Raw genomic sequence first — 55,811 nt, 5'->3', positions numbered from 1 at the left:
TTCGCGGGTCCGCGGTGGGGGTCACTCCGTGGGGCGGGTCCACTCGTACGGCGTGGTCGTGGTGACCCGGAGGAACCCGTAGCGTTCCAGGATGGGGCGGCTGTACTCCGTGGAGTCGCTGTGGACGAACCGCTTGCCCAGCGCGATCGCGGACCTGGCCCGCGCCGCCGTGAGGGCCCGGTAGATGCCCCGCCCCCGCCACTCGGGCAGGGTGACCCCGCCCCAGATCCCGGCGAACTCCGTGCCGGCGACCGGCTCGAGCCGCCCGGCGGTGACCACCCGCCCGTCCGCCTCGGCGACCCACAGTTCCAGGTCCTCGCCGGCGGCCAGCCTCCGCAGCAGCTCCGCGGCGGACCGTTCGGGGTCACCGTGCCCGAACCCCTCCGCCTGCATCGCGCACATGGCCCGCACGTCCGCCTCCGCCGTGACCTGCCGCAGCGTCACCCCCTCGGGCGGCGTCGGCTCCTGCCCGGCCAGCGCCCGGACGTCGCCGATCATGACCGACTCGGGCTCGTCCGGCACGAACCCGTGCGCCAGCAGCGCCTCGTGCAGACCGGGCGCGTGGTCGTGCCCGCGGGTCTTCCACTCCGCCTCGCGCACCGTCGGGTCCGCGCGGAAGTGCTCGGCCGCCCTCGCGACCAGGCGCCGCACCTCCGCGGCGTCGGCCCCGCCGAGGTCCTGGTAGGTGACGAAACCGCGGCCGCCGTCGTGGACGGCGAGGTGGAGCGGGCCCAGCCGGGTCACGGCGAGGGCGGAAGCGGTCTCCGCCTCGGTGCGCAGCTGGGTGTCGTAGGCCCGCAGGGCCGTGGTGTGATCCATGGGGCCCGACTGTGGGGGGCCGGGCCCCGCCCCGGCAACCGAATTGTCAGGGCCTCATCGACCGGTTGGGCCACCACACCCGCGCCCCCAGGTCCCGGGCCAGCGCCGGCACCAGCAGCGAGCGCACCACCAGCGTGTCCAGCAGCACGCCGAAGGCGACGATGAACGCGATGAACGCCATGAAGGCCAGCGGGATCACGGTCAGCGCGGCGAAGGTCGCGGCGAGCACCACGCCGGCCGAGGTGATGACCCCGCCGGTGGCGGCGAGCCCGGTGCGGATGCCCTCGCGGGTGCCGTGCCGCAGCGACTCCTCGCGCACCCGGGTCATCAGGAAGATGTTGTAGTCCACCCCCAGCGCGACCAGGAACACGAAGCCGTACAGCGGCACCGAGGCGTCCGTGCCGGTGAAGCCGAACCCGTACCGGAAGACCAGCGCGGTGATGCCGAGGGTGGCCAGGTAGTTGAGGCCCACGGTCAGCACCAGCAGCACCGGGAGCAGCAGGCCCCGCAGCAGGACGACCAGGATGAGCAGGATGATCGCCAGCACCACCGGGACGATCAGCGTGCGGTCCCGGGAGGCGGTGGCCTGGGTGTCGTACTGCTGGGCGGTGTAGCCGCCGACCAGCGCGTCGGCTCCCTGGACGTCGTGCACGGCCTCGCGCAGCCGGGGAACGGTCTGCTTCGCGGCGTCGCTGTCCGCGGCGTCCTCCAGCGTGGCGTCGATGCGCACCTTGCCGTCGACCACCAGCGGCTCGCCGCGTCCGGGGCCCTCCGTGGTGACCGGTACGGCCCGGCTGACGCCCTCGGTCGCCGCGGCGGCGCGGACCACCTGCTCCGTCCGGTCGGCGCGGGTGATGATGACCGCGGGGTTGCCGGAGCCGGCCGGGAAGTGCTCGGCGAGCGCCTGCTGCCCGGAGACGGAGGGGGCGTCGTTGACGAAGATCTCGTCCAGCGGCGTGCCCTTGGCGGCGAGCAGCGGCGAGAAGGCCGCGCAGGCGGCGAGGCCGACCAGGGCGGTGGTCCAGATGCGGCGCGGGCGCCGGTCGACGAGGTCGGCGACCTTGTGCCACAGCCCGTGCTCCTGCCGCGCCTTCTGCTTGGCCGAGCCCGGACGGGTGGGCCAGTAGGCGGCGTTGCCGAGCAGCACCAGCACGGCCGGGAGGAAGGTGAGGGCCGCGGCGATCGCGCAGACCACGCCGATCGCGCCGACCGGACCGAGCGCCCGGTTGTTGGAGAGGTCGCTGATCATCAGGGCCAGCAGGCCGAGGGCCACGGTGAGGCCGCTCGCGGTGACCGCGCCGGCGGTCTGCCGCCAGGCGGTGCGCATCGCGGCGTACTTCTCGTGCCCGAGGGCGAGTTCCTCGCGGAAGCGGGCGGTGAGCAGCAGGGCGTAGTCGGTGGCCGCGCCGATCACCAGGATGAACAGGATGCCCTGCACCTGTCCGTCGACCGTCACCACGTCCCGCTGGGCGAGGGCGTACACCACCGCGCAGGCCAGGGCGAGGGCGAACACCGCGGTGACGATGACGACCAGCGGCAGCAGCACGCTGCGGTAGACGACCAGCAGGATCAGCAGCACCACCGCGAGGGCCACGAGGAGCAGGATGCCGTCGATCCCGGCGAAGGCGTCGGCGAGGTCGGCCTGGGTGGCGGCGGGCCCGGTGACGTAGGACCGGAGGCCCTCCGCCTCTCCGGCCGCCTCGCGGATGGTGGCGACCGCCTCCTCGGTCCGGTCCTCGCCGGCCGACTCCAGCGGCAGCACCGCGGAGAGCGCCCGGCCGTCCTCGGAGGGGATCAGCCGTGTCCCGCCGGGGGTGCCGGACACCACGCCGGGGGTCCGCGCGGCCTCGGCGAGTGCCCGGTCCGCCTCCTCGCGCTGCTGCGGGGTGACCCGGCCGTCCTCCGCGACCCACACCAGGATCGCCGGGACGGTCCGGTTCCGTTCGAAGCCGCGCTGGAGTTCGGCGACCTGGGTCGACTCCGCGCTCTCCGGGAGGAACGCGCCCTGTTCGTTGGTGGCGACGCCGCTGAGCTTGCCGGCGTACGGTCCGAGGAACCCGCCCGCCAGCAGCCAGACGACCACCACCAGCAGGACCGGGACGAGCCGGCGCCACCGGCGGGTTGCTTGCATGATTCCGTTGCCTCCGCTGAGCCGTGCGGTGCCTCCGCCGAGCCGTGCGGCCTTCCGCCCTGCGCGGAGCCTACGGTCCGAGGAGCCCGGTTCCCCGGTGGGCGCGCCCCATCCCCCGACTCCGCGTCGCGACCGCCACCCGCGCGTCGCGGCAGCCTCCCGGGACACCGCCGTGACGGAGCCCGGGCACGTCACCATCCGGAAGTACCCCTTGAACACGCGTTCGGTGAAACGGCGTCACCTGGGTAGACGGCCGACGATCACTGATCGGCGGCACGGCGCACGCCGGAGTGCAGGAGGAGGGGACCGGATGACCACCACGCCCGGTGAACGGATCCCGGCGGGGCGCCGCCGTCGGCGCCGCCGGTTCGATCTCCATTCGACGGCGATGCAGTTCGGCCTGCTCGCGGTGCTGGTGCTGATGATCGGGCTGGCCGCCCGGGTGGCCGCCGGGGCGGTGGGGCGGCGGCCGGGGTGGATCGCGGTGCTGGCCCTGCTGGCCGTCTTCGTGTTCCTCGCGGTACGCCGCCGACGGCGCCGCACCTCGGTGGCGCGGCTGGCCCGGACCACCGTCCACGCGCTGGACCGCGCGACGGAGACGGCGCTCGACGAACTGGAGCCGGAGCCCGTGCCCGCGGCGGCGGCCGCCGCGGCGGCTCCGGCGGGGTCCTCGGCGTCCACCGTGGCGTCGTCCACGGCGACCGAGCCCACCGTGGTCCTCCCGCCCGACCCGCGGGACACTCCCGTTCCGGACTACGACGCGCTGGACGGCGACGAGTTCGAGCAGGCCGTGGCCGCCCTGTGCGAGCGGGACGGCTGTACCGGGGTCGAGGTGGTGGGCGGCGCCGGGGACCTGGGCGCCGACGTCCTCGCCGTCACCCCCGACGGCCGCCGGATGGTCCTGCAGTGCAAGCGCTACTGCGCCACCAACAAGGTCGGCTCCCAGGACCTCCAGCGCTTCGGCGGCACCTGCTTCACCGTCCATGAGGCGCACCTGGCCGCCCTGGTGACCACCAGCGACTTCACCGCCCCGGCGCTGGAGTACGCCGAACAGTGCGGCATCCTCTGCGTGGACCGGGAGGCCCTGCTGGCCTGGACGCTGGGCAGCGGGCCGCCGCCGTGGGGCGCGGTCGCGCCCTGACGCCGACCCGACCGGGCGGCGCCGTCCCCGGCGCCGCCGTCACGCCCGGACCCGTTGGGTCGCGGCGATGCAGGCCAGGACGACCAGTGCCGTCACGGGGGCGAGCGGCGGCAGGTCCTCGCCGAGCAGCGCGACGGCCCACCCCAGCGTCAGCAGCGGCTGCGCCAGCTGGAGCTGACTGGCGCGGGGGACCCCGATCACGGCCATCCCCCGGTACCAGACCACGAAGCCGCCGAACTGCGACACGGCGGCGACGTAGGCCATCCCCACCAGCGCCTCGGCGGTCGGCCGCACCGGTTCCACCGGCAGCGCGCACACGGTGACCAGCGCGGAGACCGGCAGCGCGACGACCAAACCCCAGGCGATGACCTGCCAGCCGGGCATGTGGGCCGCCAGCCGTCCGCCTTGCGCGTAGCCGGCGGCGCAGACCAGCAGCGCGCCGAAGAGGTAGAGGTCCCCCGCCGTGGGCAGGCCGCCGCTCCGCGCCAGCGTGAAGACCAGCACGGCGGCGGCGCCCGCCCCGGCGGCCGTCCAGAAGGCACGGGAGGGACGCCGCCCGGTGAGGACGGAGGAGATCACGGCGGTGGCCAGCGGCAGCACGCCGATGACGACGGCGGAGTGGGCGGTGGACGTGGTCTCCAGCGCCAGCGTGGTCAGCAGGGGGAAGCCCACCACGCAGCCGCCGGCCACGGTGAGCAGCGCCGCCCGGTGTTCACGGGCGGGCACCGGCACCCGGGCCAGGCGGAGGCAGAGGGCGGCGAGCAGCCCGGCCAGCAGTCCGCGCACGCCGGTGGCCGTCCAGGGGCCGAAGCCGTCCAGCGCCCACACCGTGGCCGGGAAGCTGAGGGAGAACGAGACCACGCCGAGGGCGGCGGGGAGAGTACCGCTGCGGAAGTCCGCCGCGGAGAGGTGAGTAGCGCTATCCTGTGCTGTCATGAACAACGGTAGCAGTGTCGAACGGCTCGCCGCACTCCTCCGGACCGAGCTGGAGCACTGCCCGCCCGGCCGCAAGCTCCCCTCCAGCCGTACGCTGACCGCCCGCCATCAGGTCAGTCCGGTGACGGTCTCCCGGGCGATCGCCGCGCTGACGGCCGAGGGGCTGGTGGTCGCCCGGCCGGGCGCCGGGGTGTTCAAGGCCGTCGATCCGCCCACCGCTACTCCACTCGGCGACGTGTCCTGGCAGGAGGTGGCGCTGAGTGCCGCTCCGCCGCACCACGCCGCGGACGCCGGACCGCGCGTCGCCGACGCCTCGGGGGTACTGGCCACCCTGTCCGCGCCGCCGCCCGAGGTGGTGGACCTCAGCGGCGGCTATCCGCACGCCTCGCTGCAGCCGGAGCGCGCCCTCGCCGCGGCCCTGGCCCGGGCGGGGCGGCGGCCCGGCACCTGGTCGCGTCCTCCGGTGGAGGGGCTGCCCGAGCTGCGCGAGTGGTTCGCCCGGGACATCGGCGGCCCCGCCGGCCCGCTGGGCGCCTCCGACGTGCTGATCACCTCCGGCGGCCAGAGCGCGCTGACCTGCGCGCTGCGGGCGCTGGCCGCTCCGGGGTCGCCCGTCCTCGTCGAGTCCCCGACCTATCCGGGCACCCTGGCCGTGGCGCGGGCGGCGGGGCTGCGGCCGGTGCCGGTTCCGGTGGACGCCGACGGGATCCGCACCGACCTGCTGTCCGACGCCTTCGCCGCCACCGGCGCCCGTCTGCTGGTCTGCCAGCCCCTGTTCCACAACCCCACGGGCGCGGTGCTGTCCGCGCCCCGCCGGGCCGAGGTGCTGCGGGTGGCCCGCCAGGCCGGCGCCTTCGTGGTGGAGGACGACTTCGCCCGCCGCCTGGTGCACGCCTCTTCCCCCGTGCCGGCTCCCCCGCTGGCCGCGGACGACCCGGACGGGGTGGTCGTCCACGTCCGTTCCCTCACCAAGTCCTCGGCGCCCAGCCTGCGGGTCGCCGCCCTGACCGCGCGCGGACCGGCGCTGGAGCGGCTGCGCGCGGTGCACGCCGTGGACAGCCTGTTCGTGCCCCGGCCGCTGCAGGAGACCGCCCTGGAGCTGGTCGGCTCCTCCGCCTGGGCGCGCCACCTGCGCGCGCTGGCCGCCGCGTTGCGCGACCGCCGCGCGGCGCTGCTGTCCGCCCTGGCCGCCCGGCTTCCCGCCCTGCTGCCGGCTCGCCCGCCCCAGGGCGGGTACCACCTGTGGCTCCGCCTGCCGGAGGGCGCCGACGAGCGCGCCGTCGCGGCGGGCGCCCTCCGCCTCGGGGTGGCCGTCACCCCCGGCGCCGCCTACTTCGCCGCCGAGCCCCCCGCGCCGCACCTGCGGCTCAGCTACGTCAGCACCCCGGGCACGGCCCAACTGGAGGAGGGCGTCCAGCGGTTGGCCCGGTCCCTGGAGCGGTGACCGTCCCGGAACCCCGGACCAGGGCCCCGCGCCGGTCGGGGCCCTGCCACGAGCGCGGCCGGGCCGGAGCCCGACGCGTGGCCGGAGCCCGACGCCTGGCCGGAGCCCGACGCCTGGCCGGAGACCGACGCGTGGCCGGAGACCGACGCGTGGCCGGAGACGCGTGGCCGGAGACCGACGCGTGGCCGGAGACGCGTGGCCGGAGACCCGTGGGCGGCCGGAGGCGTCGGCTAGAGACCGATGCGCGCCCCCCACCGCATCGCGGCCGGTGCGAGGCGGCTGGTGACGCGGGCCAGTCTGGACTCCACGGTGACCGGGACGACCGGGCGCCGGCGCCGGACCGCGCGCAGGATCTGCGCGGCCACCTTCTCCGGCGGGTAGCCCCGGCGGGCGTACAGACCGGTGAACCGGTCCTGACGGGCGGCCAGGGCGTCGGCGTCGAGGCCGGAGAAGGTCGCGGTGCGGGTGATGTTGGTCTGCACGACGCCGGGGCAGATCGTGCTGACGCCGATCCGCTCGGCGGCGAGCTCGGCCCGCAGGCAGTCGGAGAGCATGAAGACCGCGGCCTTGCTGGTCGCGTAGGCGGCCAGCATCTTGGACGGCAGGTAGGCGGCGGCCGAGGAGACATTGACGATGTGTCCGCCCTGGCCGCGCTCCTTCATCATCGCGCCGAACACCCGGCAGCCGTGGATGACGCCCCACAGGTTGACGTCGAGGACGCGCTGCCACTCCTCCTCGGTGGTCTCCAGGAACGTGCCGGAGTGGCCGATGCCCGCGTTGTTCACCACGATGTCCGGCACGCCCTGTTCGGCGGCGACCTGCTCGGCGAAGGCGGTCATCGCCGGGCCGTCCGAGACGTCGACCCGGTGGGCCGTGACCTCGGCCCCGAGCAGGCGGGCGAGTTCGGCGGTGCGCTCCAGCCCGTCCGGGGTGACGTCGCACAGGGCGAGGGAGGCGCCCCGTTCCGCGAAGGCGAGGGCGGTGGCCCGGCCGATGCCGCTGCCGGCGCCGGTGACGACGACCAGGCGGTCGGCGAACTCACCCGTGCGGGCGTCGGGGCGGCCCTGCCGGGCCTTGGTCAGCGCGGGGCTGGCGGGCGCGCCCTCCTGGTGGGCGGCGAACTCGCGGACCATGGCGGCCACGACGGGTCCCTTCCCGAGCAGCGCCGACCAGTGCGTGGCGGGCAGTTCCCGGCGCCACAGGGACGGGGCCCACTGTTCGAGCCCTTCGGACAGGGCCGGGCTGACGTAGTTGTCCCGGGTGAGGGTGACGAGCTGGACCGGGACGGAGGTGGGGCGCCGCCGCGGCTTCGTCAGCCGGGGCAGCATGTTGGCGCGGTAGAGCTCGATGCCGTGCACCGCGTCGGCCGCGAGCGTGCCCTGCGGGTGACCGGGGCGCGGCGGGACGCCCTCGAGGACCCGCAGGACGGTGCCCCAGTTGCGGGCCAGCCCGAACCGCCAGGCGGCGGGCGCGAGCACCGGCAGGTGGAAGAGGTAGATGTACCAGGAGTGCAGTGCCTGCGAGGAGAGCTGCCGCAGGTGGCGCGGGGTGGGCCTGCGCATCCGGTCGCGGAGCCAGTGGCCCATGTGGTCCAGGCTGGGCCCGGAGAGGGTGGTGTAGGAGGCGATGCGTCCGGCGGCCCGGGGGTCGGTCACCGCCTCCCAGGACTGGATGGAGCCCCAGTCGTGGGCGACGACGTGCACCGGCCGGTCCGGGCTGACGGCGTCGGCCACCGCGAACAGGTCCTGGGCGAGCAGCGCGAGCCGGTACCCGTCCCGGCGGGCGGGGGCGTCGGAGTCGCCGGCGCCGCGGACGTCGTAGCGCACCACGTGGTGGTCGGCGGCGAGGTCGGCGGCCACGTCGTCCCACACGCGGTGGGTGTCCGGGTAGCCGTGGACCAGCAGCACGGTCGGCGCGGCGGGGTCGCCCTGCTCGTGGACGGCGAGGGAGAGGTCGCCGGACCGGACGCGGGTCACGCGCCGCTCGGGGACGGCGCTCATCGGCCCACCGCCCCGGCCGCCGCGGCGGTGACGGCCGGGGCGCCGGCTCCGGCCCTCGCCCGTTCCTCGGCGCGCGGTGCGAGGCCGCGGCGCACAGCGGGCAGGTCCGGTTCGTCGAAGGGGAACGCGGGGAGGGCCGCGCGGGGCCGTGCTTCGATCCTGCTCATGGAGAGAAGTCTCGCCTTCGTCACGGGAACGGCGGTGTTGCGGACGTCGATGTCGGGGCAGGCGTCCTCGTCGGCGCGGGAGACAGCTCCTGGAGGGCGCAGGCACCGGTGAGGCGCCCATTGACGGTTACCCAACAGTAGAATTCTTTGACTTCCTGTCAATGGGCTGGACGGACGGCTCCGCAGCGGGGGGCTGGCCGGGCCGCGAACGTCACACACCGGCCCGGCGACCGGGTGACGACCGCACCCGCGCCGACCACCACGCGGCGCGGGTCCGGGACGCGGCCGTCACCGCGGCCGTCGAGCGCGAGCAGCGGGGCGTGACGACGTGGCGTCACCTTTTCGCGCCCCGCTGCTCGGCTCCTCGGTCACTCGGCCGTCGTGCGGCTCCCGCCGGCCACGCCCAGCCGTGCCTGTTCCTCCTCGACGATCCGCCGGGCCAGCTCGGTGTCGGAGACGTCCACCGCGTCCGGGGTGGCCTCGGCGACCGCGGAGCGCCGGGCGTAGGCGTCGAACAGCCGCGTCTTGCGTTCCAGCATCCGCACCATCCGCTCGTCCACTCCCCCGGCGGCAAGCAGGCGGTACACGCGGACCGGCCTGACCTGGCCCATCCGGTGGGCCCGGGCCACCGCCTGGTGTTCGACGGTCGGCTTGACCTGCGGCTCGCAGATGACCACCACGGAGGCGGCCTGCAGGTTGAGGCCGACGCCGGCGGCCTGGATCTGCGCCAGCAGCACCGCCGGGCCCTCGGCGGCCGTGAAGTCGTCGACGGTCCGCTGCCGCCGCTCCGCCGGGACGCTTCCCGTGAGCGGGCCGAACACCGGTACGGCGGGCGCCTGTTGCGCGGTGAGCGCGTCCTCCACCACGCCCAGCACGTCCCGGAAGTGGGAGAACACCACCGTCTTGTGGCCGTTCTCCCCGGCCTCCTGGACGATCTCCCGCAGCCGGCCCAGCTTGGCCGACTTCTCGGGACGCGCGTACGCCGCCCGGCGCATCGCCATGAAGTTGCCCGCCAGCACGGCCTCCTGGTACGCCTCCTCGTCGGAGGCGCTCAACTCCTCCCACTCGTCCGTCTGCTGCAGGCTGGGCAGCTCGGCGAGGACGTCCTCCTGGTTGCGCCGCAGGTAGACGGGGGCGACGGCCTCGCGGAAGGCGACCGATCCGGCCGGGGCGTCCCGTTCGCCCAGGGAGTCGGCGATCCCGCGGTCCAGCATCGCGACCAGGTTCCGGAACTCGGCGACCCGGTTCTCCATCGGCGTCCCGGTCATGAACAGGGCGCGCTCGCAGCGCTCCGCCCACCGCGCGACCGCCTGCGACCGCTTGGCCAGCGGGTTCTTCACGGCGTGCGCCTCGTCGACGACGAGCAGCCCGACCTCGCGGTCGCCGTCGCGGTCACCGTCGCCGTGACCGTCCCCGTCGCCGGGTGCCGGGAAGCCGCGCAGCGCGTCGAAGGTGGTCACCGCGACCCCGCCGCGTTCCCGCCAGTCGGCGAACGCCTCGTGCCGGTCGGACCCGTGGAGCACGGTGACCCGCAGGGCGCTGCGGGCCTCGATCTCCCGGGTCCAGTTGACCAGCACGCTCGCCGGGCACACCACCAGGAACCGGCTTCGCCCCTCGGCGGCCAGGTGGGCCAGCACGGCGATGGCCTGGACGGTCTTGCCGAGGCCCATCTCGTCGCCGAGGATCACCTTGCGCTGGGCCAGCGCGAACCGGGCGCCGAACGCCTGGTAGCCGCGCAGCGAGACCCTGCGGTGGGTGTCGTCGAGGTGCTGGGCGCGCACCCGTTCGGCGATCTCGTCGGGCAGGAAGCCCTCGGCGGCGGCCCTGGCCGGCTGCCGCCCGGAGACCTCGGCGAGGAGGCCGTAGTACTCGGCGGACCGCAGTTCGAAGTCGACCCACGCGGCGACCTCGGTGACCGGCCCCCGCAGGAGGTCCACGGAGGCCTGGGCGAGCAGGGCGGGCACGTCCTCCCGTCCGGCCTCCTCGGTCAGCGAGCGGACCTCGGCCACGGCCGAGAGCGCGCGGGCCCGCCCCTCCCGGCCCGCCATCAGCATCCGCAGCCGCCCGGTGGCGGGGGAGGCGTCCGCCAGCAGCGGGCCCAGCCGCCGCTCCAGGGCGGCGGCCCGGTCCACCGCGCGCCGCGCCTCCGGTCCGGCCTCCACCAGGACGTGCAGCGCCGCGACCAGCGCGGTGGTGCGCGGCTCCGGCCGGTCGACGTCGAGGTGGACGGCGACCGTCTCCCGCACGGCCTCCGCGAGCCGGCGGGCGGCGGCCAGCATCTGGTCGACGGTGCGCTGCCCGACCCCGGGTATCTGCCGCAGCCGGTAGGGGCCCGCCTCGAGCACCTCCCCCACCGTGCGCAGGCCGCTCCTGCCCACGCTCCCGAGCCGGAGCCGCCCCTCCGTCACGTCCTGCAGCCGGGACACGGGGATGGCGTCGAGTTCGCGCCGCACCGCCGCCTCCCGCAGCGGCTCCAGCGCGGCCCGGACCGCCTCGACCGCCCGTTCGTGGTCGGCGGTCAGGGCCCGCGCGGCCTCGTACAGCCGCGCGCCCCGCGCGACCGCGTCCCGTTCGTCCCGCCCCACGCTCCCCGCCCCTCTCGCCGTTCCGGCTCCGTCCATCGTCCACCACCGGCGGCGCCGTCCGCCCGGGGTCCGCGTGGGCGGGGCCGGTCGGCGAGCCCCCCTGTCAGGACGCGGGAGCGTGAAGTAAGGTAAGCCTTACCTGACCTGAGTACGCCGAGGGCTGCGGATCCGGCCCGTACCGCCTGGAGTTGTCTTGCGCCCTTACACGACAGACGCCCTGCCCGGCCCGAGTGCCGCGGAGCGCGTGCGGACGGTCATGGCCCGCGCGTCCTCGCTCTCCCTCACCACGACCGGGCAGGACTACGACCTGCTGGGCATGCACACCGTGGAACGGGACGGCCGGATCGCCCTGCACCCCCCGGCCGGAGACCCGTTGACCCGTCAGGTGGCCGAGTCCCCGCACGGCACCCTGGCCTGCCTGCTGGAGTTCACCGACATCGCGCCCACCGCCGCCCGCGAGCGGGTCCGCGCCCGAGTCACCGTCTCCGGCAGCCTCTCGATCGTCGCCGCCCGCGACACGGACGGCGACGGCGGTGCCCTGCGCCTCGACCCCGGCTGGGTCCAACTCCGCACCGCCACCGGCTCGGTGGACGTCCCCCTCGACGACTTCGCCCGCGCCGAGGCGGACCCGCTCGCCGTCGAGGAGGCGGCGATGCTGACCCATCTCGCGGACGCCCACGGCGATCTGGTGCGCGGCCTCATCGAGGCGGCCGGCCTCCGGCTGCCCCGGGACATCCTCCGCACCGTCCCCTACGCGCTCGACAGCCGGTCCGTCACCCTGCGGTGCGAGCACGCCCACGGCCACTGCGACCTGCGCCTGCTCTTCCCCGCGCCCGCCCGCGACGGCGCCGAAGTGGGCGAGCGCATCCGCCAGTTGCTCACCGCTCCCCGTGCCTGCGCGCACCGGCACCACACGACCGACACCCACTGACCCCGGCTCAGGCCGTCGACTCGGGCTCAGGCCCCGGCACGGCCCAGGCTCAGGCCCCGGCTCAGGCGCGTTCCCCGGTCAGGTCACCAGCAGGTCCGCGGCCCGGGCGCGCGCCTGGCGCAGCCACGCCTCGCGGGTCGCCCGGTCGGAGCCGGCGACCGTGCGGAAGACGACCCGGCGGACGTCGTCCACCCCCACGTAGGGCAGCACGCACGCCGACCAGACGGAGTGCAACGGGTCGCCGAACTCGGTCTCCTCGCGCTCGGCGGGCGTGTCGGAGGTGTTGAGCACCAGGGCCCGCCGGGCCTTCAGCAGTCCTTCCGGCCGGCCCTCCCCCGTCCCCAGCTTGTAGGCGACACCGGGCGTCAGCACCCGCTGCACCCACCCCGTGAGGACGGCGGGCGGCATGCCCCACCAGTTGGGGTGGACGAACACCAGGACGTCCAGGGTGGCCACCTCCGCCCGGTGCAGCGCGACCTGCGCGTCCGCCGTCCGTTCCCCGCCCCCGACGGTGTCCGTCTCCTCGGCCCGCAGCACGGGCGCGAACCCTTCGGCGCACAGGTCGTGCGCCAGGACCTCACAGCCGCGGCCGCGCAACTCATCCACCACGGCGCCGAACACCGCGTGGTTGAAGCTGCCGGCCCGCGGATGCGCGAGATACACCCCCGCACGCGTCATGCGTCCCGTCCCCCTTTCCCCTGCGGCGGAGCGCTGTCCCGCGACCGCCGGGGCCCATCATGCCGACGCGGCGCCGTCCCGGCACCCCACGCGGTCCAGGCTCGTCCACCGGGGCTCCACGCCGAGGCGTCCCAGATGCTCCTCCAGCAGCGGGAACGGCCCCCGGTTCGAGGCGAGGCCGCGCTCCCACACCGTGTCGCACTCCCGGCACACCAAGAACCCCGCGTCCCGCCCGCGCCCCCGCACCCGGCGCCGGACCACCCAGCCCTGGTCGCAGCGGGGGCACCACACCGTCGCCGGGACGACCAGCACCGTCAGCCGCTTCGCGTTCCCGCCCAGCGCCCGCGGATCGGCTAGCACCTCGACGGCGTCCCCCAGCACCGCCAGAGCGGTCCGGAAGTCCTCCGCGTCCACGTCCGTGCCGTCCGCGACCCGCCAGACGATCACGTGCGACCGCGCACCCGCCACGGCCAGGCCCCCGCTCAGGGCGTCGGACAGGGCGTCCCAGCTCCGGGAGCCGGTCAGCGGCGGGTCGAGCGGAAGCCCCGCCCGCACCGCGCCGAAGAACTCCTCCCTGACGTCCTCCGCCGCGGTGGCGAGGAAGTACACCGCGGCCCCCTCCCGCCGCGCCTCCTCCAGGACGTCCTCCACCCGCTCCATCGAGGCCCCGCCCAGCTCGACCCGCACTCCCACCACTGCCCCCACTCCTCCAGCACGCCCACGTCCGAACGTCCCATCACAGCAGACGCCGGTGACGGCGGGCACGCCGCGTCACCTCACCCGCCGGACCACGCAAAGCGCCCACACCACGAACCCCGCGAGGGCGATCACCACCAGCGACCACAGCGGGGCGTACGGCAGGGAGAGGAAGCCGGTCAGGACAAGGAAGACGGCGACGGCCACCCCACCCGGCCGCGCCCAGCGCGCCGGCCGGAACAGGGCCACGCCGACGAGCACGGCGAGCACGCCGAACGCGAGGTGGATCCACGACCACGCCGTCAGGTCGAACCGGAACGCGTACGCGGGCGTCCGGAGGAACACGTCGTCCCCGGCGATGCCCATGATCCCGCGGAGCGCGTCGAGCAGCCCGGCCAGGACCAGCATCACGGCGGCGAAGACGCGCAGACCCTCCGCCTGTCCGGGCTTCACCGTGTACGCCTGTCGGTCGTGCGTCGCGGTCATCGTGCGCCTCCTCATTCCGGCAACTGCCGCATCTCCACCACCCGCAGCCCCAGCGACCGGCACCGCGCCAGGAGCCCGTACAGGTGCGCCTCGTCCACGACCGGGCCGTACAGCACGGTCTGCCCGGCCATCACCACGTGGTCCAGCTCCTGGAAGGTCTGGGCGAGCGTGTCCGACAGGTGGCCCTCGACCCGGATCTCGTAGCGCACGGGAAGTCCTCCCACGAAACGGCGTCGGCGACAGGTGGACGGTCCGCCCTCCCCCGCGATCCTGCGCCCCCCGGCCCCGCGCGGGCCTCACCCGTCGCAGGTGACCCGCCCGGATGACCGTCACGGATGCCCGTCACGGTGCCCGCCGTAGATGACGGTCACAGCGCGTCCCGCACGCCGGGGTCGGCGGGCGGACGGCCGGCCGCGAGGCGCAGCACGCGCCGCCAGTCCGCGACGCCCGCCCGCGGCCGGCGGAGGCGGCCGTGCCGCACCGGGACCCGGACCCGCAGCGCCCCGGGCACGATGCGGCACACCACCGGGGACGGCAGGACGACGTGTTCGCCGTCGATGCCGACCGGCAGGGTGTCCGTGCCGGCGGTGACGAGGACCTGCGGGGCGGTCAGCCGGGTGAGGCCCTCGGCGTGCGGGCCGCGGGCCAGGCCCGCCGCCTGGGCGGCGTTGGCGACCCGCACGCCCACCACGCCGAGCAGCCCGGAGTCCAGCCGCTCCCGGCGCCCGGGGTGGGCCGCGTCGACGGCCCGCCCGTAGGGGTTGTTGCTGACCAGGAGGGCCTGGAGCCCTTCCACGTGCGTCCCGTCGGCGCGCATCCCGAGCCGGGGCGCGTCGGGGCCGGTGAGCAGCGCGGGCAGGTTGCGCAGGGCGGTGCCGGCCTTGGCGTCGCGGTAGGCGGGGTCGGTGACGACGAAGGCGTACACGCCGAACGAGGCGTTGTTGACGAAGACCCGGTCGGCGGCGTAGCCGAGGTCGACCCGGCGTTCGGTGCCGTGGGCCAGCGCGTCCAGGGCCGCCGCCGGGTCGTCGCGGTCCAGGCCGAGGTCGAGGGCGAAGTGGTTGCGGGTGCCGGCGGGGATCACCAGGAACGGGAGGTCGTGCTCGGCGGCCACCTCCGCCACCAGCGCCTGCGTGCCGTCCCCGCCCGCCACCGCCAGCAGGTCGGCGCCCCGGGCGACCGCCTCCCGGGCCAGTGCGGTGACGTCCTGGCTCCCGTCCAGCAGGGTCACCCGGCAGCCCGCCGCCTCGGCCCTCTCCACCAGGTGGAACCGCTCCACCTTCCCGCCGCCGGACCGCGGGTTCATCACCACCCACGGCGCCCGGGGCGCCTCGACGACGGTCCGCCCGAGTCTCTTCACCGTGTTCCGGGGACCCAGGGCCGTGCGGGCCGCCGTGGCCGCGAACAGCCACAGGGCCAGGGAGACCAGCGCCGGCACCAGCATGTCGAAGACCGCGTACAGGACGAGGACGGCCACGGGCGCCGCCACCGCCAGGGCGAGCCCGGCGGCGCGCACCACGCCCGTGTGCGCCAGGAACCACCACAGCCCGACGGCGGCCAGCGCCAGTCCGCCGAACCCGACCAGGGCCCAGAACACGCTCCGCAGCCCCGCGGCGACCAGCGGCACCACGACGCCGGCCGCCAGGGCGAGCACGGCGACGCGCGCCCACCCCGCGGAACCCGTGTGCGGCGGGACCGCGGGACGCGTCGTCGCCCCCGGCCCCGCCCCGCTGCTCCGCTTCACCGGCCGGTCCTTCCCTGAGGGGACGCCTGAGGGACGCCTGAGGGGACGGTTGCCACGGACGTCGCCTCAGACGCCCCAGCGTTCCCCGTGGTCGTCGCGCCGGACGACGCACAGCGCCCAGATCACGAAGCCGGAGATCGCGATCATCACCACCGACCAGATCGGGTAGTACGGCAGCGACAGGAAGTTCGCGATGACGACGAGCGAGGCGATGGCCACGCCGGCCACCCGGGCCCACGTCGCCGCCTTGAACAGCCCGGCGCTGAGCAGCACCGCGATCGCGCCGAGGATCAGGTGGATCCAGCCCCAGCTGGTCAGGTCGAACTGGAACACGTAGTCGGGCGTGCTGACGAACACGTCGTCCTCCGCGACGGCCATGATGCCGCGGAAGATGTTGAGCAGGCCGAGGAGGAGCAGCATCACCGCGGCGAAGGCCGTCAGCCCGCTCGCCCATCCCTGCTTCGCCGAGCGGCCCGGCCGGTCGTGGGGGGCGGGCGCGGAGTGCGCGGAATCTGTCGCGGCCATCGTGTGCCTCGTTTCTCACGGTCCGGGAGCACGGGCGCCCGGACGTCGGTCCGTGCCACGACCAGCCTGCTCCGGGCGGGGCCCCGTCGCCTCACCCGGCAGGGGTGAGCCTGCGGGGCCGTCCGGGTGGTGTCCTGGAGGCGGTGGGACGGCCGGGGCGGACCACACCCCGACCGGGACCACGCACCGCACGCGGCACCCGCCGCACGCCACACGCACACGCTCCGGACGCCGCCGCACGCCCCGCACCCCGCCCGCCACACGCTCCGGAAGCCGCCACACGCTCCGCACACCGCACGCCCCGCACGCCGCACGCCCGACGAGGAGGCCGCCGCGATGACCACGCCCAGCGCCGCTTTCACCCCCGCCCTGTCCCCCGCCGAGCGTGCGGCGTACGGCCGGGCGGCGCGCCGCCGGGTGCCCCGTTCGAGCCACGGCCGGTACGAGCCGGCGCGGGAGCGCCCCGACCCGGTCCGGACGCTCGAGGAGCAGTCCGCGACCCGTGTGCCGGAGCTGGTGCCGATCCGCTACGGCCGCATGCTCGAGTCGCCGTTCCGCTTCTACCGCGGCGCCGCCGCCATCATGGCGGCGGATCTGGGGCCCTGGCCCGACACCGGGCTGCGGGTCCAGCTCTGCGGGGACGCCCATCCGCTGAACTTCCGGCTGCTCGCCTCGCCGGAGCGGCGTCTGGTCTTCGACATCAACGACTTCGACGAGACCCTGCAGGGGCCGTTCGAGTGGGACGTGAAGCGTCTGGCGGCCGGCTTCGTGATCGCGGCCAGGGCGAACGGCCTGTCGGTCAAGGAGCAGGAGCGTGTCGTACGGTCCTGCGTGCGGGCGTACCGCGAGCGGATGCGGCGGTTCGCCGGCATGCCGGCCCTCGACGTCTGGTACGCCCAGGACGACGCCGACCACCTGCGCGAACTCGCCTCCTCGCTGGACGACGAGGCCGGGCGCCGGACCGCGAAGGCGGCGGAGCGCGCCCGCACCCGCACCCACCTGCGGGCCTTCGCCAAGCTGACGAGGATGACACCCGAGGGCCGCCGGATCGCCGCCGACCCGCCCCTGGTCACGCCGCTCGGCCGGTTGCGGGACCCGGCGCCGGAGGGCGGGCGCGAGGACGAGATCCACGGCCTGCTGGAGGGGTACGCGCGGAGCCTGCCGCCCGAGCGCAGGCACCTGCTGCGGCACTACCGTCCGGTGGACATGGCCCGCAAGGTGGTGGGCGTCGGCAGCGTCGGCACGCGCTGCTGGATCGTGCTCCTGCTCGGCCGTGACGACGACGATCCGCTGCTCCTGCAGGCCAAGGAGGCCCAGGAGTCGGTGCTGGCCCCCCACGCGGGAGGGGAGCGGTTCGAGAACCAGGGCCGCCGGGTGGTCACCGGGCAGCACCTGATGCAGACGTCCAGCGACATCTTCCTCGGCTGGACCCGGGTGCGCGGCTTCGACGGGCGGTCGCGGGACTTCTACGTCCGTCAGCTGTGGGACTGGAAGGGGATCCCCCGGCCGGAGACCATGGGCCCCGGCCTGCTGGCCCTGTTCGCCCAGCTGTGCGGGGCCGGGCTGGCGCGGGCCCACGCCCGCTCCGGCGACCCCGTCGCCCTCGCCGCCTACCTGGGCGGCGGCGACCGCTTCGACCGGGCCCTCGCGGTCTTCGCCCAGACCTACGCGGACCGCAACGAGCGGGACCTCGCGGCGCTCCGGGCCGCCCGCGACTCCGGCCGCATCCGCACCGACCGCCACTGATCCCCTACCGCCCGACGCCACGCCGCCCCGGTCGCGGCCTGGCCCGTGGTGGTGCGGGCGTGGTCAGGCCCGTGGTGGTGGGGGTGTGGTCAGGCCGCGGTGGTGCGGGCGTGGTCAGGCCCGTGGTGGTGCGGGCGTGGTCAGAGCAGTCCGAGGGCGCGTGCCCGGCGCACCGCGTCGCCGCGCCGGTTCACCGCCAGCTTCCGGTACGCGCTCTTCAGGTGGGACTTCACCGTGTTCACCGACACGTGCAGGTCCGCGGCGATCTCCTCGGCGGACATCATCCCGGCCAGCCGTTCCAGGACGTCCCGTTCCCGCCCGCTGAGTTCCGCCGCGGCGAGCTCCGGCGGAGTCGCCGGCAGCGACGGGCCACCGGGGCGCGGCGCGTCGGGGGTGAGCCAGCCGGCCGCCAGTTCCCTCAGCGGGGGCGCGGCGAGGAGCGGCCGGAGCCACGCCCCCGCGTCGCGGAACGGACCCCGCAGCCGCTCCCGCCGGGCGTCCAGCAGCGCCCGTTCCACCAGCTTCCGCGCGGCGTCCTCGTCCCCCGCGCGCTGCGCGGCGCCCGCCCTGACCAGCAGCGCGCGCACGGCCACCGCCGGCCCCGCCCCGCTCCCGGCGCGCACGGCGTCCAGCGACGCGACCGCCTGCTCCGCGCGCCCCGCGGCGAGGTGAACCGCCGCCGCCTCCACCGCGCACAGCGGCTGGTCGCCGGTGAGGTCCCGGACCGCTTCGGTCGCCGCGTCCGCCCGCCCCTCCGCGAGCCGGGCGGAGGCCACGACCAGCGCGGCGTGCCCCTCCGCCCAGGGCGAGGCCACCACGGCGCGCACCGGCCGCCGGACGGCCTCGACGGCGGCCCGCGGCTTGCCGTCCGCCAGCAGCAGACGGGCGGCGACCAGCGCACGGAGCGCCTCCGGCACCGGATCGGGCGGCCCCTCCGCACCCGCCCGGGCGCCCTCGTCGAGCAGTTGCCGCGCCCGGTCCGTCTCACGGCGGTCGAGCGCCACGGCCGCCAGCACCAGCCGGCCGACGCCGGAACCGGACGACCGCGGCAGCCCCGCCCGTTCCTCCTCCGACACCGCGGCGAGCGCCTTCTGCTCCGCCCGTCCGAGCCATCCCGTGAGCTGGTCGAGGAGCGCCAGGTGGGCCAGCGCCTCCTCCTTCGCCACGGCGGCGCACGGGCCCTGGGCGGCCCGCGCGACCGGTGTCAGGACGGCCCGCGCCTCCTCGAAACGCCCGGCCCACACGTACGCCGCCCCGGCGTGGGCCCGCAGGAGGGACAGGACCTCGGGCCGCTCCTCCAGCAGCCGCGCCGGGACGTCTCGCGCCGCCCGCTCCGCCGCCTCGAGCGCCGCCCCGGCCCGCGCCGGGTCCCCGGTCCGCCGGGCGGCGAGCGCCTCGACCGCGGCGCGGCTCAGCCGGGCGGCCGCGGACTCCGGGCCTCCGTCCTGCTGCCGCTCCCCGGCCCGGCGGAGGTGGACCAGCGCGTCGTCGAGGTCGTGCCGGGACAGGTCGTTCCGCGACAGCCGCAGAGCCGCCCGCACGAGGTCCCGCGCCGGGCTCCCGCGCTCGGGCCCCATCCGGGCGAACGGCCCGCCCGGGTCGCCGGCCCGCGGGCCGGTCATCAGCCGGCCGATCGCCAGGTCGTCGACGACGGTGTCCGCGGCGAAGTCCCACGCGCCGGCGGCCGCGCCGTGGGCGACGGCCTCCGCCGCATGGCCGGACCGGCGCAGCCAGCGGGCCGCCCGCAGGTGCAGCTCCGGTTCCAGCCCCGGCAGCCGCACCCGCAGGTGCGCCCGGAGGATCTCCCGGAACAGCGGGTGGAGCCGGTACCACCCGTGCCCGAGATCCTCGACGAACGCGTTGGCGCGGTGCAGTGCGACGAGGAGGGGCTCGGCGTCGACCCGGTCGGTGAGCTCGTTCGCCAGCTCCGGGCAGAACCGCTCCAGGACGCTCACCCGCAGCAGCAGGTCCTGCGTCCGCTCCGTGCACCCCTCGAGGACCTCGGCCAGCAGGAAGTCCGCGATGGCGCTGTGTCCGGCCTCGAACTCCTTGAGGTAGACCTCCGGGTCGGCGCTGCGGGTGGCGGCCAGGGCGGACAGGCGCAGCCCCGCCGCCCAGCCCCGGGTGCGGTCCAAGAGGGCGCGGGCGGCGGCGAGCGGGAGGGACAGCCCGTGCAGGTCCAGCAGGTCGACGGTCTCCTCGGGGGTGAACACCAGCTCCGCGGCGCGGATCTCCGTCACCTCGCCCGCCGCGCGGTAGCGGTGCAGGGGCAGCAGCGGCTCGGTCCGGGTGACGAGCACCAGGCGCAGGCCCCGGCCGGCGTGGCGCAGCACGAACTCCAGCTGCTCGGCGACCTCCGGCGCGCCCACGCGGTCGAAGTCGTCCAGCACCAGGACCACGGGCCGCTCCCGCGCCTCGAGCGCGGCGGCGAGCCGCGCCGGCAGCTCGCCGGTCATCCGGGACGCGTCCGCCGGGAGGTCACCGGGCCGCAGCGCACCGCAGGAACCGAGCGCCCTGAGGACGTACGTCCAGAACACGCCGGGCCGGTCGTCCCCCGGCTCGACGGTGAGCCAGGCGACGGGCGCGTCCAGGCCGGCGACCCAGTCGGCCGTCAGCAGCGTCTTGCCGCCGCCGGCCGGCCCTTCGACCAGGGTGAGGGGCGCCCGTAGCGCCCCGTCGAGACGGCGCAGCAGCCGAGGGCGCCGCAGGTAGGTGCCGGGGGTGACCGGCACCGTGATCCGGGTCCGCAGGAAGGGGTCCGGCAGGGGGTCCGGGCCGGGAGCGGCGGCCGTCCCGGCGCGTCCCGTCCGTCCACCGTCGGTCTCCGCCACGACGCTCACCACCGCTGTCCGCAGGTCCAGTGCCGCCCGCCCTCCTGCCTCCAGCATCCCAGCCCCCTGCCCGCCCCGCAGGCCAGGCGGTCCGCCCGAGTGGTCCGCCCGCGCTGGGCGAGGTCCGCGCTACCGCTCTGGCCGGTCCTGGGCGGCGAGGCCCGTCAGGAAGCGCTCGACCTCCTTCGGCGTCCGCAGCCGGTGGAAGAGGAGGTGCCCGTTCCGCGGGTCGCGCATGGCCGCCTCGTAGCGCTCCTGGACGCCCGGGTACGAGGTCCAGGCCCACCACAGGATCGAGTCCTCGCCGCGCCAGAACAGCAGCCCGCGCCAGCTCTCACGGTTGCCGCTCCACAGCTCCTGACCGGTCGCCGCCCTCCGCACCGTGCGGGTGAGGGAACGCCACATCACCCGCCACCGGGGCGGGTTCACCCACACCACGGTGTCCGCGCGTTGCCACACCAGGTCGCCGATCTTGCTCTGGTAGTTGCCGTCCACGATCCACGCGTCGGCGGCCGTCTCCCGCCGGACCCGTGCGCTCAGCTCCTCGGCCGACGCCGCGGACCAGTCGGGCCCCCAGTGCAACGCGTCGAGTTCGACGTGCGGCGCGCCGAGGACGCCCGCGAGCTTCCGCGCGAGCGTCGACTTGCCCGACCCGGAACACCCCACCACCGAGACCCGCCGCACCCCGCCACACCCCCTCCGACCGGACCGCCCGGCCGTCCAGGAGTATCCCACCGCCGACGCGCGGCGGGCGGGAAACTGCTGGCAGCCCTCACGCCCCCCGCCGAGAATGCACAGGACCTCACGACAACGACGTCCCCCGCCCCCCGACCCCACCGGACCCGCCAACCCCACCGCCCGCACCGCCCGACCCGGAGAGATGACCCATGCCGTTCCAGGACCCCGAGGAGATCGGTTACGGCTACGTGATCGAGCGCTACGTGACCCGTAAGGAAACGGGCCGTCCGCGCTACCGCGAGCTGAAGAGCGGCCGCTTCCTGCAGTTCGACCGGCCCCTCGCCGAACGCTTCGTCCGTCACCTCCTGGACGACGCGGCCGCGGTCACCGATGCCGAACTGGACGCCCTCCTCGGCTTCGAGTGGCGCTCACGCTTCACCACCGCCTGGCTGATCGGCGTGGGCCGGCGCGCCACGTACCGCGAACACCTCGGCGAGCTGCTCCTGGCCAGCGAGTTCTGCTTCTCCGGCGGCGCCTACTGTTTCGCCCTGGCCCGCTTCGGCACCCCCGCGGACGCCGCCATCCTCACGGCCTACCTCGACCGCTACCTCCCCCGCACCGACCTCCGCTACGACCAGGCCGCGGCCCTCGGCGCCCTCCTCCGCCTCGACGCCCACCTCGGCACCCGCCATGCCGACCGCTTCACCGCCCCCGGCGGCCTCTGGGACCGCTGGGTCGACGCCCTCCCCCACCTCCGCGAGGCCCCCTCCCACACCCTCGCCGCACTCCGCCACCGCACCGACACGCTCTGCGACTTCGCCGACGGCTGGACCCTCCCGTAGCCCAACCACTCCTAAACTCACCGAGGTTCGAACGACTGTCTCGGCCAGGTGGGGGCGATGAAGGGTATCCGGCGGTTCTTCGGGGAGAAGGACGAGCGGCTGGCCGCCGTCGAAGCGGACATCACCGCCTTCGGTGAGGCACTGGCCCGTTTCGACCTCGCGGCAGACCACGACGGACGGGACGGCCGGACACCCGGGTCCGCTCTGCTCGACGACTTCGGCCAGGCTCTCGACGCCTACGAGCAGGCGAAACGCGACCTGCTCGGGGACCGCGACCTGGCGGACGCACAGGACGCCCTGCGCACCCTGGACGCCGGGCGGAGGGCGCTGGCCCGCGCCGAGGCGCGGGCCTCGGGCCGCCCGCTGCCCCAGGAGAGCCCCGCCTGCTTCTTCGACGCGCGGCACGGTCCCTCCACCACCGAGGTCCTGTGGGCACCCGACGGTGGCTCCGCCCGCCCGGTCCCGGTCTGCGCGGCCGACGCCGTCCGCCTGACCGACGCCCGGCCGACCACCCCGGCGGCACCGGCGGCCCCATCGACTCCGGTGGCCCACCCGGCCCACCCGGCTCGCCCGGCTCGCACCCATGGCATCCGACCGTCCAAGGTCCCGACACCACCGCCGCCCTCCCACCCGTCCCCGTTGCCCTCGGCCCCCTCATCCCCCTCGTCCCCCACATCCCCCTCGGCGACCGCCGCTCCCGTCCCCTCGGGGGCCCCGCGGACACCCCAGGACCCCTACGGGAACTGGCCCTTCGGCACCCCCGAGGAGCGACGCGCCGCCGGCAGCGGCAGCCGCGAGGTCGACCTGGCCCGCCCGGCACCGGGGGTCCCGGTACTGCTGGTGGCCCGGCTGTGGGGGGACGTCAACGGCCAGGCGTACCTGACGACCGGCCCGGCCCCCGCCACCGGAGCGCGGCGTCGCCCTTCCGGCCAGGACGACCGGCGGGGCGTCGTCACCGTCGTTCCCGTACCGGCCTCGGGGGGCGACCCGGTCCGGGTCTCGGTGGACACGTCCGGCTCGTGGCGCGTCTGGCTGCAGCCACCCGGCCACGAGCTGCTGGTCCTCGACGGCGGCTCCGTGGCCGGCCTGCGCCTCCGCTCCACGGGAGACCACGCCTTCGGCTACGCGGCCGACCCGGGCCGGGAGTTCGTGTTCGTCCACCACGGCGGCGGACCCTACGCCCTGGAGGCCCCGAATCCCGACCTGACCACCCATAGCCGCCTCTGCGCGGGCAAGGGCACGGGGCGCGCACGCTTCGCCGTCCCGGGCCCCGGCCTCTACCTGGTCACGTCCCGCTCGTCCTGGTCCCTGGAACCCGCGTAGCCGCGTAGCCGCGCGGCCGCAAGCCCTCGACCTTTCGACCCCAGTCGAATCAATGGGACGCCGCCGCGCCCACTGCCAGTCTGATCCCGGCAAGCGCAGGAAGCACACCCGAAGCGCACCCGAGGCACACCCTCCCGAGACCAGGAGCAGTCACCGTCATGATCTTCGTCAACTTCACCACGACCGACCTCGACCGCAGCAAGGCCTTCTACACGGCGCTCGGCTGCGCCATCAACCCGATGTTCACCGACCAGAAAGCCGCCTGCGTCGTCTGGGACGAGAACACCAACTTCATGGTGCTCACCCACGGGCACTTCTCCCAGTTCACCGACAAGGAGATCGCCGACCCGCACAAGGTCGCCCAGGTCCTGGTGTCGTTCTCGCGTGACTCGCGGGAGCACGTCGACACCACCGTCGACGCCGGCGTCGCCGCGGGCGGACGCGAGCCGCGGCCCGCGCAGGACCACGGGTTCATGTACGGCCGCTCCCTGGAGGACCCGGACGGCAACATCCTGGAGTTCCTGTACATGGAGCCCCAGGCGGCCGACCAGGGTCCGGAGGCGTACGTCGCCGAGCACGGCACGGGACCGGACCCCGTTCCCGGGCAGTGACCTCCGCGACACGGGGCCAGGTCCCGGTCGCGGCCCCGGTCGCGCTCGTCCACCGCGCCGGACGCGTCGTACACGTCAGACGCGGTGGACGAGCGCATCCCCGAGCGGCGTCCGCGCGTGCAGCACGCGCCGCCCGGCCCGCCGGGACGCTATGAGCCCCGCGGCGCGCAGGGCGTCGAGGTGGTGGGACGCGGTGGACGCCGCGATACCGACCTCCGCCGCGGTCTCCGTCGTCGACAGCGGCACGCCGAGCGCGAGGAGCACCGCGGCGCGGCTCTCCCCGAGCAGGCCCGCCAGCGCGTCCGCCGCATCGGCACGGTGCCACGCCTCCGACACGCCGAGCGCGGGGTAGAACAGCGTCGGCTGCGCGGGCGGCTCCGTGAGCACCGCGCAGTGCCGCGCGAAGAACGACGGCACCAGCACGAGCCCCCGCCCGTGGCAGTCGACGATCTCCTCGTGCCGTTCCATCCGCACGCGCACGGTGTCGAACCCGGTGTCGGCGCTCCACTCGACGGCCTCACCGAGATCGGCCGCCATCCCGGCCAGACCGTCCGCGGTCATCCGCCGCACCCGGGAGCCGATGTCCGCGTGCAGGATGCGTTCGATCTGGGCCCAGTACGGGGCGAGCGCGGTCTCCCACAACGCCTCGACATGACGCACGATCATGGCGCGGACCTTCTCCGGTTCGGCCGCCATCCGCTCCAGCGCGGCCCGCGCGACGCCGGCGCTGCGGATCGCGCGCTTGCGCAGGTCGACCGAGATCGGCTCGAGCGGCGCCTGCCGCAGCCGCGCGATCTCGTCGGCGGGCGTGAGGTCCCACGACGGTGCCGACGTGAACAGATCGGGCGCGTACCCGGCCTCCCCCACGACGAGCCGCAACAACTCCAGCGACTCCCGCGGCACATCGGCACGCACGGCCCGCAACCACCCCCACTGCAGCGGCTGTTCCTGCGGCCTGCTGAGGGTCCGCACCGCGTGCACGATCTCGTGCCCCGGCGACACACCGAAGCGAACGGTGGAGATGTCCTCCGAAGCAAGGCGGAACTCGACATACTTCTGCGGCACGCCGAGCAGGCTACCCCCGCCCCGCCCTACCCGACCGAGTCCGTCCCGAACCGCCGCCCCTCGCCAAGACACCACGGGCCGGGCCTGGACGTAAGCGCCGGTCGTCCCGCCGGACAAGGGCCGCAGTGCAACGCTACAGAAGCACCGCAGGTGTCACAGGCTCCGGAAACCTGCGGACCGCTGCGACGAGATCACGGATGGGGCCCCCACTCGACGAGGTCGAGCATGGTTGCCGGTCATGCACTGTCACGTGAGCCACTGCCTACAGCGGCCAGGCTGTCAACAGATCGCCGGGACCGTAGGCGGCATCGAGCCCCGGACAGTCGACCCCGCCACGCGAGACCGCCACGACCGGGACGGGTTCGGTCGTGAGCGCAGCCCGGTGGCGGTGAAGGGCTGCCAGGTCGTGCCGGTCGAAGGATGAGTTCTCCAGCCACTTGATGGAACCGACGAACAGCAGCTCCTTGGCGATCGGGGCGCGATCGGCCCCGACGATGTCGATCTCGACGTCGTTCGTCCGGGTCCAGTAGCCGCCGACCGCGGGGGCTGCGGGCAGCTGGTCGTCGGGCAGTATCCGGGCGAGTGCCTCGCGAAGGAGCGGCTCGACAGCCCGACCGCGCCAGCTGGTCCAGTTCTCCCGGATCCGTGCCAGGGTCAGGTCGCCTCGCCCCCTCTCGATCTCCTGCATGGAGGGGCCGAGAAGGTGCAACCAAAACCGGAGGTAGGGATCCGCCACCCGGTAGCGGCGGTCCTTCGAGGGGCGCAGGGACACGGGCAACTCGGCGGCGACGATGCGCTTGTCCGTGAGGAGCTCCAGCGCCCGCAGCAGCGGCGTGGCACCGATCCCGCCGGCCGCGCGGGCGATGTTGGTGAAGGTCCGCTCACCGCTGCCGATCGCCGCCAGCACCGCACGGGCCTGGGCCTGCGGCGGGAACTCCGCGGCCAGCGAGCGCTCGGCGGACACCAGCAGTGCCGAAACAGGATCGTGCAGCGCCTCGCCGAGAAAGTCCCACATCCCCGCGCCGTGCGGCCACTCCGCGCAGATCAACGGCAGCCCGCCGGTGACCAACGCGGCGTCGAATGCCTCGGCCGGCTCCAGTCCCAGCATCCGCCCGACCTCGGCGGGGTTCAGCGGCCCCAGCACCATCTCCCGGCCACGTTGGTGAAAGGGGCGCCCGTAGCTGTTCAGGGCCTCCATCATCGACAGATCCGAGCCGATGAGCACCAGCAGCACCGGCTTCTTCTCCAGCACTCGGTCCCAGGCCCGTTGCAGTACGCCCTCGAAAGCCCCTTCGGCGTCCATCAGGTACGGCACCTCATCGATGACCAGCACACTCGCCCGGTCGTCGGGCAGCGCCGCGGCCAGCACGTCGAACGCGGCGTCCCAGCTCTCCGGCCGCGCGGCGGCCACCAGCTGCGCCAGCGGCAGCGTCGACGCTTGAGCGTCGCGGGCCAGCCGCGCCAGATCACCCGCAGGAGACGCGCCGGTGGCCGCGTAGAACAAGAACGGCGCCCCGGAACGCTCCACGAACAGCTCGACCAACCGCGACTTGCCCACCCGGCGCCGCCCGCGCAGCATCACACACCGCCCGGGCCGCTCACCGCCGACCGCTGCCACCACCTTCTGAAGCTCTCGCTCCAACGTGGCCAGCTCCTGCCGACGACCTACGAATTCCACCACGCCACCGACCTCCCATGAAACTAACTACCACGTTACTAACATGGAGGTTAGTAAACGAGACGACTGGGCTGCGCGACACCCAAGATCGGACAGACGGAGAAACCGCGGCAAACGAAGAGGCGACGGGCAACCCCGCCGAACCGTGACCCCCGAGGCGAACCTCGTGCCAAACTCGCTCTCGGATGCGAAGCGAAACGACCTGGTCACGCAATGTATTGACCGTCGATCTTCGTGCCGCCAGTGAACACAGGACGAAAGTTACCGTGCGGGCTCGCCGCTCTCACGATCACCGTTCAAGGAGAGGTCAATGATGAGTACATCCTTACGATTTGGCCCGGAGCTTCGCCGTTTGCGACAGAATGCGGGGCTTACTCTGACCGAGTTCTCCACGGCGCTCAACTACGACAAGGGGCACCTCAGCAAGGTCGAACGCGGGGAGCGCTCCGCGTCCCCCGAACTGGCTTCTCGGTGCGACGCCTTCCTCGGCGCGAACGGCGAACTGCAGCGCCTGGCGGTCCGCCCGAGACCGACTCGGACACCGCCGGGCATCCCGCTGCCCCGAGCCCCTGGCTCGTGGGGCGCCGGGCGGTCCTTTCGGCGGGCACGGGTGCGCTGATCGACCTTGGCCTGACACTCAGCGGGCCAGCGCCCTTCACGGCCTGCCCCCTCCTCTCCTCCTTCCGCGCACAGTTCGACCAGTTGCGAAAGCTCGGCCAGTCCACCGCGCCGAAAGTCTTGCTCCCCCTGCTGGAGACGCAGACCCGCACGGTCGCCGGGCTGGCCGCCGACACCCGGTCCGTCACTCGGGCCCCCGCGCTCCTGCTCGGGCAGGTCGAGCTGCGCCAGCCGCTCAGGGTCGTTGATCACGTACCCCCGTACGACGCACTCCCTGCCGTCTGTCGTGTCCCACAGGGTGGGGCAGTTGCCGTTCTTGCAGTCCGGGTCTCCCGAGAGCTTCCGCAGCGGTGCGCACACCGCTTTCCGCCTCGTGTCGACAGGCGTGCCCAGACCGATGGTTCCGACCTGCCGGCTTCCGGGTCTTGGTCGAAGGCTCCGGCCTGTTGCCAGCGCCGGGACTGGTCCCGACCCTGCGTCGACGGTTCCCACGTCCGCGCCAAAATGGGGGAGTCGACACCGGTCCGTCGCCGGTCGACCGGAGGAAGACGGGCAACAAACACCACCTGATCTGCCACGGACGCGGCACCCCTCTCAGAGTCATCACCACTGCGGCCAACGTCAACGACGTCACTCGGACCCCAGCCCTGGTCGACGGCGTGCCGCCCGTCGCCGGCCGCCCGGGCCGGCCCCGCCGTCGCCCCGAGGCCCTCCTCGGAGACAAGGGCTACGACCCCAACCCCAACCGCCGCGAACTACGCAAACGCCGGATCCTCCCGGTCACCTCCCGCAAAGGCAGCCCGAACATCAAGGGCCTCGGCAAGCTCCGCTACGTCGTCGAGCAGACCGTCGCCCTCCTCCGCCAGTTCAAGCGCCTCGCCGTCCGCTGGGAACGCCGCACCGAACTCCACGACGCCTTCGTCTCCCTCGCCTGCGGCCTCATCCACTGGAGACGCCTGAAGAAGCCCAACTCGTGACCGTGTTACGAGCTCCAGGCAGGCGATTTGCGGGCGGGTCAGGGCTCAGGCGAGGTGCGCCTGGAGGAGTGCCGCGATAGCCGGCCGGTCCTCTTCGTCGTCGTCCCAGCCGTCCGCCCAGTCGAGCGCCGAACCGCCGTTCGTCTCCGGCAGGCGTGGATCTGCGCCATACCGCAGCAGCAGCTCGACCAAGGGCCGGTCCGCCTTGACGACGGCGGCGACGAGCGGGAGGCCCCGGCGCCAGCCGGTGGATTCCTGTGCGGGTGACGCGCCGGCGGCGAGGAGCAGTTCGGCGCAGCGGGTTTCGCCCTGCACGGAGGCAAGGTAGAGCGGGGTAGCTCCGTCCGGGCTGGGGGCGTTGGGATCGGCGCCCTTGGCCAGCAGGTGCTTGACGGTTCCCGTCTTCCCGTCGGCTGCTGCCGCGGCCAGGCGCAGGGGGAGCTTTTTGCGTTGGCGGTTGTTCACGTGGTTCCTACGGATGTCGTGGGTTACCGCTTGGCGCTGCGGAAGGTGCAGTGGTGGGTGCGGTAGCCCTTGCCGTACTTCTTGGCGACCTGTTCCTGGACGTTGCGCTGGGCTGCCCTCTCGGCCTCACCCTTGCTCTTGCCCTTGCCGGTCCCCTTGAGCTGCGTCTTGCCGTGGTCTTCAGTGCCGATCTCCTCGACGCCGCGCGAAGCTGTCCAGGGCGGTCTGCTGCGCATCGTAGACAGCGAAGGAGAGGGGGTAGCGGTCACTCCGCGGTGTTCGCCTTTGCGTTCAGGGCTGGACTTGGATTCGGCGTGGAATCCGTCCCGTCAGGCGATGGTTCATCGTCGGCGAGCGGTAACTCAGAGCATGCTCAACAACACCGGCAACTCCGAGGCATTGAGCCAGTTCCGGCGGCTGTATGACGTCATCGACCGAGGTGACGTCTCCTTGCTGCAGGGCAGCATCCACATGGTCGTCAGCAGCCAGACCGCCGACGGACTCGCCGAACGAATCCGCGAGCTGGGTTCCCCCCTCCACGTACGGGACATGTAGCGACGCCAGAGCCGGTAACTCGCTCATCGCAGCATCCAGCACGACGAGGCCGGGACGAACTCGTTCCGGCCTCGTTAGGTGCTTGTACTTCGCCGGAATTCCACCACGTCGCTGACGTGGGGGAGTTCAGACGTTGTAGCGGAACGTCGGGCACGGGGCAGTCACCTGCGGAACGACCGCCAGGCTCGAGCGGAACCAGCAGTCAACCAGCAACGGTGCCGGCAGACCTCGAGCCGGATAACAAATCTTTTATTAAACTGCCGGTATGGCTGGCACCACACCCACCCCCGGAGAAGGACCCGTCCGTCCCGTCTCCGTGTCCCTGCACGAGGGCACCATCGCCGCCTTGAAGCAGCGCACGGGCCGTCGCGGCATGTCGGCATACGTCGAGGCGCTCATCCAGCGCGAACTGGAACGGGAACGTCTGCGTGAGCTGATCGCCACCGCGGAAGCCGAGCACGGTCCGGTCGACCACCGGGCGGTCGACACCAAGCGTGCGCTTCTGCGGGGTGAGGCGGCGAGCTCGGCCGACGCCGCATGAGCGGCACCCTCGTCCTGGACTGTGAGGGTCTCTCCAAGCTCGTACGCCGCCACCCCGAGCTGACCGAATGGCTCGCGGCAGCTGATGCCGAGGACATCCGGGTCGTAACGAGTGCGGTCACCCTGGTCGAAGCCCGGGACCCTCGCGTCCACCAGGCCCAATTCGACTACGCCATCTCGCGCGTCAACATCATCCCGCCCACCGAAGCCATCGCCCGACAGGCGGGCAACATCCTCGCCGAGACCGGCCTGCACGGCCACAAGTACGCACTGGACGCCATCGTCGCCGCGACAGCACTCGCCTCTCCTCGCCCCACGACCGTGCTCACCTCCGCTCCTGAGGACCTCCAGATGCTCTGTCGCCGAGAGATCACCGTCGTGAAAGTCTGAAGGCAAGGGACATGGTGTTCGCGTGCACGGGGTCCTCAACCACCGCGTCCGTCACTTTCTGACTCCCCGCGGCGCCTCGGCGGGAATCCGCCTGCCGCCCATGTCAATGATCTGGCTGACAGCAGGCGTCGGTCGGGCCACGGCTCCTCCGGACACGCCCCCTCGTTCCTCGTCAACACCGTCGCCCCGTGCCTGCGGGCCGACGCATCGGCGAAGATCCGGCAGGCGCTGCTGACAGCCACCTCGAACCTGCTGTATCTCACGGCCCACATGGCCATCGACGACGGCCTTCACGGGCTCGCGGTACTACCTCAAGGCCGCCGAACTCGCCGGAGCGCCGACGACCGCCTCGCCTACTGCACCGTCCTGCGCGGCATGAGCGTCCAGGCCACCGGACTCGGCCACGGCACCAAAGCCCTCGAACTCGCGAACGCGGCCGCAGCGGCCTCCCCCACCGCCAATCCCCGCATGCACGCGTTCTTCGCGGGCCAGCAGGCTCACGCCGCCGCCCAGACCGGCGATCGCACGGGCGCCCTGCGGCACCTGAGCGACGCGGAGACCGCCATGGACCGCGCCGAGTCGCACGTCGGCGTCATCGGCTCCTACAACCCCGCCGCCCTCAACTACCACGTCAGCCAGGTCCGCCACGAAGTCGGCGACACCCCCGGCGCCATCCGCGCCCTGCAGCTCTCCGACAGGAGTCGTGTCAGCTCCGACCGGGTCATCCGCGTCGTCCACCGGTGCGCCATCGCCGAGCGACAGCTCCGCATCGGCCACCTCGATGCCGCCTGCGCCCCTGGCACCACCAGCAGAAAACCAGCAACGGGAAAGCCGGCGGGGTCGGCCCGAAACCGGACCGACCCCATTGACCTGCGCATTTGCCAGCTCGACCGACACCGAGCTATGGCACCCGCTAAACGTTGAAGCGGAACTCCACCACGTCGCCGTCCTGCATGACGTACTCCTTGCCCTCCATGCGGGCGCGGCCCTTCGCGCGGGCCTCGGCGACGGAGCCGGCCTCGACGAGGTCGTCGAAGGAGATGACCTCCGCCTTGATGAAGCCCTTCTGGAAGTCCGTGTGGATCACGCCGGCCGCCTCGGGCGCGGTGGCGCCCTTCTTGATGGTCCAGGCGCGGGTCTCCTTGGGACCGGCGGTCAGGTAGGTCTGCAGGCCGAGGGTGTCGAAGCCGACGCGGGCGAGCGTGGCCAGGCCGGGCTCCTCGGCGCCGACGGACTGGAGGAGCTCCATGGCGTCCTCCTCGTCGAGCTCGGCGAGGTCCGCCTCCAGCTTGGCGTTGAGGAAGATCGCCTCGGCCGGGGCGACGAGCGCGCGCTGCTCGTCCTTGAAGGTGTCGTCGGTCAGCTCGTCCTCGTCGACGTTGAAGACGTAGAGGAAGGGCTTGGTGGTGAGCAGGTGCAGGTCGTGCAGCAGCTCGTTGCGCTCGGTGCCCTGGACGATGCCCTGCGAGAAGAGGGTGTCGCCGCGCTCCAGGATCGCCTGGGCCTCCTCGACGGCCTTGACCTTCGGGGCGATGTCCTTCTTGATCCGCGACTCCTTCTGCAGGCGCGGCAGGACCTTCTCGATGGTCTGGAGGTCGGCGAGGATCAGCTCGGTGTTGATCGTCTCGATGTCGTCCTTCGGCGAGACCTTGCCGTCGACGTGCACGACGTTCTCGTCCTTGAACGCGCGGATGACCTGGCAGATCGCGTCGGACTCGCGGATGTTCGCGAGGAACTTGTTGCCCAGGCCCTCACCCTCGCTGGCGCCGCGGACGATGCCGGCGATGTCCACGAAGTCGACCGTCGCCGGGAGGACCTTGGCCGAGCCGAAGATCTCGGCCAGCTTCGCCAGGCGCGGGTCGGGGACGCCGACGACACCCACGTTGGGCTCGATCGTGGCGAACGGGTAGTTGGCCGCCAGCACGTCGTTCTTGGTCAGGGCGTTGAACAGGGTCGACTTGCCGACATTGGGCAGGCCGACGATTCCGATCGTGAGCGACACGTTGCGACTTCCCGTTACGTGAGGTGAAGAGGGCGGGCGGGCCTGAAGGGGACCGATCCCCCAGTCTACGGCGTGCCGGACGGGGCACCCGTTGCCCGTCGAACATCAGACCAGTGCCGCCCCTGGGCGTGTCATTAGGGCTATTCAGCACATAAACAGACCTAGGTTGTGCGAGTGGAGCATCACAGGACGACGGGAACCTCACGGTCGGCCGCCCGGCCCGGAGCGGTGCCGCGGCGTGATTCGCGCACGGCACTGCCTCCGCAGGCCCGCGGCGCCGGCTCCGGAAACGATCGAACGGGACGAGGCGAACGGCGGCCTCCCCGGCCGCGGCACCCGAACGGCGGCCAGGCGGCCCCGGCGGGGGCCCGGCAGGGGGCCGCGCTGCCCGCGGGGGCGGCGATCGCCGGCGCGCCGGGCGCGCGCGGCGGCGCCGCGGTGGACCGGGCGGGCCAGGCGATGGCGGGGCTGGCCAGGTGGGCCGGGCGGACGGCGGAGTCGGCCCGCGACTCGCGGGTGCCGTGGATCGCCGCGACGGCGTCCCGCAGCACGGCGGCCGCGCGGACGGTACGCCGCTTCCCCAACCCCCGCCTCACGGGTCTCGGCTGCGGGCTGTTCTGCGCCGCCGCGATGGTGGTGCTGGGGCTGCTGAGCATGCTGGTGGGCGGGTCGGTGACCGTGTACGGGCTGCTGTTCCTGCCGGTCAGCCTGCTCACGGCGCTCTGGGTGCGGCCCGGCGACCTGCTGACCGCGCCGATCATCGGACCGATCGCCTACGCCCTCGGGCTGCTGTTCGTCGCCGACGGCAGCGGGGTCGGCGGCCAGGCCATGGGCTACTTCACGGCGCTGGCCACGGGGGCGGGGTGGCTGTACGGCGGCACGCTGATCACCGGGCTCACGGCCACGGTCCGCTGGATCCACCTCACGTCCTCCTCGCCGCACCGCGCGGGATAGTCCTCCTCGCCGCACCGCGCGGGATAGCCGGGCTAGCCGGGAGGCGCGGGGGTCGGGAGGCGCGGAGGGTGCGGTGCGGGGCGCGTGCCTCCGGCCTCCGCCCGCGCCACCCCTCCCCGCGCCGCCCCCCGGGCGACTGAAGCGTTGAGGCAGAAGGGGCGAGCGGGCGCGGGGCCCGGAGTGCCACCGCAGGACCCGCGCCCGCCGAGCCGAGGGGCGGCCCGGGCGGCCCCCGGGCTCACCCCCGCCGAGCCAAGGCCCCGAGCCAAGGCCCCGGGCCCCGGCCCCCGGGCTCACCCCCGCCGAGCCAAGGCCCCGAGCCAAGGCCCCGGGCCCCGGCCCCCGGGGTCACCCCCGCCGCTGCGCGGCGTACATCGCCGCCCCCACGATGCCCGCGTTGTTCTGCAGCCGCGCCGGCACGATCTCCGCCCGCACCTTCGTGATCAGTGGCAGGAACTTGTCCGCCTTCCGGCTCACCCCGCCGCCCACGATGAACAGCTCCGGCGAGAACAGCATCTCGACGTGGCGGAGGTACTTCTCGACCCGCCGCGCCCAGTGCTCCCAGGACAGGTCCCCGTCCTCGCGGGCCTTGTGCGAGGCGCGCGTCTCCGCGTCGTGACCGTGCAGCTCGAGGTGGCCGAGTTCCGTGTTGGTGACCAGGAGGCCGTCGGTGAAGACCGCGCTGCCGATGCCGGTGCCGAAGGTCAGCACGATGACCGTGCCCCGGCGTCCCATGCCCGCGCCGAAGTTCATCTCGGCCACGCCCGCCGCGTCGGCGTCGTTGACCACGGTGACCGGGATGTCTCCCAGGCGCCCGCCCAGCAGCGCGGCGGCGTCCGTGTCGATCCACGTCTTGTCGACGTTGGCCGCGGTACGGATGGTGGAGCCGTCGGTGACCACGCCCGGGAAGGTCACCCCGACCGGGCCGTGCCAGTTGAAGTGGTCGACGACCTGCTTCACGCACTCCGCCACGTCGTCAGGGGTCGAGGGCTGCGGAGTCAGCACCTTGTGCCGCTCCGCGGCCAGATCGCCCCTCGCAAGGTCCACGGGCGCGCCCTTGATGCCGGAGCCGCCGATGTCCACACCGAAGATCTGCATGGCACCACGCTACGACGCCCGGTGGCACGTCACCGCCGGAAGGGTCCGCGCCGGCCCGGAACGCCCGGGAACGCCGGACCGGGCGACGGTCCCCGCCGGCTCCCGGAACGCCCGTCCACGCCGGACACGGCGACGGCCCGCACCCCGAACCGGGCACGGGCCGCCGGACGCGACGTGGAGCCGCTCAGGCCGGGGAGCCGCCCACCCCTGGGAGCTGGGAGCCGCTCAGGCCTGGGAGCCGCCGGTCCGCTCGGCGACCAGCGCGGCCGCCTCCTCACGCAGGTCGCGGCGCAGCTCCTTGGGCAGCGAGAAGATGATGGACTCCTCGGCCGCCTTCACGATCTCGACGTCCTCGAAGCCGCGCTGCGAGAGCCACTCCAGCACCTGCTCGACCAGCACGTCCGGGACCGAGGCGCCGGAGGTGACGCCCACCGTGGTGACGCCGTCCAGCCAGCCCTCCTCGATCTCGTCGGCGAAGTCGACCAGGTAGGCGGCGGAGGCGCCGGCCAGCTTGGCGACCTCGACCAGGCGCTTGGAGTTGGAGGAGTTGCGGGAGCCGACCACGATGACCAGGTCGGCCTGGGCGCCCATCTCCTTGACCGCGAGCTGGCGGTTCTGCGTGGCGTAGCAGATGTCGTCGCTGGGCGGGGAGATGAGCTGCGGGAACTTCTCCTTCAGTGCGCCGACCGTCTCCATCGTCTCGTCGACCGAGAGCGTGGTCTGGGAGAGCCAGACGACCTTGGACGGGTCGCGGACCTCGACCTTGGCGACGTCCTCGGGGCCGTCGACGAGCTGGATGTGGTCGGGGGCCTCGCCGGAGGTGCCGATGACCTCCTCGTGGCCCTCGTGGCCGATCAGGAGGATGTCGTAGTCCTCGCTCGCGAAGCGGACGGCTTCCTTGTGCACCTTGGTGACCAGGGGGCAGGTGGCGTCGATGGTGGCGAGCCGGCCCTCCTTGGCCTCGTCGTGCACGGTCGGGGCGACGCCGTGGGCGGAGAACATCACGATGTTGCCGGGCGGCACCTCGTCCGTCTGCTCGACGAAGATCGCGCCCTTCTTCTCGAGGGTCTGCACGACGTACTTGTTGTGGACGATCTCGTGACGGACGTAGATCGGGGCCCCGTACTGTTCGAGGGCCTTCTCCACGGCGATCACTGCGCGGTCGACACCGGCGCAGTAGCCGCGGGGAGAGGCGAGCAGGACACGGCGGCGGCCAGGAGAGTCGGTCATGCGCCCCATCGTACGGGCCGTACCCGGTGCGGGCCCGTGGCCGCCCCTCCGCCGGGGAACGCGCGGCTCCCGTGTCCGACGCGGCGGCTACGCTCGGGCGCATGGCTGTGAACACGACCCCCGAGACGGCCCTGCCCGTCGGCCAGGTGTCCCGGATGATCGGGGGCTGGATCGACCGGCTCGGCGCGGTCTGGGTGGAGGGGCAGATCACCCAGCTCTCCCGCCGCCCCGGCGCGGGCGTGGTGTTCATGACGCTGCGCGACCCGTCGCACGACATCTCGGTCAAGGTCACCTGCTACCGGCAGGTCTTCGACGCGGTGGCCGACGTCGTCGGCGAGGGCGCCCGGGTGCTCGTGCACGCCAAGCCGGAGTGGTACGCGCCGCGCGGCGAGCTGTCGCTGCGGGCGGCGGAGATCCGGCCGGTGGGCGTGGGCGAACTGCTGGCCCGGCTGGAGCAGCTGAAGAAGAGCCTGGCCGCGGAGGGGCTGTTCGCGGCGGACCGCAAGAAGCCGCTGCCGTTCCTGCCGCAGCTGATCGGCCTGGTCTGCGGCCGGGCCTCGGCGGCCGAGCGGGACGTCCTGGAGAACGCGCGCCGCCGCTGGCCGGCCGTGCGCTTCGAGGTGCGCAACGTCGCCGTGCAGGGGGTGCACGCCGTGCCGCAGGTGGTGCGGGCGGTGCGGGAGCTGGACGCGATGGAGGACGTCGACGTCATCGTGGTGGCGCGCGGCGGCGGCAGCGTGGAGGACCTGCTGCCGTTCTCCGACGAGGAACTGGTCCGCACGGTCGCCGGCTGCCGCACGCCGGTGGTCTCCGCGATCGGCCACGAACCCGACACGCCGCTGCTGGACCACGTCGCGGACCTGCGCGCCTCGACGCCGACCGACGCCGCCAAGAAGGTGGTGCCGGACGTCGGCGAGGAGGCGGAGCGGGTGCGGCTGCTGCGCGACCGGGCGCGGCGGTGCGTGGACGCGCTGGTCTCCCGCGAGGAACGCGGCCTGCAGAACGCCCTGGCCCGTCCGGTGATGCAGGACCCGCACCGGATGATCGACGACCGCGCCGAGCAGGTCGCCGCACTGGCCGACCGGGCCCGGCGCACGCTGGGGCACCTGCTGGACCGCGCGGAGTCGGAGCTGACCCACACCCACGCCCGGGTGGTGGCCCTCTCCCCCGCCCGGACGCTGCGCCGCGGGTACGCGGTGCTCCAGCGGCCCGACGGGCAGGTGGTCCGCGACCCGGCCGAGGTGGCGGCGGGCGAGCCGCTGCGGGCCCGGGTCGCCGAGGGCTCCTTCACCGTCGTGCGCGGCGACGACATCACCAACGACCCCGAAGCGTGAGGACGGACGGAATGAGCAGCATGGCCGACGAGCAGTCCGCGGGGGCGACCGAGGCGGGCAAGGCGATGCTCGGTTACGAGCAGGCGCGGGACGAGCTGATCGAGGTGGTCCGGCGGCTGGAGGCGGGCGGGACCTCGCTGGAGGAGTCGCTGGCCCTCTGGGAGCGCGGGGAGGAACTCGCCAAGGTGTGCCGCCGCTGGCTCGAGGGCGCGCGCAAGCGGCTCGACGCCGCCCTCGCCGAGGAACCGTCCCCCGACCACTCCGACGAGTCCTGACCCCTCCGCCCTCCCCTGCCCTGGGCGGGGGCCACCCCGGTCACCCAGACCGCCCCCACGCCCCGATCCCCGCCCGGAGCCACCGTCACCGCGCCCCGAGCGCCCCGCAGGACCTCGGCCTCGTCGTCGACCTCGGCGGCCTGGACGCCGTCTCCAAGCCGCTGGGCGTGGAACTCAAGGGCCTGCCCGCCCTCGCGGTGGCCCGCGGATACCACTGGTCGGCGCTGCGTACCGGCGTCGCCAAGGCCCGCGTGGCGACCAACTGGGCGCGGCGGACCCTGGCTCCCGGCAGCCGCCCCTCCCCCGCCCCACCGAGCCTTCGCTCCGGCCCCCGGCCTGCGCGCCGGCCTGCGCCCGCCGACACCAGCCCCCGAGCAGACCCGCGCGCATCCCGGAAGCCCCGCTGGCTCCCCGGGACAGGAGCCGGCCCGCGCCGTCCGCGCCCGCCGCCACCAGGCCCCGCAGAGACCCGCGCGCACCCCGGAAGCCGGAAGCCGTCCCGCCCCGGTCCACCAGGGCCAGGAACCGGGCTCCCCCACCTTCGCGCCCACCGACCGCGCCCCACGGCACCCTGGGCGCACCCCCGGTCGCCCCGACCCCCGCCGCCACGCCGTGGCCCCACCCCGGTCCGCGACTGTTTGAACTTTCAACCTCTTGGGATCTAGACTGGCCGCGCCGTCCCACCGGATCACCGAAAAGGCTGACGCATGTCTCTCGCCCTTGACCCCGCCGCCCAGGACCTGCTGTTCCGCGAGGCGCACACCGCCCAGAAGTTCTCCGCCGAGCCGGTGACCGAGGAGCAGCTGAAGGCGATCTACGACCTGGTCAAGTTCGGCCCGACCGCCTTCAACCAGTCGCCGCTGCGGATCACGCTGGTCCAGTCCCCCGAGGCCCGTGCGCGCCTGGTCGCGCTGCTGTCCGACGGCAACAAGGCGAAGACCGCCACCGCCCCGGTGACCGCGATCCTCTCCGCCGACGTCGAGTTCCACGAGGAGCTCGACACGCTGCTCCCGGCGATCCCGAACGCCAAGGACATGTTCTTCAGCGAGCGCCCGGTGCGTGAGCGTTCCGCCCTCGCCAACGCGCAGCTGCAGGCCGCGTACTTCATCGTCGGCGTCCGCGCCGCCGGCCTGGCCGCGGGCCCGATGACCGGCGGCGACCTGGAGGGCATCCGCAAGGAGTTCCTCGACGACGACCACCTGCCGCTGATGGTCGTCAACATCGGCCGCATCGCCGAGGAGGAGGGCGCCCACTACCCGCGCGCCCCGCGCCTGTCCTACGAGCAGGTCGTCACCACCGTCTGATCCCGCCCCGCCCGGGCACGCCGAAGGCCCCCCGCACCGCGCGGGGGGCCTTCGGCGTACTCGTGCGCGATCGCGCGCGCGGGCCGGCTACTCGGCCGGCTTCTCCTCCGTGCGCAGCGCCCCGGCCATGGCGGCGAGGTCGTCCTGGCCGCCGCTGCCGGTCACCACCGTGGTGACGCCCTCCTCCCGGAGGACCAGGGCGTCATAGCGCTCGCCCTCGTACCGGTCCCAGTCGCGCCCGCCGACGCTCCGGGTCCCGGTCTTCTTCGCGCCCTGGGTGGCCGAGTCGACGAACTCGTCCGGCTTCTCGGTGGACTGTTCCAGCGCGACGTAGCCGCCGTCGGGGTCGGCGAAGCCGAGGTGCCAGCGCGCGTTCTCGGCGCGGTAGCGCACGGACGTCGCCGTCCAGCTCTCCGGCAGGCCCTCGGGCGCCGCCACCGGGTACGGCGCGGCGCGGCGTGCCGTCAGGAGCTCCACCCGGTAGTCCACCCGCTTCGGCTCCGGCGCGGTGTCGTCGTGCGGGACGAAGAGGTAGATCACGCCCGCCGCGAGGAGAATGAGGCCCAGGGAGAGAACCATGTCCCGGACCGACTGCTTGCCTTTCATACCTGCCACGCCCCCTATCGTCGCAGGTGCCCTTCGCGCTCATCCGTGGGGTCCTCTGCTCATAATTTCAGTCGGAGGCTAGAGTCAAGGGCGAACGACCCTCATCCGGCCGTCGTCGTACAGGGAAGGTGCGCTCCGATGACCGAGCACAATCTGCTGCCGTCCGAACTCGAGGTCCCGTCCGAGGCCCCCGACCGCAACCTGGCCCTGGAACTGGTCCGGGTCACCGAGGCCGCCGCGCTGGCGGCGGGCCGCTGGGTGGGCCGCGGTGACAAGAACGGCGCCGACGGCGCCGCGGTGCGCGCCATGCGCACGCTCGTCTCGACCGTCTCGATGAACGGCGTCGTCGTCATCGGCGAGGGCGAGAAGGACGAGGCCCCGATGCTGTTCAACGGGGAGCAGGTGGGCGACGGGACCGGGCCCGACTGCGACATCGCCGTCGACCCCATCGACGGAACCACCCTCACCGCCAAGGGCATGACCAACGCGATCTCCGTGCTGGCCGCCGCCGACCGGGGCTCGATGTTCGACCCGTCGGCGGTGTTCTACATGGACAAGCTGGTCACCGGCCCGGAGGCCGCCGACTTCGTCGACATCAACGCGCCGGTGTCGGTGAACATCCGCCGCATCGCCAAGGCGAAGCGCTCCACGCCCGAGAGCGTCACGGTGGTCATCCTGGACCGGCCGCGGCACCAGCAGCTCATCCAGGAGGTCCGGGAGACCGGCGCGCGCATAAAGCTGATCTCCGACGGCGACGTGGCCGGCTCCATCCTCGCGCTGCGCGAGGGCACCGGCATCGACCTGCTGCTGGGCATCGGCGGCACGCCGGAGGGCATCATCTCGGCCTGTGCGGTGAAGTGCCTGGGCGGCACCATCCAGGGCAAGCTCTGGCCGAAGGACGCCGAGGAGCGCGAGCGGGCGATCGAGGCCGGCCACGACCTGGACCGGGTGCTCACCACGGACGACCTGGTCTCCGGCGACAACGTCTTCTTCGTCGCCACGGGCATCACCGACGGCGAGCTGCTGCGGGGTGTGCGGTACCGCTCGGAGACGGCGACGACCTCGTCGATCGTGATGCGCTCGAAGTCCGGCACGGTGCGGGAGATCCACTCCGAGCACCGCCTGAGCAAGCTGCGGGCCTACAGCAACATCGACTTCGACCGGGCCAAGTAACCGGCTCCGGACGGCAACGGGCGGGGCGCGGGCCCACGGGCTCGTTGCCCGGACGGTGGCGGACGAAGGGCGTTCCCGGTGCGGCGGGGGCGCCCTTCGGCGTCCCGCGGAGGCGTTCGTGGCACGCGAGGTGCCGCCTCGCGGAGGCCCGCCGCGGAGGTCAGCCCGCCGCGGCTATGCGGCCGCCGGCCGAGGCGTGCGCCGCCTTCTTCAGCTCGACGTCCCGCCGCCGGCGGCGGGCCAGCACCAGGCGCCGCTCCGCGGCGGTCAGGCCGCCCCAGACGCCGTAGGGCTCCGGCTGCAGCAGGGCGTGCTCCCGGCACTCGACCATCACCGGACAGCCGGCGCAGACCCGCTTCGCCGCCTCCTCACGGGACAGCCGGGCGGCCGTGGGCTCCTTGGACGGGGCGAAGAACAGTCCCGCCTCGTCCCTGCGGCAGACGGCCTCGGTGTGCCAGGGCGCCTCCTGGTCGCGGTCCCTGCGGGCGCTCCGCGGGCCCGGGACCGGGGGGACCTGTGCGACCTTGGTGACCTGCAGGGACGAACGCGTGTGCTGCGGCACGGTCTACTCCTGACGAAGGCTTCGCGAGCGAGCGGCGATGCGTCAAGCACTACCCCTCGAGCACGCCGCGTATGCACCTCCTATACGCCCGGCGACCGAGTGCCGCGCGTCACAACTCCTTTGTGCCGCCCCCGAGATGCCCGCCTCCGAGGTGCTTGGAGAGCGACCGGTCCACGCTCCGCTGGACCCGGTGCAGGATGTCCGCCACCAGGCGTCCGCGGCGGGGTCGCGCCTCGACGTTCCCCAGCACCGCCCAGCCGTCCACGTACACCACGGGCGCGTTGGAGTCCTCGGCGTCCGCCGTGTCCACCTCGAAGTTGCCGAGCACACCGCCGCCGGTGCCGCGCAGGGTGACGTTCTCCGGCACGAGGACCTCGACGTTGCCGAAGACCGACACGGCCTTCACGGTGACCTGCTGGTGCTCGAATACGGCCTGGCTGAGGTCGATCTCCACACTGCCGAAGATGGCGTAAGCGTTGATCCGCCGGCCGGCGCGCCAACGGCCCTTCCGGGTGGAGGCGCTGAATATCGCCGTCACGTTCTCGTCGGCGACGGGCAGGGACTCCAGGTCCAGCGGCGCGCGCGAGGGCACGGCCCGCTCGCCGGGCAGGTCCCGCACGTACCCCTCCAGATCACCGAGGGTGCGGGCGGCCAGCGCGCCCTCGACCCGCTCGACGTGCTCCTCCGGCGTGATCCGGCCCTCGGCGACCGCCTCTCGCAACTGGTCCACGACGCGGTCCCGGTCGGCGTCCGAGGCCCGCAGCTCCTGCTTCTTGTGAAGGTCCACACACGCAGCGTAGCAGTCGCGATGTATCGCGAACAGCCCTCGCGCGGGCGAACTTCCGGAAGCCGCCACCCCCGCCCGACCCCCGTCCGGAGCCACCCCGTTGCTCACGTGCGGGGCGGTACCGTCAAGTGAGCCTTACCTCACGGCGGAGGCCGTTCCGGCAGGTTCTACGCTGGTAGGCGCCGGCAATGCTTCGAGTGAGGAATGGGCGAGATGCCTGAGTTCGCGTACACCGATCTGCTCCCCGCAGGAGAGGACACCACCCCTTACCGGCTGGTGACCTCCGAGGGCGTGTCGACCTTCGAGGCCAACGGCCGCACGTTCCTCAAGGTGGAGCCGGAGGCGCTGCGCAAGCTCGCCGAGGAGGCCGTGCACGACATCCAGCACTACCTGCGCCCCGACCACCTCGCCCAGCTGCGCAAGATCATCGACGACCCCGAGGCGTCCGCCAACGACAAGTTCGTCGCCCTGGACCTGCTGAAGAACGCGAACATCGCCGCCGCCGGCGTCCTGCCCATGTGCCAGGACACCGGGACCGCGATCGTCATGGGCAAGCGCGGCCAGAACGTGCTGACCGAGGGCGGCGACGAGGAGGCCCTCTCCCGCGGCATCTACGACGCGTACCGGAACCTCAACCTGCGCTACTCGCAGATGGCTCCGCTGACCATGTGGGAGGAGAAGAACACCGGCTCCAACCTCCCCGCGCAGATCGAGCTCTACGCGACCGACGGCGGCGCCTACAAGTTCCTCTTCATGGCCAAGGGCGGCGGCTCGGCCAACAAGTCGTTCCTCTACCAGGAGACCAAGGCGGTCCTCAACGAGGCCTCCATGATGAAGTTCCTGGAGGAGAAGATCCGCAGCCTGGGCACGGCGGCCTGCCCGCCGTACCACCTGGCGATCGTGGTCGGCGGCACCTCCGCCGAGTTCGCGCTCAAGACCGCCAAGTACGCCTCGGCGCACTACCTGGACAACATCCCCACCGAGGGCTCCGAGCTGGGCCACGGCTTCCGCGACACCGAGCTGGAGGAGAAGGTCTTCGAGCTCACCCGCGAGCTCGGCATCGGCGCCCAGTTCGGCGGCAAGTACTTCTGCCACGACGTCCGCGTCATCCGCCTCCCCCGGCACGGCGCGTCCTGCCCGGTGGCGCTCGCGGTGTCCTGCTCCGCCGACCGCCAGGCCGTCGCGAAGATCACCGCCGAGGGCGTCTTCCTGGAGCAGCTGGAGAAGGACCCGGCGCGCTTCCTGCCGGACACCACCGAGGCCGACCTCATCCAGGCCGGCGACGTCGTCAAGATCGACCTCAACCGGCCGATGGACGAGATCCTCGCCGAGCTCACCAAGCACCCGGTGAAGACCCGGCTCTCCCTGACCGGTCCGCTGGTCGTGGCCCGCGACATCGCGCACGCCAAGATCAAGGAGCGCCTGGACGCCGGCGAGGGCATGCCGCAGTACCTGAAGGACCACCCGGTCTACTACGCCGGTCCCGCGAAGACCCCCGAGGGCATGCCCTCCGGCTCCTTCGGCCCGACCACGGCCGGCCGCATGGACTCCTACGTCGAGCAGTTCCAGGCGGCGGGCGGCTCCAAGGTGATGCTGGCCAAGGGCAACCGCTCCCAGCAGGTCACCGACGCGTGCGGCACGCACGGCGGCTTCTACCTGGGCTCCATCGGCGGCCCGGCCGCCCGCCTGGCGCAGGACTGCATCAAGAAGGTCGAGGTCCTGGAGTACGAGGAGCTCGGCATGGAGGCGGTCTGGCGGATCGAGGTCGAGGACTTCCCGGCGTTCATCGTGGTGGACGACAAGGGCAACGACTTCTTCCAGAACCCGGCGCCCGCCCCCACCTTCACCTCCATCCCGGTCCGCGGCCCCGGCCTCTGACCCTCCGGAGACGGCGCACCCGGCGCGGCGCGGCGTGACCACGGACGACCCGTGGTCACGCCGCGCCGGCGTCTCAGGCGCCGATCACCCCGGCGCCGGCCACCCCGGCGCCGCCGGTCACCCCGGCACGGCTCACGCGAACCGCTGGTCGGCCGCCCCGGTGCAGGCCCGCAGCACCAGGCCGGCGGTGGCCGAGGGCAGCGTCACGCACAGCCCGGTGGACGAGGCGGGACGCAGGGTCGCGCCCTGCCGGACGAACTGCTGGTTGGCGTTGCCGTGGCAGTCCCACAGCACCAGCCGCGCTCCGGCCGTGAGGGAGCCCCCGCGGACGTCGAGGCACCGGTCGTGGGAGAGCGCGGAGTGCAGGGTCCTGCGGGTGCCGTCGTACCACCAGTCCTGGTTGCGCCCGCCGTGGCAGGCGTACCCCTGGGCGGCGGTGTCGTTGGCGGTGGACTCGCCGTCCGCGTCCACGCAGGTGCCGGTGGCCTCGTTGCGCAGCGGGCGGAACTTGTCGTCCCAGGCGCCGTCGATCACCTGCACCCCGGCCGTGCCCGCCGGGTCGGCGCAGCTGCCCTCACGCGAGGCGGAGGCGTAGAACTGCCGGAAGCACTCGGCGAACGCCGTGTGGCCGCGGTAGTTGGGGTGGAAGGACTGCCGGACGGCGTTCTCGTCCGGCGGGAACGGGTTGGCGGCCACGGTCAGGCCGCGGACCCAGGTGTCGTCCATGCAGACCTCGTGGCCGTGGAACAGCCGCGAGTTGTCGAGGTAGTGGGCGCCGCTGAGCCGCGCCGCCTCCCGGATGCCGCGTTCGAACGACGGCACCGCCTCGTTCCGCGCCCAGGCCAGGTCCTCGTCGGCGAGGGTGCAGCCGCCGGCCAGCTTGCCGGGGAAGTTCGGGTTGTCGTGGATGTCGGGCCCGCCCGGGCTGGGGTAGCCCATCACGACCAGCTTGTAGGCGCCGTCCGCGTAGCCGGCGCCGCGCATCACGGTCCTGAGGTCGTTCACCGTGGCGGTGACCTTGGGCACCAGGCCGTCGATGCGGGCCTGCCAGCCGGCCTCCAGCTCGGGTGAGCAGGGGCCCTGGAGCAGGAACCAGTCGAGGGTGCAGTCGGTGACCACCGGCCCGAACTGCAGGTCGTCGTTGGCGCCCACCACCAGCGTGATCATCTTGATCCTGGTGTTGCGCGCCTTCACGGCCAGGCTGTCGCTCTGGACCAGCTCGTCGGCGTACTGCGCGGAGCCGCCGATCCGCACGTTGACGGTGCTCGCGCCGGAGCAGGACACGTTGTACGTGACGTCGGCCGGAATGCCCGTGCGGTGGATCGCCGCGTCCTTGGAGCGGTGGCACCAGTTGTCCGGGCCGTCGGTGGGCGACTCGTAGTTGCCGACGCCCTCGCCGGAGATCTCGCTGTCGCCCAGCGAGATCAGCGAGGTCTTGCGCTGGTCGAGGGGCCGTTCGGCGGGGTCGCCGTACAGCTTGACCGCCTCGGCCGCCCGCACCGCCTCCAGCGGGGCCGGCAGCGGGGTGGACGCGGCCGTCACCCGCTGTCCGTCCCGCGCGTCCGGGGCGGCGCCCGCTCCGGGGGCCGCGAGCCCCAGCAGCGCGGTGGCGGTCACCGCGACGAGGGCGGCCGCCCTCCGGAAGGCCGGTCGGCCGGATCTGCTCGTGCCGCCGCCCCGTCCGGGCGTGAGTCCTGCGTGGTGCACGGCGCCTCCTGAATGGTCCGATGTCCCGTTCGGATGTCCCCTTGGGTGTGTACTGGCGAGTAGGCGGGGTTGGGAAGAGCGCGAACCGGTCAAGCGGTTGAGGGGGACGTAGGGCGGACCGCCCGGCGCCGGGCCGGGCAGCGGTCCGGACGAGGAGAGGGACGACGATGACGAGCGGGACGGAACGGGAAGTCGCGGCCGACGGGCCCGGGCAGGACGCCCGGGACGGGGCCGGACAGTGGCGCGTGGAGCACGATTCGATGGGCGAGGTGCGGGTTCCGGCCACCGCCAGGTGGCGGGCGCAGACCCAGCGCGCGGTGGAGAACTTCCCGCTGTCGGGACAGCGCCTCGAGCGGGCCCACATCGAAGCCCTGGCCCGGATCAAGGGCGCGGCCGCCAAGGTGAACGCCGAACTCGGCGTGCTGGATCCCGGCGTCGCGGAGGCGATCCGGTCGGCGGCGGCCGAGGTCGCCGAGGGCCGGTGGGACGAGCACTTCCCGGTGGACGTGTTCCAGACCGGCTCCGGGACCTCCTCCAACATGAACATGAACGAGGTGCTCGCCACCCTGGCGACCGAGCGGCTCGGCCGGGACGTCCACCCCAACGACCACGTGAACGCCTCCCAGTCCTCCAACGACGTCTTCCCCTCCTCGCTGCACATCGCGGCCACCGCGGCGGTCACCCGCGACCTGATCCCGGCGCTGCGCCACCTGGCGGAGGCCCTGGAGCGGAAGGCGGAGGAGTTCGCCGACGCGGTGAAGGCGGGCCGCACCCACCTGATGGACGCCACCCCGGTGACCCTGGGCCAGGAGTTCGGCGGCTACGCGGCGCAGGTCCGGTACGGCGTGGAGCGGCTGCTGGCCTCGCTGCCGCGGCTGGCCGAACTGCCGCTGGGCGGAACGGCGGTCGGCACCGGGATCAACACCCCGCCGGGCTTCTCGGCGGCGGTGATCGCGGAGGTGGCGCGGGACACCGGGCTGCCGCTCACCGAGGCGCGCAACCACTTCGAGGCGCAGAGCGCCCGCGACGGCGTGGTGGAGACCAGCGGTCAGCTGCGCACGATCGCGGTCGGCCTCACCAAGATCTGCAACGACCTGCGCTGGATGTCCTCCGGGCCGCGCACCGGCCTCGCGGAGATCAGCCTGCCCGACCTCCAGCCCGGCTCCTCGATCATGCCGGGGAAGGTCAACCCGGTGGTGCCGGAGGCGGTGCTGATGGTGGCCGCGCAGGTGGTCGGCAACGACGCCACGGTGGCCTGGGCGGGCGCGGCCGGCAACTTCGAGCTCAACGTGATGCTGCCGGTGATCGCCAAGAACGTGCTGGAGTCGGTGCGGCTGCTCGCCGGCGCCTCCCGGCTGCTGGCCGACCGCACGGTGGACGGAATCGTCGCCCACCGCGAGCGCGCGCTGGAGTACGCCGAGTCCTCGCCGTCGGTGGTGACGCCGCTCAACCGGTACATCGGGTACGAGGAGGCGGCCAAGGTGGCCAAGCGGGCGCTGGCGGAGCGGAGGACCATCCGTGAGGTGGTCCTGGAGTCCGGTTACGTGGACCGCGGCGACCTCACGCTGGAGCAGCTGGACGAGGCGCTGGACGTGCTGCGCATGACCCGGCCGTAGCCCCCGGCCGTGGCCCGGCACCGCCGCCCGGGCCGCGCCGCGCGGGCGCCGCGCGAGAGCCGCGCGGGACAAGCACCACCCGCGCCCCGGCCGAGCAACGGCCGCCCGCCGCCGCCCGCCCCGGTGGCCGCGGGCGGCCGGTGCCGTTCCGCCGCCGTGCCGCGCGTGATCCGTACCGCAGCGGTTCCGGCGGGGCGCCGCCTAGGATCACCCCATGACAGCAGACTGCGGAGCGGCACGGCGGGGCGGAAGCGGGGCGACGGAGTACTGGGCCCCCGGCAGCCGGATCCTGTGGCGGTACCGGGAGAACGGCGGGCCGCACCTGCACATCTGCCGCCCCGTCACCGTGGTCCGCGACGACGCCGATCTGCTGGCGGTCTGGCTGGCGCCCGGCACCGAGTGCGTCAGACCGGTGCTGGCCGACGGCACCCTCCCGCACCAGGAACCGCTGGAGTCCCGCTACACCAAGCCCCGCGCCGTGCGCCGGGGCGCCTGGTTCGGCACCGGGGTGCTGAAGCTGGCGCAGCCCGGGCGGCCGTGGTCGGTGTGGCTGTTCTGGGAACCCGGCTGGCGGTTCAAGAACTGGTACGTCAACCTGGAGGAGCCGCTGGCCCGTTGGGCGGGCGGCGTGGACTCCGAGGACCACTTCCTGGACGTCGTGGTGAACCCGGACCGCAGCTGGGGCTGGCGGGACGAGGACGAGTTCGCCGAGGCCCAGCGGGTGGGGCTGATGGACGCGGAGACCGCCGCGCGGGTCCGCGAGGCCGGACGGCGGGCGGTGGACGTGGTGCGCGCCTGGGGCACGCCGTTCTCGGACGGCTGGGAGGACTGGCGGCCGGATCCGTCGTGGCCGCTCCCGTCCCTGCCCGATGACTGGGACCGCACGCCCGCGCACCTCTCCTCGTGAGACCCTTGATGTGCCCTGGGAACCGAACCGTAGGATCGTCCTCCGGTACGCGCTTCGGTCGGCAACGGCGGCTCGGCGCAAGAGGCTTGACGTCTCGTCAGCGCGGTGCGCCGATGTAACCGGAACAGAAGGAGGAAGGTTCGCGAGGGCAGCGCCGGCGAGCGCCGGCGAGCACGGGATTGGCCTTTGGCGGCCCCGGACGGATGGATTCGACACGCGTGACGGAGCACCCCACACCCGACACCCCGGCCTCCGTGCGTCCCGACGCCGACCCCGGCGCGGCCGCGGGGCGGTCCGGCACGGCCCGGTCCGCGGCGCCGCGCGAGCGGCGCCCGGCGCCCTCCGGCCCGCGCTCCGAGCACAGTCAGCCGGACGCGGGGGCCGACCCGTCCGACGCCCCGCGTCCTCGTCCCGCGCCCGACTCCATCCCCGCGCAGCCCAAGCCGCCGCGGCGGCGGGCCGCGAAGCAGGCGTCCGGCGGCAAGGGCAAGGGCGGCCGGGGCAACGGCCGCTCCGCGCCCGCCGTGAAGACCGCTCCCGCGGCGAAGACGTCCGCGGCCGCGAAAACCCCGTCGGCCGCGAAGACCCCGCCGGGCAGGACGACGGCCGGTGTGCCGGGCGCGCCCGGCGGCAAGGACCGCCGCAGCGGGCGGGCGGCCGGGCCGGCCTCCGGACCGGTGCCGATGCGGCGTGACGGCGAGCGGCTGCGGTTCATCGGGGCCGCCACCCGGCGCATCGCCCGGGGCATGGACCTGGACGAGATCGTCATGGGCCTGTGCCGGGCCACGGTCCCGGCCTTCGCCGACGCCATCCTGGTCCACCTGCGCGACCCGCTGCCGGTCGGCGACGAGCGCCCGGCGGGCCCCGTGATGCTGCAGCTGCGGCGCACCGACCGCATCCCGCCGGACCGGATGTCCGGCGCCCCCGATCCGCTGCCGCCGCTGCCCGCGCTGACCACCGGTGAGGCGTCGCCCGCGGAGGTGCGGCCGGGCGGTCCGCTGGACGAGGTGCTGCGCGGCGTCCGCCCGGTCTTCTGCGACGCGCCGGCCGCCCGGGAGGCCCTGGCCGACCTGCTCGGCGAGGGCGCCGACACCTCGGTGGCCACCGGCCAGCACGCCATCCTGGCCCCGCTGCGCGGCCGCCGCCGGGTGATCGGCGCGGCGGTCTTCCTGCGCGGCCCGGACCGCGTCCCGTTCGAGGGCGACGACCTGCTGGTGGCCGCGCAGCTCGCCACGCACAGCGCGCTGGGCATCGACAAGGCGGTGCTCTACGGCCGCGAGGCGTACATCGCCGACGAGCTCCAGCGCACCATGCTCCCGGAGACCCTGCCGCGCCCCACCGGCGTGCGGCTGGCCTCCCGCTACCTGCCGGCCGCCCAGACCGCGCGGGTGGGCGGCGACTGGTACGACGCCATCCCGCTGCCCGGGAGCCGGGTCGCCCTGGTGGTCGGCGACGTGATGGGTCACTCGATGACCTCGGCGGCGATCATGGGCCAGCTCCGCACGACGGCGCAGACCCTGGCCGGCCTCGACCTGCCGCCGCAGGAGGTGCTGCACCACCTCGACGAGCAGGCGCAGCGGCTGGGCAGCGACCGGATGGCGACCTGCCTCTACGCGGTGTACGACCCGGTCGCGCACCGGATCACCGTCGCCAACGCCGGGCACCCGCCGCCGGTGCTGCTGCACCTGGGCGGCCACGCCGAGGTGCTGGAGGTTCCGGCGGGCGCGCCGATCGGCGTCGGCGGCGTCGACTTCGAGGCCGTGGAGCTGGACGCCCCGGCGGGCGCGACGCTGCTGCTCTACACCGACGGCCTGGTCGAGTCGCGGCTGCGGGACGTGTGGACGGGCATAGAGCAGCTGAAGGACCGGCTGGAGGCGACGGCCCGGCTCACCGGCCCGGACCACTCCCCGCCGCTGGAGGCGCTCTGCGACGAGGTGCTGGACATGCTGGGCCCGGGCGACCGCGACGACGACATCGCGCTGCTCGCGGCGCGGTTCGACGGCATCGCGCCGAGCGACGTGGCGTCCTGGGAGCTGTACCCGGAGAACGCGGCGCCCGGCCGGGCGCGGCGGCTGGCACGCACGGCGCTGGAGGACTGGGGCCTGGAGGGCCTCACCGACGCGGTGCAGCTCCTGGTCAGCGAGGTCGTCACCAACGCGGTGCGGTACTCGACGCGGCCGATCACGCTGCGGCTGCTGCGCACCGACGTGCTGCGGTGCGAGGTCGTCGACGACGTGCCGCAGCTGCCCCGGCTGCGGCAGGCCCGGGCCACCGACGAGGGCGGCCGCGGCCTCTACCTGGTGAACCGGCTGGCCCGCCGCTGGGGCGCCACCCGGCTCTCCACCGGCAAGGCCGTCTGGTTCGAGCTCAACCACCCCTGACGACACCCGGCGCACGACGCTCGAGACCTCGACGGGGAAGGGGCCGTACCGCCGATGTCGGCGGTACGGCCCCTTCCCCGTTCCGTGCGGAGGGTCGGCGGAGGTCGGCGGCTACCGGAGGAAGCCGTCCTCGTCCTCCAGGACCGGGTCCCCGTCGTCACCGGGCCGGCCCGGCCTCGGGTCCGTGGTGGTCTCCTCCTCGGACGGACGGCCCGGCAGCGACGGCGACACCGTCTCGGTGGGCGTCTCGGTCGGGGTCTCGCTGGGCGACTGGGTGGGCGTCTCGCTCGGCGTCGGGGAGGAGGGCTCCTCCGTCGGCGTCGGCGACGGCGTCTCGGTGGGCGTCGGGGTCACCGCGGCGCCCTGGTCGGTCCGCAGGTCGAACCGGGCGCTGCCGTCGGTCACGCCGAAGGTGTAGTCGGCCCAGATCTGCGCCGGGTAGCCACCGCCGTTGACGCGGCCCTTGCCGGGCAGGAGACCCGTCGCGCCGGTGAGCGAGGCCTGCGTGTTGGCCTCGGTGTCCTCGCCGAACATGCCGACGGCGGTCACCAGGTCCGGGGTGTAGCCGACGAACCACGCCGACTTGTTGTTGTCGGAGGTGCCGGTCTTGCCCGCCACCTGCTGCCCGGCCCGTGCCGGGTTGTCGCGCACCGAGGTGCGGGCGGTTCCGTCGTCGACCACGCCGGTCAGCACCGAGGTGACCGTGTCGGCGGTGTTCCGGCTGACGGCCTGCTCACCGATCGCGTCGGGCATCTCGACCTCGGTGTTGTCCTTCTCGGCCTTCTTGACCAGGGTCGGGGTGACCTGGACGCCGTGGTTGGCGAGCGTGGCGTAGGCGCTCGCCATCTCCAGCGGGCTGGAGGTCATGGTGCCCAGCGAGTTGGCGGGATCCGGATCGTCCTCACCGGTGTCCATGCCGACCCGCTCGGCCGTCTCCAGCACGTCGCGCATCCCCACGTCCACGCCCATCTGCGCGAACACCGAGTTGACCGACCTGTTCATCGCGGTCTGCACAGGGATGTCGCCGTAGTTCACGTCGTCCTGGTTGGGCGGGGCGAAGGGGATGGCGCTGCCGACGACGGGCCGCTCGCTGGTGCCGTCGTAGATGGTGCCGGCGTTGATCGGCCGCCCGTCCTGGGTGGTCGCGCCCTCCTCCAGCGCCGCCGCGAAGACGAGCGGCTTGAAGGTGGAGGCGGGCTGGTAGTCGGCGCGGGTCGCGTTGCTGAAGTAGTGCTTCAGGTAGTCCTGGCCGCCGTAGAGCGCCACGATCCGCCCGGTCTCCGGGTCCACGGACACCGCGCCCGCCTGCACCCTGCCGTCGACCTTCCGCTTCTCGGGGTCGAGCTTGCTGGTGAGCTGCTCCTCGACGGACGCCTCCAGCGCCTTCTGCTTCTTCTTGTCGATGTTGAGGGTGAGGTCCCAGCCCTGGCCCTCCACCTTGGCCTCCGCCTCGGCGGCGGAGATGCCCTCGACGTCCATCAGCTGCTGCTGGAGCTCCTTGTTGGCGAGCTGCACCAGGTAGCCGGCCTGGCCCTGGAGCCCGGCCGCGGGACGCGGCTCCTTGGGCACCGGGAACTCCATGCCGGCGCGCTCGGAGGCGCCCAGCCACTTCATCTCGACCATGTTGTCGAGCGCGTAACCCCAGCGCTCCTTCGCGAGCCGCTTGCCGGTCTCGGAGGCGATCGCCCAGTCGTACTGGTTGGGGGCCTGCAGGAGGGCCGCCAGGTAGGCGCCCTGCTCGACGGTGAGCTTCTCGGCGTCGGTGTGGTAGTACGCCTGGGCGGCGGCCTGGATGCCGTAGGCGCCGCGGCCGTAGTAGCTGGTGTTGATGTACCCGGCGAGGATCTCGTCCTTGGTCATCTGCCGGTCCACCTTCAGGGCGATGACCACTTCCCGCATCTTGCGGGTCACGGTCTGCTCCTGGGTGAGGTAGTAGTTCTTCACGTACTGCTGGGTGATCGTCGACCCGCCCTGCTTGCCCTCACCGCGCAGGGTGTTGAACAGGCCGCGGGCGGTGCCCTTGATGTCGACGCCGGGGTCCTTGTAGAAGGTCTTGTTCTCCGCCGCGACGAAGGTCTTCTGGACGTCCTGCGGCACCTGGTCGAGTTCGACGATCTCCCGGTTCACCTCGCCCCGGCGGGCGAGGACGCTGCCGTCGCTGTAGCGGTAGACGTTGCTCTCGCTCTGCGCCAGGGCGTTGCCCTCGTCCGGCACGTCCACGATGACGTACAGCGCGATGAAGGAGCCGATGCCGAGCAGGCAGATCCCGAGGAACGTGCCGAGCAGCTTCCGCCAGGTGAAGAACCTGCGTATGCCCCGTGGGCGGCGCGCACGCCGTAGGTCAGCTCGCCCCATGGTCCTCTTTCGCCCCGCTTCGTGTCGTTCGTACTCCCGCACCCCGGACGTCACCCGGATGCGCGGCCAGTCCCGAAAGTTAACACCGCACCCTGTGACAAACAGGGGTCGATCCGGTCTTTTACGGACGTGAGAATCAGCACCCCAAACTTCGAGCTCCTACCGCATCGGACGTCCCACGAGGTCAAAGGGTTGCCCGGGAACGCGCCGCGAAGGGTTGCACGACGCCGAAAAAGTGATATCACTTAGCTAGGTCGAAGCTAAGGTTCGACCTCATCGCCACACGAAACGGGGGCCTCCTGTGTCCAGTCCTTCCAGTCCTGCCACCCCTCCCACTCCGCCCTCCTCCCCGGCCGGCACGGCCGACGTGCCGGAGATGCCGCGTCCGAGCGTCCGGGAGTTCCCGGCCCGCTCCGTCGGCGGCGGCCTGGCGCTGCTGCTCGGGCTGCTCGGCGTGCTGGTCGCGGTCGGCCTCGGTTACCTGGGCGCCACCCGGGCCTCCGGCGGGGCGGCGGCCGCCCTGATCGTGGGCGCGGTGCTGCTGGCGCTGCTCTCGCTGGCCGCGATGGCGGGGCTCAACATGGTCGCGCCGGGCGAGGCCCGTGTGGTCCAGCTCTTCGGCCGCTACCGGGGCACGGTCCGCGAGGACGGCCTGCGCTGGGTGAACCCGCTCACCACCCGCTCCCGCATCTCCACCCGGGTCCGCAACCACGAGACCGCGATCCTCAAGGTCAACGACGCCTACGGCAACCCGATCGAGCTGGCCGCCGTGGTCGTCTGGCGGGTGGAGGACACCGCGCAGGCCAAGTTCGAGGTCGACGACTTCCTGGAGTTCGTCTCCACCCAGACCGAGGCGGCCGTCCGGCACATCGCGATCGAGTACCCCTACGACGCGCACGGCGAGGACGAGCTGTCGCTGCGCGGCAACGCCGAGGAGATCACCGAGAAGCTGGCCGTGGAACTGCACGCGCGGGTCGAGGCGGCGGGCGTCCAGATCATCGAGTCCCGCTTCACCCACCTCGCCTACGCCCCGGAGATCGCCTCCGCGATGCTCCAGCGCCAGCAGGCCGGCGCGGTGGTCGCCGCCCGGCGCCAGATCGTCGACGGGGCGGTCGGCATGGTCGAGTCGGCGCTCGAGCGGATCGCCGAGCAGGACATCGTGGAGCTGGACGAGGAGCGCAAGGCCGCGATGGTCTCCAACCTGATGGTGGTCCTCTGCGGACACGGCTCGGTGCAGCCGGTCCTCAACACGGGAACGCTGTACCAGTGAGCGAGGACGACGAGAACCCCGCGCCGGCGCCGAACGCGGAACCCCCCGCGCGGCGCCGGCGCACCGCGGAGCGCAAGCAGGTCCTGCTGCGGCTGGATCCGCTGGTGCACGACGCGCTGGCCCGGTGGGCGGGGGAGGAACTGCGCTCCACCAACGCGCAGATCGAGTTCCTGCTGCGCCGCGCGCTGGGCGAGGCGGGCCGGCTGCCGAGGGGTGCCGGCCCGATGCCCCGGCGGGGCCGGCCGCGCGGGGAGTGACCCGCGCGGCCCGGCCCCGCCCGGGGCTCGCCCCGGACGCCGGAGACCGGACGCCGGAGACCGGACGCCGGAGACCGGAGACCGGAGACCGGAGACCGGAGACCGGACAACGTCCTCGCACACCTGCCTGGCACGTCGCCCTGCGGGGGCAATGCCCAACTCCCGCCGTCGAACGCGCATGTGACCGGCCGGCGGCCGGTTCCGTCACACCGCCCCCACGCCTCTCCCCCGCCCCGAAAGTCACGAGTTGGCGTATTTCCGGAAACACCCCCCTCTGTGCCACGATCACGGAGAACGTCCACCCCCCTGCAAGGGAGAGCCCGTGCTCACTGTCGGTGACAAGTTCCCGGAATTCGAACTCACCGCCTGCGTCTCGCTGGAGAAGGGCAGGGAGTTCCAGCGGATCGACCACAAGACCCACGAGGGCCAGTGGAAGGTCGTCTTCTCCTACCCGAAGGACTTCACCTTCGTCTGCCCCACCGAGATCGCCGCCTTCGCCCGGCTGAACGACGAGTTCACCGACCGTGACGCCGTGGTCCTCGGCTTCTCCGGCGACTCGGAGTTCGTCCACCACGCCTGGCGCAAGGACCACCCGGACCTGCGCGAGCTGCCCTTCCCGCTGCTGGCCGACCCGCGGCACGAGCTGATGCGGGCGCTCGGCATCGAGGACGAGGACGGCTACGCCCAGCGGGCGGTCTTCGTCGTCGACCCCAACAACGACATCCAGTTCACGATGGTGACGGCCGGCTCGGTGGGCCGGAACCCGCAGGAGGTGCTGCGGGTGCTCGACGCGCTGCAGACCGACGAGCTCTGCCCCTGCAACTGGAACAAGGGCGACGCCACCCTGGACGCGGCCACCCTGCTGGCGGGTGCGTGACCGATGGCGCTCGCGGAACTGAAGTCGGCCATACCGGACTACGCGAAGGACCTCCGGCTCAATCTGGGCACGGTGATCGGGAACTCCCTGCTGCCCTCGCAGGCGCTGTGGGGGACGGTGCTGGCCTGCGCCATCGCCACCCGCTCCCCCCTGGTCCTGCGGGAGCTGGAGCCTGAGGCCCGGGAGAACCTGAAGCCGGAGGCGTACCGCGCGGCGAAGACGGCGGCGGCCATCATGGCGATGAACAACGTCTTCTACCGCACCCGCCACCTGCTCTCCGACCCCGAGTACGGGTCGCTGCGCGCCGGGCTGCGGATGAACGTGCTCGGCGACCCGGGCGTGGACCGGGCGGACTTCGAGCTGTGGGCGTTCGCGGTCTCCGCGGTGAACGCCTGCGGCGCCTGCCTGGACGCGCACGAGCACAAGCTGCGGGAGGCGGGCGTCTCCCGCGAGGTGGTGCAGGAGGCGACCAAGATCGCCGCTGTCCTCCAGGCGGTGGCCGTCACCCTCGACGCGGAGGCGGTCCTGGCCTCCTCCTGAGCCCCCGTGGATCCGGAACGAAAGGGAGGGGCGGGCACCGGCCGACGGCACGGCCGTGCCGGGCGGGAGGATCACTCCCTCGATCACCCGGGGTTC

At 73.6% G+C, this 55,811-nt stretch carries 52 protein-coding genes and 1 pseudogene; 27 read left to right on the top strand and 26 right to left on the bottom strand.

Translation table 11 applies throughout. From position 1 onward, the window contains the following. Positions 1–21 precede the first annotated feature (21 nt). Entirely contained in the window at positions 22–819 is a 798-nt protein-coding gene (locus tag ACWD3O_RS25895) for a GNAT family N-acetyltransferase (protein WP_451412851.1), read from the bottom strand. A gap of 46 nt (positions 820–865) precedes the next feature. Beyond that, positions 866–2,953 (bottom strand): MMPL family transporter, encoded by a 2,088-nt coding sequence (locus ACWD3O_RS25890; protein WP_451417576.1) that lies wholly within the window; start codon positions 2,951–2,953, stop codon positions 866–868. A 307-nt stretch (positions 2,954–3,260) separates the two neighbouring features. On the opposite strand from ACWD3O_RS25890, the gene ACWD3O_RS25885 reads away from it, so the two are divergent. Beyond that, complete coding sequence (locus ACWD3O_RS25885) at positions 3,261–4,091, top strand: restriction endonuclease (RefSeq protein WP_451417537.1); 831 nt, start codon at positions 3,261–3,263, stop codon at positions 4,089–4,091. A 39-nt stretch (positions 4,092–4,130) separates the two neighbouring features. Here the strand turns inward: ACWD3O_RS25885 and ACWD3O_RS25880 are convergent, their stop codons facing one another. Beyond that, a complete protein-coding gene (locus tag ACWD3O_RS25880; RefSeq protein ID WP_451412903.1) occupies positions 4,131–4,952 on the bottom strand; it encodes a DMT family transporter in 822 nt (273 codons plus the stop codon). A 73-nt stretch (positions 4,953–5,025) separates the two neighbouring features. Here ACWD3O_RS25880 and ACWD3O_RS25875 point away from each other — a divergent pair, with 73 nt between their 5' ends. Continuing rightward, the gene (locus tag ACWD3O_RS25875; RefSeq protein ID WP_451417536.1) at positions 5,026–6,471 is read left to right on the top strand and encodes an aminotransferase-like domain-containing protein; all 1,446 of its coding nucleotides are present in this window, start codon (positions 5,026–5,028) and stop codon (positions 6,469–6,471) included. A 230-nt stretch (positions 6,472–6,701) separates the two neighbouring features. On the opposite strand, the gene ACWD3O_RS25870 is transcribed toward ACWD3O_RS25875, so the two are convergent. From ACWD3O_RS25870 to ACWD3O_RS25860, 3 genes are all read right to left on the bottom strand, one after another. Then, positions 6,702–8,471: an SDR family oxidoreductase gene (locus ACWD3O_RS25870; RefSeq protein WP_451417535.1), complete on the bottom strand. Its 1,770-nt coding sequence runs from the start codon at positions 8,469–8,471 to the stop codon at positions 6,702–6,704. Further along, positions 8,468–8,638, bottom strand: a complete 171-nt coding sequence (locus ACWD3O_RS25865; RefSeq protein ID WP_451417534.1) for a hypothetical protein — start codon at positions 8,636–8,638, stop codon at positions 8,468–8,470. The genes ACWD3O_RS25870 and ACWD3O_RS25865 overlap by 4 nt, the downstream gene beginning before the upstream one ends. 368 nt (positions 8,639–9,006) lie before the next feature. Continuing rightward, a complete protein-coding gene (locus ACWD3O_RS25860) occupies positions 9,007–11,223 on the bottom strand; it encodes a DEAD/DEAH box helicase (protein WP_451417533.1) in 2,217 nt (738 codons plus the stop codon). Positions 11,224–11,479: 256 nt separating this feature from the next. Here ACWD3O_RS25860 and ACWD3O_RS25855 point away from each other — a divergent pair, with 256 nt between their 5' ends. Continuing rightward, positions 11,480–12,154, top strand: a complete 675-nt coding sequence (locus ACWD3O_RS25855; RefSeq protein ID WP_451417532.1) for a DUF2470 domain-containing protein — start codon at positions 11,480–11,482, stop codon at positions 12,152–12,154. A 78-nt stretch (positions 12,155–12,232) separates the two neighbouring features. Here ACWD3O_RS25855 and ACWD3O_RS25850 read toward each other — a convergent pair whose 3' ends face one another. The 6 genes from ACWD3O_RS25850 to ACWD3O_RS25825 all read right to left on the bottom strand — a co-directional run bounded on the left by ACWD3O_RS25850 (position 12,233) and on the right by ACWD3O_RS25825 (position 16,283). After that, on the bottom strand, positions 12,233–12,832 hold the full coding sequence (locus ACWD3O_RS25850; RefSeq protein ID WP_451412858.1) for an NAD(P)H-dependent oxidoreductase: 600 nt from the start codon (positions 12,830–12,832) through the stop codon (positions 12,233–12,235). Between the two features lie 57 nt (positions 12,833–12,889). Then, a complete protein-coding gene (locus ACWD3O_RS25845) occupies positions 12,890–13,528 on the bottom strand; it encodes a barstar family protein (protein ID WP_451417531.1) in 639 nt (212 codons plus the stop codon). A gap of 75 nt (positions 13,529–13,603) precedes the next feature. Next, complete coding sequence (locus tag ACWD3O_RS25840; protein WP_451412861.1) at positions 13,604–14,014, bottom strand: DUF7144 family membrane protein; 411 nt, start codon at positions 14,012–14,014, stop codon at positions 13,604–13,606. Between the two features lie 11 nt (positions 14,015–14,025). Beyond that, a complete protein-coding gene (locus ACWD3O_RS25835; protein ID WP_451412862.1) occupies positions 14,026–14,223 on the bottom strand; it encodes a hypothetical protein in 198 nt (65 codons plus the stop codon). 158 nt (positions 14,224–14,381) lie between these two features. Then, entirely contained in the window at positions 14,382–15,758 is a 1,377-nt protein-coding gene (locus ACWD3O_RS25830) for a diacylglycerol/lipid kinase family protein (RefSeq protein WP_451412863.1), read from the bottom strand. Positions 15,759–15,824: 66 nt separating this feature from the next. Continuing rightward, positions 15,825–16,283, bottom strand: coding sequence for a DUF7144 family membrane protein (locus ACWD3O_RS25825; RefSeq protein WP_451412864.1), 459 nt, complete (start codon positions 16,281–16,283; stop codon positions 15,825–15,827). A 336-nt stretch (positions 16,284–16,619) separates the two neighbouring features. Here ACWD3O_RS25825 and ACWD3O_RS25820 point away from each other — a divergent pair, with 336 nt between their 5' ends. Beyond that, positions 16,620–18,029 carry a DUF2252 domain-containing protein gene (locus tag ACWD3O_RS25820; RefSeq protein ID WP_451417530.1) on the top strand — a complete coding sequence of 470 codons (1,410 nt, stop codon included), beginning with the start codon at positions 16,620–16,622 and terminating at the stop codon, positions 18,027–18,029. A 140-nt stretch (positions 18,030–18,169) separates the two neighbouring features. Here the strand turns inward: ACWD3O_RS25820 and ACWD3O_RS25815 are convergent, their stop codons facing one another. Both ACWD3O_RS25815 and ACWD3O_RS25810 read right to left on the bottom strand, forming a co-directional pair. Continuing rightward, the gene (locus ACWD3O_RS25815; protein ID WP_451417529.1) at positions 18,170–20,917 is read right to left on the bottom strand and encodes a LuxR C-terminal-related transcriptional regulator; all 2,748 of its coding nucleotides are present in this window, start codon (positions 20,915–20,917) and stop codon (positions 18,170–18,172) included. 72 nt (positions 20,918–20,989) lie between these two features. Continuing rightward, entirely contained in the window at positions 20,990–21,544 is a 555-nt protein-coding gene (locus tag ACWD3O_RS25810; RefSeq protein ID WP_451417528.1) for an adenylate kinase, read from the bottom strand. 203 nt (positions 21,545–21,747) lie between these two features. Here ACWD3O_RS25810 and ACWD3O_RS25805 point away from each other — a divergent pair, with 203 nt between their 5' ends. The 3 genes from ACWD3O_RS25805 to ACWD3O_RS25795 all read left to right on the top strand — a co-directional run bounded on the left by ACWD3O_RS25805 (position 21,748) and on the right by ACWD3O_RS25795 (position 24,314). Beyond that, positions 21,748–22,380 (top strand): DUF6000 family protein, encoded by a 633-nt coding sequence (locus ACWD3O_RS25805; RefSeq protein ID WP_451417527.1) that lies wholly within the window; start codon positions 21,748–21,750, stop codon positions 22,378–22,380. Between the two features lie 57 nt (positions 22,381–22,437). After that, positions 22,438–23,703: a hypothetical protein gene (locus ACWD3O_RS25800; RefSeq protein ID WP_451417526.1), complete on the top strand. Its 1,266-nt coding sequence runs from the start codon at positions 22,438–22,440 to the stop codon at positions 23,701–23,703. 158 nt (positions 23,704–23,861) lie between these two features. Then, positions 23,862–24,314: a VOC family protein gene (locus tag ACWD3O_RS25795; protein WP_451417525.1), complete on the top strand. Its 453-nt coding sequence runs from the start codon at positions 23,862–23,864 to the stop codon at positions 24,312–24,314. A gap of 75 nt (positions 24,315–24,389) precedes the next feature. Here the strand turns inward: ACWD3O_RS25795 and ACWD3O_RS25790 are convergent, their stop codons facing one another. Together ACWD3O_RS25790 and ACWD3O_RS25785 are read right to left on the bottom strand one after the other, a co-directional pair. After that, a complete protein-coding gene (locus ACWD3O_RS25790; RefSeq protein WP_451417524.1) occupies positions 24,390–25,379 on the bottom strand; it encodes a DUF5937 family protein in 990 nt (329 codons plus the stop codon). Positions 25,380–25,641: 262 nt separating this feature from the next. Further along, positions 25,642–27,060, bottom strand: coding sequence for an ATP-binding protein (locus ACWD3O_RS25785; RefSeq protein ID WP_451417523.1), 1,419 nt, complete (start codon positions 27,058–27,060; stop codon positions 25,642–25,644). A gap of 307 nt (positions 27,061–27,367) precedes the next feature. Between ACWD3O_RS25785 and ACWD3O_RS25780 the strand changes: the two genes are divergently transcribed. Then, entirely contained in the window at positions 27,368–27,676 is a 309-nt protein-coding gene (locus ACWD3O_RS25780; protein WP_451417522.1) for a helix-turn-helix domain-containing protein, read from the top strand. 349 nt (positions 27,677–28,025) lie between these two features. Then, positions 28,026–28,652 carry a transposase gene (locus ACWD3O_RS25775; RefSeq protein WP_451417521.1) on the top strand — a complete coding sequence of 209 codons (627 nt, stop codon included), beginning with the start codon at positions 28,026–28,028 and terminating at the stop codon, positions 28,650–28,652. 45 nt (positions 28,653–28,697) lie between these two features. On the opposite strand, the gene ACWD3O_RS25770 is transcribed toward ACWD3O_RS25775, so the two are convergent. Both ACWD3O_RS25770 and ACWD3O_RS25765 read right to left on the bottom strand, forming a co-directional pair. Then, positions 28,698–29,117: an ankyrin repeat domain-containing protein gene (locus ACWD3O_RS25770; protein ID WP_361138364.1), complete on the bottom strand. Its 420-nt coding sequence runs from the start codon at positions 29,115–29,117 to the stop codon at positions 28,698–28,700. A 23-nt stretch (positions 29,118–29,140) separates the two neighbouring features. Beyond that, a complete protein-coding gene (locus ACWD3O_RS25765; protein ID WP_451417520.1) occupies positions 29,141–29,353 on the bottom strand; it encodes a hypothetical protein in 213 nt (70 codons plus the stop codon). Between the two features lie 133 nt (positions 29,354–29,486). Between ACWD3O_RS25765 and ACWD3O_RS25760 the strand changes: the two genes are divergently transcribed. From ACWD3O_RS25760 to ACWD3O_RS25745, 4 genes are all read left to right on the top strand, one after another. After that, positions 29,487–29,672 (top strand): hypothetical protein, encoded by a 186-nt coding sequence (locus ACWD3O_RS25760; protein WP_451417519.1) that lies wholly within the window; start codon positions 29,487–29,489, stop codon positions 29,670–29,672. 265 nt (positions 29,673–29,937) lie between these two features. After that, a complete protein-coding gene (locus ACWD3O_RS25755) occupies positions 29,938–30,213 on the top strand; it encodes a hypothetical protein (RefSeq protein ID WP_451417518.1) in 276 nt (91 codons plus the stop codon). After that, entirely contained in the window at positions 30,210–30,602 is a 393-nt protein-coding gene (locus tag ACWD3O_RS25750) for a type II toxin-antitoxin system VapC family toxin (RefSeq protein ID WP_451412877.1), read from the top strand. Before ACWD3O_RS25755 ends, ACWD3O_RS25750 begins: the two co-directional genes overlap by 4 nt. A gap of 270 nt (positions 30,603–30,872) precedes the next feature. Then, on the top strand, positions 30,873–31,526 hold the full coding sequence (locus ACWD3O_RS25745) for a hypothetical protein (RefSeq protein ID WP_451417517.1): 654 nt from the start codon (positions 30,873–30,875) through the stop codon (positions 31,524–31,526). Here the strand turns inward: ACWD3O_RS25745 and ychF are convergent. Beyond that, positions 31,516–32,604 carry a redox-regulated ATPase YchF gene (gene ychF, locus ACWD3O_RS25740; RefSeq protein ID WP_451412879.1) on the bottom strand — a complete coding sequence of 363 codons (1,089 nt, stop codon included), beginning with the start codon at positions 32,602–32,604 and terminating at the stop codon, positions 31,516–31,518. The two genes, ACWD3O_RS25745 and ychF, sit on opposite strands and share 11 nt — an antisense overlap. A gap of 438 nt (positions 32,605–33,042) precedes the next feature. Here ychF and ACWD3O_RS25735 point away from each other — a divergent pair, with 438 nt between their 5' ends. Beyond that, complete coding sequence (locus ACWD3O_RS25735; protein WP_451412880.1) at positions 33,043–33,558, top strand: DUF6542 domain-containing protein; 516 nt, start codon at positions 33,043–33,045, stop codon at positions 33,556–33,558. 348 nt (positions 33,559–33,906) lie between these two features. Here ACWD3O_RS25735 and ppgK read toward each other — a convergent pair whose 3' ends face one another. Together ppgK and ACWD3O_RS25725 are read right to left on the bottom strand one after the other, a co-directional pair. Then, complete coding sequence (gene ppgK, locus ACWD3O_RS25730) at positions 33,907–34,656, bottom strand: polyphosphate--glucose phosphotransferase (protein ID WP_451412881.1); 750 nt, start codon at positions 34,654–34,656, stop codon at positions 33,907–33,909. Between the two features lie 225 nt (positions 34,657–34,881). Beyond that, complete coding sequence (locus ACWD3O_RS25725; protein ID WP_451412882.1) at positions 34,882–35,895, bottom strand: 4-hydroxy-3-methylbut-2-enyl diphosphate reductase; 1,014 nt, start codon at positions 35,893–35,895, stop codon at positions 34,882–34,884. Positions 35,896–35,987: 92 nt separating this feature from the next. Here ACWD3O_RS25725 and xseA point away from each other — a divergent pair, with 92 nt between their 5' ends. The 4 genes and pseudogenes from xseA to ACWD3O_RS25705 all read left to right on the top strand — a co-directional run bounded on the left by xseA (position 35,988) and on the right by ACWD3O_RS25705 (position 38,799). Next, positions 35,988–37,220, top strand: a complete 1,233-nt coding sequence (gene xseA / locus ACWD3O_RS25720; protein WP_451412883.1) for an exodeoxyribonuclease VII large subunit — start codon at positions 35,988–35,990, stop codon at positions 37,218–37,220. 11 nt (positions 37,221–37,231) lie between these two features. Next, complete coding sequence (locus ACWD3O_RS25715) at positions 37,232–37,495, top strand: exodeoxyribonuclease VII small subunit (protein ID WP_451412884.1); 264 nt, start codon at positions 37,232–37,234, stop codon at positions 37,493–37,495. A 104-nt stretch (positions 37,496–37,599) separates the two neighbouring features. Further along, positions 37,600–37,779: pseudogene (locus ACWD3O_RS25710) on the top strand (NAD(P)/FAD-dependent oxidoreductase); the annotation flags it as partial. 423 nt (positions 37,780–38,202) lie between these two features. After that, positions 38,203–38,799: a malonic semialdehyde reductase gene (locus ACWD3O_RS25705; protein ID WP_451412885.1), complete on the top strand. Its 597-nt coding sequence runs from the start codon at positions 38,203–38,205 to the stop codon at positions 38,797–38,799. An 87-nt stretch (positions 38,800–38,886) separates the two neighbouring features. Here ACWD3O_RS25705 and ACWD3O_RS25700 read toward each other — a convergent pair whose 3' ends face one another. Beyond that, entirely contained in the window at positions 38,887–39,414 is a 528-nt protein-coding gene (locus tag ACWD3O_RS25700) for a DUF4245 domain-containing protein (protein WP_451412886.1), read from the bottom strand. 129 nt (positions 39,415–39,543) lie between these two features. Between ACWD3O_RS25700 and glpX the strand changes: the two genes are divergently transcribed. Next, on the top strand, positions 39,544–40,578 hold the full coding sequence (gene glpX / locus ACWD3O_RS25695; RefSeq protein WP_451412887.1) for a class II fructose-bisphosphatase: 1,035 nt from the start codon (positions 39,544–39,546) through the stop codon (positions 40,576–40,578). A gap of 160 nt (positions 40,579–40,738) precedes the next feature. On the opposite strand, the gene ACWD3O_RS25690 is transcribed toward glpX, so the two are convergent. Next, the gene (locus tag ACWD3O_RS25690) at positions 40,739–41,140 is read right to left on the bottom strand and encodes a WhiB family transcriptional regulator (protein WP_451412888.1); all 402 of its coding nucleotides are present in this window, start codon (positions 41,138–41,140) and stop codon (positions 40,739–40,741) included. A 109-nt stretch (positions 41,141–41,249) separates the two neighbouring features. Beyond that, positions 41,250–41,927 carry a DUF1707 domain-containing protein gene (locus tag ACWD3O_RS25685; protein WP_451417516.1) on the bottom strand — a complete coding sequence of 226 codons (678 nt, stop codon included), beginning with the start codon at positions 41,925–41,927 and terminating at the stop codon, positions 41,250–41,252. A 213-nt stretch (positions 41,928–42,140) separates the two neighbouring features. Here ACWD3O_RS25685 and ACWD3O_RS25680 point away from each other — a divergent pair, with 213 nt between their 5' ends. Beyond that, a complete protein-coding gene (locus tag ACWD3O_RS25680) occupies positions 42,141–43,805 on the top strand; it encodes a fumarate hydratase (RefSeq protein ID WP_451417515.1) in 1,665 nt (554 codons plus the stop codon). A gap of 132 nt (positions 43,806–43,937) precedes the next feature. Here ACWD3O_RS25680 and ACWD3O_RS25675 read toward each other — a convergent pair whose 3' ends face one another. Continuing rightward, positions 43,938–45,422 carry a ricin-type beta-trefoil lectin domain protein gene (locus ACWD3O_RS25675; protein ID WP_451412891.1) on the bottom strand — a complete coding sequence of 495 codons (1,485 nt, stop codon included), beginning with the start codon at positions 45,420–45,422 and terminating at the stop codon, positions 43,938–43,940. Positions 45,423–45,679: 257 nt separating this feature from the next. Here ACWD3O_RS25675 and ACWD3O_RS25670 point away from each other — a divergent pair, with 257 nt between their 5' ends. From ACWD3O_RS25670 to ACWD3O_RS25660, 3 genes are all read left to right on the top strand, one after another. Then, positions 45,680–47,128, top strand: a complete 1,449-nt coding sequence (locus ACWD3O_RS25670) for a class II fumarate hydratase (protein WP_451412892.1) — start codon at positions 45,680–45,682, stop codon at positions 47,126–47,128. A gap of 214 nt (positions 47,129–47,342) precedes the next feature. Further along, the gene (gene fomD / locus ACWD3O_RS25665; protein WP_451412893.1) at positions 47,343–48,035 is read left to right on the top strand and encodes a cytidylyl-2-hydroxypropylphosphonate hydrolase; all 693 of its coding nucleotides are present in this window, start codon (positions 47,343–47,345) and stop codon (positions 48,033–48,035) included. Between the two features lie 203 nt (positions 48,036–48,238). Continuing rightward, positions 48,239–50,416, top strand: a complete 2,178-nt coding sequence (locus ACWD3O_RS25660; protein ID WP_451412894.1) for a SpoIIE family protein phosphatase — start codon at positions 48,239–48,241, stop codon at positions 50,414–50,416. A gap of 111 nt (positions 50,417–50,527) precedes the next feature. On the opposite strand, the gene ACWD3O_RS25655 is transcribed toward ACWD3O_RS25660, so the two are convergent. Next, the gene (locus ACWD3O_RS25655; protein ID WP_451417514.1) at positions 50,528–52,771 is read right to left on the bottom strand and encodes a transglycosylase domain-containing protein; all 2,244 of its coding nucleotides are present in this window, start codon (positions 52,769–52,771) and stop codon (positions 50,528–50,530) included. A 376-nt stretch (positions 52,772–53,147) separates the two neighbouring features. Here ACWD3O_RS25655 and ACWD3O_RS25650 point away from each other — a divergent pair, with 376 nt between their 5' ends. The 4 genes from ACWD3O_RS25650 to ACWD3O_RS25635 all read left to right on the top strand — a co-directional run bounded on the left by ACWD3O_RS25650 (position 53,148) and on the right by ACWD3O_RS25635 (position 55,715). Then, the gene (locus ACWD3O_RS25650; RefSeq protein ID WP_451412896.1) at positions 53,148–54,041 is read left to right on the top strand and encodes an SPFH domain-containing protein; all 894 of its coding nucleotides are present in this window, start codon (positions 53,148–53,150) and stop codon (positions 54,039–54,041) included. Next, positions 54,038–54,298, top strand: coding sequence for a hypothetical protein (locus ACWD3O_RS25645; protein WP_451412897.1), 261 nt, complete (start codon positions 54,038–54,040; stop codon positions 54,296–54,298). Before ACWD3O_RS25650 ends, ACWD3O_RS25645 begins: the two co-directional genes overlap by 4 nt. Positions 54,299–54,620: 322 nt before the next feature. Beyond that, positions 54,621–55,175: a peroxiredoxin gene (locus ACWD3O_RS25640; protein ID WP_451412898.1), complete on the top strand. Its 555-nt coding sequence runs from the start codon at positions 54,621–54,623 to the stop codon at positions 55,173–55,175. A 3-nt stretch (positions 55,176–55,178) separates the two neighbouring features. Next, positions 55,179–55,715, top strand: a complete 537-nt coding sequence (locus ACWD3O_RS25635) for a carboxymuconolactone decarboxylase family protein (protein ID WP_451417513.1) — start codon at positions 55,179–55,181, stop codon at positions 55,713–55,715. Positions 55,716–55,811: the final 96 nt, after the last annotated feature.

It is taken from the genome of Streptomyces sp. NPDC002640 (genome assembly GCF_053592575.1).
Note: the sequence above shows the minus strand (reverse complement) of the source record. Positions and strands in the feature narration are given on the sequence as shown.

Excerpts from the sequence above, each read along its gene's own strand:
- ACWD3O_RS25895 (WP_451412851.1), bottom strand. The coding sequence starts at position 819 with ATGGATCACACCACGGCCCTGCGGGCCTACGACACCCAGCTGCGCACC.
- ACWD3O_RS25885 (WP_451417537.1), top strand. The coding sequence starts at position 3,261 with ATGACCACCACGCCCGGTGAACGGATCCCGGCGGGGCGCCGCCGTCGG.
- ACWD3O_RS25875 (WP_451417536.1), top strand. The coding sequence starts at position 5,026 with ATGAACAACGGTAGCAGTGTCGAACGGCTCGCCGCACTCCTCCGGACC.
- ACWD3O_RS25870 (WP_451417535.1), bottom strand. The coding sequence starts at position 8,471 with ATGAGCGCCGTCCCCGAGCGGCGCGTGACCCGCGTCCGGTCCGGCGAC.
- ACWD3O_RS25865 (WP_451417534.1), bottom strand. The coding sequence starts at position 8,638 with ATGAGCAGGATCGAAGCACGGCCCCGCGCGGCCCTCCCCGCGTTCCCC.
- ACWD3O_RS25855 (WP_451417532.1), top strand. The coding sequence starts at position 11,480 with ATGGCCCGCGCGTCCTCGCTCTCCCTCACCACGACCGGGCAGGACTAC.
- ACWD3O_RS25850 (WP_451412858.1), bottom strand. The coding sequence starts at position 12,832 with ATGACGCGTGCGGGGGTGTATCTCGCGCATCCGCGGGCCGGCAGCTTC.
- ACWD3O_RS25840 (WP_451412861.1), bottom strand. The coding sequence starts at position 14,014 with ATGACCGCGACGCACGACCGACAGGCGTACACGGTGAAGCCCGGACAG.
- ACWD3O_RS25825 (WP_451412864.1), bottom strand. The coding sequence starts at position 16,283 with ATGGCCGCGACAGATTCCGCGCACTCCGCGCCCGCCCCCCACGACCGG.
- ACWD3O_RS25820 (WP_451417530.1), top strand. The coding sequence starts at position 16,620 with ATGACCACGCCCAGCGCCGCTTTCACCCCCGCCCTGTCCCCCGCCGAG.
- ACWD3O_RS25815 (WP_451417529.1), bottom strand. The coding sequence starts at position 20,917 with ATGCTGGAGGCAGGAGGGCGGGCGGCACTGGACCTGCGGACAGCGGTG.
- ACWD3O_RS25805 (WP_451417527.1), top strand. The coding sequence starts at position 21,748 with ATGCCGTTCCAGGACCCCGAGGAGATCGGTTACGGCTACGTGATCGAG.
- ACWD3O_RS25800 (WP_451417526.1), top strand. The coding sequence starts at position 22,438 with ATGAAGGGTATCCGGCGGTTCTTCGGGGAGAAGGACGAGCGGCTGGCC.
- ACWD3O_RS25795 (WP_451417525.1), top strand. The coding sequence starts at position 23,862 with ATGATCTTCGTCAACTTCACCACGACCGACCTCGACCGCAGCAAGGCC.
- ACWD3O_RS25780 (WP_451417522.1), top strand. The coding sequence starts at position 27,368 with ATGATGAGTACATCCTTACGATTTGGCCCGGAGCTTCGCCGTTTGCGA.
- ACWD3O_RS25765 (WP_451417520.1), bottom strand. The coding sequence starts at position 29,353 with ATGCGCAGCAGACCGCCCTGGACAGCTTCGCGCGGCGTCGAGGAGATC.
- ACWD3O_RS25760 (WP_451417519.1), top strand. The coding sequence starts at position 29,487 with ATGCTCAACAACACCGGCAACTCCGAGGCATTGAGCCAGTTCCGGCGG.
- ACWD3O_RS25755 (WP_451417518.1), top strand. The coding sequence starts at position 29,938 with ATGGCTGGCACCACACCCACCCCCGGAGAAGGACCCGTCCGTCCCGTC.
- ACWD3O_RS25750 (WP_451412877.1), top strand. The coding sequence starts at position 30,210 with ATGAGCGGCACCCTCGTCCTGGACTGTGAGGGTCTCTCCAAGCTCGTA.
- ACWD3O_RS25745 (WP_451417517.1), top strand. The coding sequence starts at position 30,873 with ATGGCCATCGACGACGGCCTTCACGGGCTCGCGGTACTACCTCAAGGC.
- ppgK (WP_451412881.1), bottom strand. The coding sequence starts at position 34,656 with ATGCAGATCTTCGGTGTGGACATCGGCGGCTCCGGCATCAAGGGCGCG.
- ACWD3O_RS25725 (WP_451412882.1), bottom strand. The coding sequence starts at position 35,895 with ATGGGGCGCATGACCGACTCTCCTGGCCGCCGCCGTGTCCTGCTCGCC.
- xseA (WP_451412883.1), top strand. The coding sequence starts at position 35,988 with ATGGCTGTGAACACGACCCCCGAGACGGCCCTGCCCGTCGGCCAGGTG.
- ACWD3O_RS25715 (WP_451412884.1), top strand. The coding sequence starts at position 37,232 with ATGAGCAGCATGGCCGACGAGCAGTCCGCGGGGGCGACCGAGGCGGGC.
- ACWD3O_RS25705 (WP_451412885.1), top strand. The coding sequence starts at position 38,203 with ATGTCTCTCGCCCTTGACCCCGCCGCCCAGGACCTGCTGTTCCGCGAG.
- glpX (WP_451412887.1), top strand. The coding sequence starts at position 39,544 with ATGACCGAGCACAATCTGCTGCCGTCCGAACTCGAGGTCCCGTCCGAG.
- ACWD3O_RS25680 (WP_451417515.1), top strand. The coding sequence starts at position 42,141 with ATGCCTGAGTTCGCGTACACCGATCTGCTCCCCGCAGGAGAGGACACC.
- ACWD3O_RS25670 (WP_451412892.1), top strand. The coding sequence starts at position 45,680 with ATGACGAGCGGGACGGAACGGGAAGTCGCGGCCGACGGGCCCGGGCAG.
- fomD (WP_451412893.1), top strand. The coding sequence starts at position 47,343 with ATGACAGCAGACTGCGGAGCGGCACGGCGGGGCGGAAGCGGGGCGACG.
- ACWD3O_RS25660 (WP_451412894.1), top strand. The coding sequence starts at position 48,239 with ATGGATTCGACACGCGTGACGGAGCACCCCACACCCGACACCCCGGCC.
- ACWD3O_RS25655 (WP_451417514.1), bottom strand. The coding sequence starts at position 52,771 with ATGGGGCGAGCTGACCTACGGCGTGCGCGCCGCCCACGGGGCATACGC.
- ACWD3O_RS25650 (WP_451412896.1), top strand. The coding sequence starts at position 53,148 with ATGCCGCGTCCGAGCGTCCGGGAGTTCCCGGCCCGCTCCGTCGGCGGC.
- ACWD3O_RS25635 (WP_451417513.1), top strand. The coding sequence starts at position 55,179 with ATGGCGCTCGCGGAACTGAAGTCGGCCATACCGGACTACGCGAAGGAC.